Below are 56,687 nucleotides of genomic sequence, written 5' to 3' on the forward strand. Positions count from 1 at the left end.
GAGCGGCGCGAATTGGGTCATGGTGGCCAGGTACGGGGTCGGGTCGGTGGCCCGCCCCAGCTCCTCCAGCACGATCGCCAGTTCCACCGCGTCGGCCGGGTCGGTCAGCTCCATCCATCCCAGCTCCGCATAGGTACGCCACAGCCCCTCCGGATCGGCGCCCTTATCGGCGACCTCACGGATCAGGGTCGGTGGGCACTGCTTGGCGACCACCTCGCGGACGGTTTGCTGCCACAGCAGTTGATCGGAGTCGAACTCCAAAAGCATCCGGCCTGCCTCCTTGCCACTCCGACACACTCCAGAAACGAGAATATCATTCTCTAGTTCGGAAAGTAAGAGTCTCGCATTTGTTCGCTGACACAGCGTCCAGCCAACGCGGAGACACCACATTCTCCGGTACAGTGCATCCATGTTCTCTCCACATGACCGAGGACCGGAGCGCCGGTGACCAGCCCGAGCGAAGAGCCCGCCTGGAAGCAGCGCGCCGTCGAGCGCTCGTTACGGACCGCGAAATTGCGGGCCGAACAGCGCGTTCAGCGCTTCCTCGACGCAGCGCAGGCCATCATGACCGAGAAGGGCAGCACCGACTTCACCGTTCAGGAAGTCGTCGATCGTTCACGCCAGTCGCTGCGGAGTTTCTATCTGCAGTTCGACGGCAAGCACGAGCTGCTGCTCGCCCTCTTCGAAGACGCACTTGTGCGCACCGCCGACCAGCTGCATGCCGCCGCCGACGCCAAGGCCGATCCGCTCGAGCGGCTGCAGGTAACCGTCGAGCTGTTGTTCGAGTTGTCCCGGCCCGATCCGGCCGCACAGCGCCCGCTGTTCACCGACTTCGCGCCACAGCTGCTCGTCACGCATCCGGCGCAGGTCAAGGTCGCGCACGCACCGCTGCTCGCACTGTTCACCGAACTCATGGAGCAGGCCAAACAGGCCGATCAGCTGCGCTCGGACGCGAATCCGCGGCGGACCGCAGCGATGGTCATGCAGACGGTCATGTTCATCGCCCAGTCCACCGGCGGCACCGACGAGGAGACCGTACACCCGCTGACCGCGACCGAGGTCTGGAACTTCTGCGCACACGGCTTCACCAAGGATTGAGAATAATATTCTCATAATGAGAGAGTTTCACTTACACTCGGGGCATGCCCGACCTCTGGAATGATCTTCTCGGCTGTCTCGACCTGACCGCTCGGCCGTCCCTCGACGACGAATCCGTCTTCGAGGGACGCAACCAGCAGCTCGAGTACTACCGCGTCTTCGGCGGGCAATTGCTCGGCCAGTTCATCCGCGCGGCCGATCTGACCTGCCCGGAGAAATCGGTCAAGTCGCTGCACGCACTGTTCGCCCGCGAGGGCAGGACCGATGAGCCGATCCGCTATCGGGTGCGCCGACATCACGAAGGCCGCTCCTTCGCCACCGTGACCATCGTCGCCGAGCAGAGCTACGGGGTCGTCGCCACCGCATCGGTGTCGCTGCATGCGGAGGCGGAGGGACCGGAGCACCAGAGCACGCCCGCCACTCCCCCGCTGCTCAGCGCCGAGCACAAGGTGACGTGGGACTTGCTGCCCTGGGAAACCCGGTCCGCTGTCGATCTCGACGACACCGCTTCCGCCCCACCGGAATTCGAGTTCTGGATGCGCACACCGGATGTCGATGCACGACTGGCTCCGGCGATCATCGCCTACGCCACCGATCTCAACCTCATCGGCACCGCACTGCGGCCGATCGAGGGTGTGTGCCAGCGCGGTAACGGCACCGCATTCCATTCGGCGGTGACCTCGCACAGCATCTGGTTCCATCGACCGTTCCGCACCGACGAGTGGCTATTGCTGCGCCAGCACAGCCCGCTCATGGCGGGTAGCCGCTGTTTCGGCCGCGGCGATGTGCTCACCGAGAACGGCCGGTTGGTCGCCTCGTACGCGCAAGAAGCCATGGTGCGCTTCCCATCCGAGGTCGGGTGAACCCGTGGTCGTGAATCGAATGGTGATCAAGCGATCCTCCGACGCACCCGAGAACCGGCCGCACCGGGTGGTGCAGTGGGCCACCGGCACTATTGGCGCGCGGGCACTGCGCGGTGTCGTCGAGCATCCGAAGATGGAGTTGGTCGGCCTGTTCGTGCACAGCGCGGACAAGGTGGGGCGCGACGCGGGCGAGTTCTGCGATATCCCGGCCACCGGTGTGCTGGCCACCGATGACATCGAGCGGATCGTCGAACTCGACGCCGACTGCGTGCTCTATATGCCGCTCGTGTTCGACGCGGAGGCGGTGATCCGCCTGCTGGCATCGGGCACCAACGTGGTGACGACCTGCGGCCTGTTCCACCACCCACCGAGTATGGATCCCCTACTGCGCCAACGCATTCAGCAGGCCTGCACGCTCGGTGGCACATCGATCCACAGCACCGGCAGCAGTCCGGGTTTCATCACCGAGGCGGTGCCGCTGGTGCTGTCCTCGATCCAGCGCCGACTGGACCGGCTGATGATCGACGAATACGCGGATCTGTCGCAACGCGATTCGCCCGCCATGCTGTTCGACGTCATGGGTTTCGGGCGGCCACCGGGTGATTCCAACGCGGCCCGTGCGGAGCATCTGGCCGCGAGTTTCGGTCCGTCACTGCGGCTGGTCGGCGACGCGCTCGGTTGCTCGCTGGATTCGATCGAGGCACACGGTTCGGTGGCGACGGCGCGCGCGACCACCCGCATCGCGGCGAGCACGATCGAACAGGGAACCGTTGCGGCCCAACGCACTACGGTCTCCGGTCTGGTGGCAGGCGAACCGGTGCTGAGCTTTCGCGCCAATTGGTATTGCACCACCGATATCGAGGCCGATTGGGACCTGCGCGACACCGGATGGCACCTATCGGTGGTCGGCGACGCGCCACTGGAAGTGGATCTGCGCTTCCCGATTCCTCTGGAACAAATGGCCGCCGTATCCCCCGCCTATACCGCCAACCGCGCGGTCAACGCGATTCCGGCGGTGTGTGCCGCCGATCCCGGGATTCGGTCGACCCTCGACCTCCCGCATATCGCAACCACGCTCGGCTGAACGCACCACGACCCTGCTCGGCCGAACGCACCACGACCCTGCTCGGCCGAACGCACCACGACCCTGCTCGGCCGAACGCACCACGACCCTGCTCGGCCGAACGCACCACGACCTGCCCGGCTGAACCCCCACGACCTGCCCGGCTGAACGCACCGCGCCCTGCTCGGCTGGGCACATCATGGCCGTGCTCGGCCGAAAGGTGTCGATACCAAGCGATATCTGTTGCCGCAGCGACTGATTCGCGACCAGGCGCGGTGACGCCTGCACATCGCGGCCGTTTTCGACTGAGCGGTTGCCGTCCTCACACGATACCTGTCGCAGCAGTGGATAATTCGCGGCCAGACGACAGCGATACTTGCACATTGCGGCCGTGTGCGCGGCTGAGCGGTTGTCGGTCAGCGCGATATCTGTTTCCGCAGTGAGTAATTCGAGTTCAGACGACAGTGATATCGGCCAGCAGGGTGTCTACCCGTGCCCGCGCTCGCGTGGCTACGCCATCGCCGGGAGCCACATGGACACGGCCCGCTTCGATCGCGGCGAGTGCGGACTCGGCGACCTCGCGCGGGGACAGGATTCCGCCGCGGGCAGCGGCGAGGCTGCGCATCGAGGGGGTCGCGCCGGCACCTGCCGGTAGTTCGATCGCGCCCAGCGCGGCGGAGTTCTGCCCGAGCGGGGTGTCGACCAGCCCCGGGCAGAGCACGGTTGCGCCCAGCGCGGGCGCTACCTGCTTGAGCTCCAAGTCGAGCGTCTCGGTGAGACCGACCACCGCGTGCATGGTGCCGGTGTAGGGGGTGCGGCCGGGCAGCGGGGCGAGGCCGCCGGAGGAGGCGGTGTTCAGGAAATGGCCGACGCCCTGCTCGATGAGCAGCGGCGCAAATGCCTTGACGCCGTGGACGACACCGAGCATCTTGACCCCGATCATGCGCTGCCAGGTGCGCGCGTCCTGGTCCCACAGCGGCGCGGCCGGGCACACCACCCCGGCGTTGTTGCAGACCAGATCCACCCGGCCGTAGGCGGCCATGGTGCGCTCGGCGAGCGCGCGCACCGATGCCTCGTCGCTCACATCGGCCACCACGGCCGTGACCTCGGCGTCGCGCAATGCTGCCGCCGCCGCGATCAGGCCGTCCTCGCGAATATCGGAGATGACGAGCCGTACCCCGCGCGCGGCGAGCGCCTCGGCCAGGCCGTAGCCGATGCCGCTCGCACCGCCGGTGATCACGGCGACCTGTCCCTCGCGTATCAGCATCGGCTACTCCTCCTCGCCGGGTGGATGGTGGGTCGAAACGTCATCAGAGGCTCAGAACAGATGCCGCCGCAGTACCGGGCGCCCCATAGACCTGGGCGTAACCGACACGAGGATTACCCGGCACCTGACGTTCGCCCGCCTGGCCGCGCAATTGCAGCACCAGTTCGTACACCTGCCGAATGCCGGAGGCGCCGATGGGTTCGCCGTTCGCGATGAGCCCGCCATCGGTGTTCACCGGCAGGCGGCCGCCGATCTCCGTCGCACCCTCGGCGAGCAGCTTCTCCTGGTCACCGTCGGCGCAGAAGCCGTTCTCGGCCATATGGATAACTTCCGCGCCCGCGTCGGTGTCCTGGAGCTGGATCACGTCGACGTCCTCGGGTCCGATCCCGGCGGCCTCGTAGGCGGCCTGAGATGCGTACACCGTCGGCGAGACGTCCTCGTCGATGGCCGCCCAGGTGCTGTGCACCTCGTACGCGCCGTAACGACGCGTACGGATCGCGCTCGAGCGCAGGTAAACGGGACTGCTCGTGTAGCGGTGCGCGATATCTCCGCGGCACATGATCACGGCCGCGGCACCCTCGTCGGGCGAGCAGAACATGTACTGCGTCAACGGATAGTTCAGCATCGCCGAGTTCAGGATCTCGTCTTCCGGAATCGACTTGCGCCGCAGGGCATTCGGATTGAGTGCGCCATTGCGGAAGTTCTTGGCAGCGACCTTGGCCAGGGTGCTCTGGGAGATGCCGTGCTCGTGGATATAGCGGTTCGCCTTGATCCCGAAGAACTGGGTGGTGACGAACTGTCCGTTCTCCGCATACCACGCGGGCAGCCCGAGCTTGGCCGGATCGTCGGTGAACGCACCGCGGGGGTGTTTGTCCATGCCGACCGCGATGCCGATGTCGTATCGTCCGGACCGGATCGCCTCCGCGGTCTGTTCGATCGAACTGGCCGCGGTGGCACAGGCATTGAACACATTGGTGAACGGGATTCCGGTCAGCCCGACCAGCCGGGTCACGGCATCGGGATTGCTGACCTCATAACTGCCGCCGAACCCGAACTGGATGTCCTTCCACTCGACACCGGCATCAGTCAGCGCCAATTGGATTGCGTCGGCGCCCATTTCGATGGCCGACTTGGCGAAGCGGCCGAACGGGTGCAGGCCGACGCCGATGATGGCAACGTCGTTCATTCAAATCTCCTCGGTAGCCGTAGCCGCTGATCAGGCCGGTGCGAAAGCGACCGTGACGACTTCGTTCCCGTCGTCGTCGACATAAAGGGGGACGAAGGCCAGCTCGACATCCATCCCGAAGCGCAACTCGGCCGGTTCGGCCACGGTCAGCCGGGCCTCCACCCGCACGTCATCGCCCAGCTGGATCAGTCCGATCCCGAACGGCTCGAAGCTTTCGGCCGTCTCCTTGCCCGCGTACGGCAGTTTGGGGACGAAGCCCTGGGTGGTCCAGGCCACGAGCGTGCCGCGTCGGGGCAGCAGCCGTTCGGACATGTCCGGGCCGCTGCACCGCGGGCAGCGTGGTTGTTTGGGCCAGGTGACCGCGCTGCATGCGGCGCAGCGGCTACCGATCAACTGCGGATTCTCCGCCGGCCACGTCGAGACATCGGGCGCGAGGGCCTTTGCCATGCCGTCCTCCATCAGGTGGAAATGTCATTCTCATAAAATGTATACGCTATTTCCGGCGAAATGCGAACAGTGAGTAGTTGCTCCGCGGCGATGTACGCGTCCAGCTGTCCGGCCGCGACCGAATCCGCCAATGCCGCCAACGCCGGATCGGCCCGCAAACGGGTCTGTGCCAGGGACAGGATCTGCGCGCGCGCCCGCGCGGTGCGCCGGTCGAGGGTGTCGGTGCGATGGTGTGCGTCGATCGCGGCCACCAACTCGGCGATCCCGACGCCCTTGGCCGCGACCAGGGTGAGGATCGGGGCGGCGGACTCCTGACGCAAATCCCGCACGGTCTGATCGGCGCCTTCCCGGTCGGCCTTGTTGACGACGAGGATGTCGGCGACTTCGAGCAGACCCGCCTTCGCGGCCTGAATCGCGTCTCCCGCACCGGGATTCAGGATCACCAGGGTGGGATCGGCGATCGCGGCGATCTCGATTTCGGACTGTCCGACGCCGACGGTTTCGAGCAGGATCAGCTCGTGGCCGAGCGCGCCGAGCAATCGGATGGCGGCGGGCACCGCCGCGGCGAGACCACCCAGATGACCGCGGGTGGCCACCGACCGGATCAGCACATCGGGATCATTGATGTGCTGCGCCATCCGAATTCGATCACCCAGCAGCGCGCCGCCGCTGTACGGCGAGGACGGATCGACCGCCAGCACCGCCACCCGCAGGCCCTGCTCGCGGTAGGCGGCGACCAGTGCCGCGATCGTGGTCGATTTACCCGCACCCGGCGGGCCGGTGACCCCGATGACCCGAACCGGGACGGCATCGAGCAGCGCGAGTACCTCGTCGCGCTGTGGTCCCTCGACCGCGCTCAGCAACCGCCCCGCGGCCCGCACCGATCCGGCCCGCGCGGCGGCGATGAGCTCCGCAATGGTCCCCACGCGCTACGGAGCCGGAACCTCGATGACGGTGGCCGAACCCATCCCGCCACCCGCGCACAGTGCCGCGATTCCGAAACCGCCACCGCGGCGGCGCAATTCGTGCACCAGCGTGACGATCATCCTGGCTCCGGTGGCGGCGACCGGATGGCCGAGCGAGCATCCGCTGCCACTGAAGTTGACCCGATCGGGATCGATATCGAGCGCCTTGGTCGCCGCGATCGGCACCGACGCGAATGCCTCGTTGATCTCGAACAGACTCACCTGCGACAGCGAAATACCGGCCCTGGCAACGGCCTTGGTGATCGCCTCGATCGGAGCCAGCCCGGTGTCGTGCGGATCGACGCCGACCGAGGCCCATCCGCGGATGATGCCGAGGGCGGGCAATCCGAGCCGGTCGCTGGCGATGGCCAAGGCCGCGGCGCCGTCGTTGGAGCCCGACGCATTGCCCGCGGTGATGCTGAAGCCCTCGATCTCCGGGTGCAGCACCTTCAATCCGGCCAGCTTTTCCAGACTGGTGTCCCGGCGCGGGTGCTCATCGACCGCGAACAGTCCGTGCGGAGTGTCGATCGGCACGATCTCCTCCTTGAACCGGCCCTCGTCGATGGCGGCGATGGCATTGCGGTGCGAGCGCAACGCCCACGCATCCATCTCCGCACGCGAGATGCCGGACGCCACCGCGGTGTTCCAGCCGACCGTGATCGACATATCGAGGCAGGGCGCGTCCGGCCGGTCCGGATGGCTCGGGGCGACCCACGGGTCGATCCATTCGTCCTCGCCGACCCGGAAACGCACACGCGGCGCGGTGGATTCGGAGTTCACCCCACCGGCGATGACGAGTTCGTCCATTCCCGCCCGGATCCCGGCGGCCGCGGTCTGCACGGCAGCCATGCCCGCGGCGCAATGCCGGTTGTGCGCCAAACCGGCGACATTGGTCAGTCCGGCGGTGATCGCCGCGTGCCGGGCCAGCACGCCGCCGCCGTAGCGGCCCTCGCCGAGGACGACGTCGTCGATACGAGCCGGGTCGAGCCCCTCGGCTGCCGCGGCCACCACATGCTTGGCCAGGTCGAAGGCATTGGTATCGCGCAGCGTGCCCTTGCGGGCGGTTCCGATCGGAGCGCGCAGGGCGGACACGATGACAGCTTCAGGCATTGGTGTTCTCCATTTCGGTGACAAGGTTGCGGCGCAGCAGTTTTCCGGTTTCGGTCTTGGGCAGTTCGCGGCGGAACACGATGGTGTCGGGCGTCTTCGACGACCGCAGTCGCGTGCGGACCCACTGTTTGATCTCGTTCGGCTCGCCGGCACCGACGAGCACCGCGACCAGCCGCTGCCCCCACTCCGGATCCGGTACCCCGATCACCGCCGCCTCGGTGATGCCCGGATATTCCAGCAGCACGTCCTCGATCTCGGCGGGCGCGATGTTCTCGCCGCCGCGGATGATGGTGTCGTCGGCGCGGCCTTCGATGAACAGATAGCCGTCGGCGTCCAGCCGCCCCAGATCCCGGGTGGGGAACCAGCCTTCGGCGTCCAGGGCGCTGCGGCCGCCGTATTCACCGGAGATCTGTTCGCCGCGCACGAATACCAGCCCGACCTCCCCCACCCCGGTGGGCTCGCCGGACTCGGCGCGGATCTGGATCTCGATCCCGGGCAGCGGCTGTCCCACGGAGCCGAGCCGATCGCGGACGGCCGGATCACCCGAGGCGAAGGCCGCACGGTGATCGTCGGGTCCGAGTACCGCGATCGAGGACGCGGTCTCGGTGAGTCCGTACGCATTGACGAAGCCGGTGTCCGGGAACACCCGCAGCGCGTGCTCCAGCACCGGGCGCGGCGTACGGGAGCCGCCATAGGCGAGACTGGCCAGTGTCGGCACTCCCGCGTCGGCGCCGTCGACGGCCGCGACGATGCGAGCCAACATGGTCGGCACCAGCATGGCGTGGGTGATCCGTTCGCGCCGAACGGTTTCCAGCCAGCCGGACGCGTCGAACGCCGCCAGGTAGACCACCCGGCGGCCGGAGTAGAGATTCGACAGCAGATTCGTCAGACCCGCGATGTGATAGGGCGGCACCGACACCAGCGCCGCGTCCGTCTCCCGCGCACCGCCGAACTCCACGGTGTTCAGCAAGTAGGCCATCAGATGCCGATGCCGCAGCAACGCCGCCTTGGGTTCGGAGGTGGTGCCGCTGGTGTAGATGATCGCGGCGACCGCATTGCCATCCCACGGCACCTCGAGTTCGGGCGCGTCGGCGTCCTCCTCGACCAGGGCGTCGAGGTCGTCGGGCCGCAGCACCAGCGCCCCTGGATGACGATCCAGGAGCATGGCCAGCTGTTGTTCGCCGAGCCGATAGTTCAGCGGCACGAATGGCACGCCGGCCAGCGCCGCGCCGAAGAGCGCGACTGGATAGGCCAGGTGATTCGCGCCCAGATACAGCACGGCGGGGTGCCGCTGGAAGCGGACGGCCGCGCGACGCGCATTGCCGAGCAGGGCGGCGGCGGTCAGCGAGCGATCGCCGACCGTGATCACGGTCCGGTCGCCCGCCGATGCGGCCATGTCTAGGATCATGCTGATATTCATGAGAACATTATTCTCTCCATAGGAGAGTGCTAGTTGCAAGAGAGGATTGCGATATGCAGATCAGTGGGAGCGCTGCCATCGTCGTCGGCGGCACCGGCGGACTCGGCGAGGCCACCGTGCGTCGCCTGCACGCCGCCGGAGCAAAGGTGGTGGTCGCCGATGTCGCCGACGACAAGGGCAGGGAACTCGAGAAGGAACTCGGCATCCGCTACGTGCACACCGACGCGACCAGTGAGGAGTCGGTGCTCGCGGCCATTGCCGAGGCGGAATCCCTTGGACCGCTGCGCATTTCGGTCGACACCCATGGCGGCCCGGCCACCGGCGGCCGCCTCGTCGGCAAGGACGGATCGCCGCTGGCACTCGACGGGTTCCGCACCACCATCGAGTTCTATCTGACCGCCGTATTCAACGTGCTGCGACTGTCGGCCGCGGCCATCGCCAAGACGGAGGCACTGGATGAGGGCGCCCGCGGTGTGATCGTCAACACCGCCTCGATCGCGGGGTACGAAGGCCAAATCGGCCAACTCCCCTACTCGGCGGCCAAGGGCGGCGTCATCGGTATGACCCTGGTGGCGGCCCGCGACCTGTCCCCGCTCGGCATCCGGGTGGTCACCATCGCGCCCGGCACGGTCAACACGCCCGCCTACGGCAAGGCCGCCGACCAGTTGGAGGGCTACTGGGGCCCGCAGGTGCCCTTCCCCAAGCGGATGGGCCGCTCGGTGGAATACGCGCAGTTGGCCCAGTCGATCATCGAGAACAACTACCTCAACGGCGAGGTCATCCGTCTCGACGGCGCGCTGCGCTTCCCACCGAAATGAACGGGCAGCCGTACCCCGGCATGGGCGAAACACTCAGCGGCAAGGTCGCATTCGTCGCCGGCGCCAGTCGCGGCATCGGTGCGGCGATAGCCGCCGGGTTGGCCGGAGCGGGTGCGGCGGTGGCCGTCGCCGCGCGCTCGGAAACCGAGGGCAAGCTGCCGGGCACCATCGGTTCGGTCGCCGACCGGATCACCGCCGCGGGCGGAACGGCAATGCCGGTGGCATGCGATGTCACCAGTGAGGAGTCGGTCGAAAATGCCGTGGCCACAACGGTTTCGGAGTTCGGCGGTATCGATATCCTGGTCGCCAATGCGGGCGTGATGTGGTTGGGTCCGATCGAGACCACACCGCTCAAGCGCTGGCAGCTGTGCATGAACGTCAACCTGAACGGCGTCTTCCTCACCACCAAGGCCGTCATCCCGCATCTGAAAGCCCGCGGCGGCGGCTCGCTCATCGCGATCACCACCACCGGCGTGGATATGATCCGCGGCGCCAACGCGTACTGGGTATCCAAGGCCGCCGTCGAACGCCTCTACCTCGGTCTGGCCGCGGAACTGAAGGAAGACAACATCGCGGTCAACTGCCTGAGCCCGACTCGGGTCGTACTGACCGAAGGCTGGCAGGCCGGTGGCGGTGGCCAGGAAATTCCAGCGAACATGGTCGAGCCGCCGGAAACGATCGCCCGCGCCGCGGTGCTGCTGGCGGGCCAGGATGCCGCCGGTATCACCGGCACGGTGCAGCGTTCGGAAGTGCTGATTCCGAGGGGCTGATTGCTCGGAACGGATCAGCCTGAGCGCCCATTCCTCGATCGATTCCGCGGAATCCCGCGGAATCAGTGCAGGAATGGGCGCTCAGGCCAGTCCTTCAGCGCTCACAAACCCTCTGTCGCATACGCGCAACTACCTGTCCTGATACGTCATTTCCGTCGAATCGTCCGATCTCCAGCGTTGGAAGTGCCATCGCGCGACGGCTTTCGAATCACGAGAACCATTACAGCGCAGTGCATTTCCGCGTCGAGAGGAAGGACGCCATGTCTACGACCATCGAAGTTCCGCCAGAGGAACGTGTGCGCGGGCGGCCGCCCGCGCACACTCGCACTCGGGTCCAGGGCGATGACAATGCTGGGATGGTCGGCCGCATCGAGGCTTATGTGCTGATTGACTCCCACCACCGTGACCCTAACCGTGACCGGACAGAATGCACCGGCCAAGCCGCCGGGCTGCCCGCCTCGAATCCCATGACAGCTGACGCGACACAGAGGGAGATAATCATGCCTGGGACCAATGATCCGATGGCGGCGGTGACCCACTACATCGACGCCTTCAACAGCGGCGACGCCGAGGAGATGGCAGCAACGTGCGCTGACCCGATGCAGATTCTCGACGGTATGTCTCCGCATGTTTGGCAGGGGCCGACAGCCGCCGAAGACTGGTACAGAGACGCGCTTGCCGAGGGTGAGCACCTCGGAGTTTCGGATTACCACATCGGTCTCGGCGAACCACAGCACGTCGATGTCACCGGCGACTATGCGTATGTCGTGGCCCCAGCGAGCTTCACATACAACGTGCAGGGCAAGCATGTCCACCAAACTGACGCGGTTTTCACAGTGGCGCTACGCAAGGTCGATGCGGATTGGCGACTAACCGCTTGGGCCTGGACCAAAGGGACTCAGTAAAAACCGCGTGCGAAGCGCTTGAACCCACAAGATGTAGTCGGTCCGGATCGCAACGCCGTGCCGCCCTTCGGCGGGCGAATGTCGGCGGCACGGCGTGCTGTATCGCTCATTCGTAGTCGACAGTGATGGAGTCCGTGTCCGGTACGGCCTGGCAGGTGAGGACATAACCTTCGGCGAGTTCGTCGTCGGTCAGCGCGTCGTTGCGGCGCAGGGTGGCGTGCCCCTTCGTCACCTTGGCCATGCAGGTGGCGCAGTTACCGGCCTCGCAGGAGAACGGTGGTGTGAGACCGGCGCGGCGGGCGCTGTCGAGCAGTGTTTCGCCGTCCTTGCGCGGAACCGACTTCTTCTTGCCGTTCAGGATGATTGTGACGGTGTTGTCCGTGGTCGCGACCTGGGTTGTGGCCGTGGGGGTTTCGACGATCGCGACCGAAGTTGTGGCCGTGGGGGTTTCGACGGCCGCTGGGGTAGCGGGCAGCGCCGGGGCCGGCGCACCGAATCGTTCGCTGAACACCAGCCCCGGCCCGGGCAGGGCGTTCTCGATCATCTCCATGAAGGCCTCGGGTCCGCAGATATAACTGTCGCCGCCGCCGTCCGCGCCGACGAAATCGCGGATCGCGTCGGGTGTCAGGAAGCCGCCGTCGGCGTCGAGGTGGCGGATCACCTCGAGCCGCCCCGGGTAGCGGCCGACCAGTTCCGCGAGTACCGCCTCGAAGATCACCGACTCCCGATCGCGGTCCGCGCACAGCAGCCGCACTTTTCTGGCGGTGCTCGCCAACGCGCTCTTGGCCAGCGAGAGGATCGGCGTGATGCCGCTGCCGCCGCTGAAACCGAGCAGCGGCGCCTCGGTGGGGCGCAGACAGAATCGGCCTGCGGCCCTGGTCAGCTCCAGTTCGTCGCCCTCGACCACGTTGTCGTGCAGCCAGTTCGAGACCTGCCCGCCTGGCACCCGCTTGACCGTGGTCATCAGTTCGCGGTCGGTTTCCGGCGCACTCGACATCGAGTAGGAGCGGAACAAATCCTTGCCGTCCACGTGGACTCGGAACGTGCAGAACTGTCCGGATTGATAAGCGATCGGCCCGTCGTGCGGGTCGAGTACATAGGTGCGCGCGTCGGCGCTCTCTTTAACGATCCGCGTTACGGTCGCGCGCTGGAATAACGGGGGTCTCGCCATGAACTGCCTCCTCCTGGTATTAAGATTCTAGTACAAGGAGAATTGTATTCTCTCCGACGAGACAGGATCTTCTCATATGGGGTCGAACGACAGCCGCCGCGGTGCCGCCCCTGCCGCGACCGTGCGCGCCGAACCGGTCGCCCTCGCGTTCGAGGACCGCGGGTACACGTACCGGCAGCTGGATCGGCTGGCTGGAGGTCTGGCCGTGGAGTTGGTGGCGCGGGGTGTGCGCGCCGGGCATCGCGTCGCGCTGATGTCGACGAACCGGCCGGAATTCGTGGTCGCCGTGCTGGCGACATGGCTACTGGGCGCGACACCCGTGCTGATCAGTCCGGCATGGAAGCGTGCCGAGGTCGAACACGCCCTGGCGCTGACCGAACCGGCGTACGGACTCGGCGATGCGCCGATACTGGCCGAGCTGGTGCCGACCCGCCACCTCGACGATCCGATCACCCCGCTGACGCACACGTTCGGGCCGCCCGCTCCGGAATCCGACGCGGTGCTCGTATTCAGTTCGGGCACTACCGGATTGCCGAAGGCGGTGCGGCACACCCACGCCTCGCTCGCCGCCGCGGTGCGGCACTGGACCCGGGTGCTGGAGCTGAACTCCTACGACCGCTTGCAGATCGTCACGCCGCCCTCGCACATTTTGGGGCTGCTCAATATCGTCACCGTGCTGGAGGCGGGCGCCTGGATGCGGCTGCACCGGCGCTTCGACCTGGAACGGATGCTGCACTGCATCGCCGAGGACCGCATCACGATCGAGATGGCCGTCGCGCCCATCGCGCTGGCACTGGCCGCGCATCCCGAACTCGAGTCCTATGACCTGTCCTCGCTGCGCTACATCATGTGGGGCGCAACACCGGTCACCGCCGCTGTCGCCGAAACCGTCACCGCGCGAACCGGTGTCGGCTGGCTGCCCGCGTACGGAACCACCGAACTGCCGGTCATCGCGTGCAGTCCGATCGGGAACGTGCGGTACGACAGCGTCGGAAAAGCGGCGCCGGGGGTGCAACTGCGGGTGGTGTCGACGACCGGAGAAACGTTGGGCCCCGGCGAGATCGGTGAGATCCAGGCGCGGTCGCCGTCGCTCATGGCCGGATATCTACCGGCTGATGCCACGGCGGAGGCCTTCGACGACGGCTGGTACCGGACCGGTGATATCGGCCGCATCGATGCCGACGGCTGGGTCCAGCTGACCGACCGATCCAAGGAAATGATCAAGGTCCGCGGCTTCCAGGTGGCCCCCGCCGAAATCGAGGCCGTGCTGCACGGACATCCCGCGGTGGGCGATTGCGCGGTGTTCGGCATCGCCGACCCCGCCGATGGGGAAGCGATCGTCGCGGCCGTCGCCCGCACCGCGGCGGTCACCGCCGACGAACTCATCGCACTGGTCGGCGACCGGCTGGCCGGATACAAGCGGCCGCGCCACGTGGTGTTCGTCCCCGAAATCCCGCGCCTGCCCTCCGGCAAGGTGTTGCGCCGAATTCTCAAGGAGCAGTATGGACGTTCGTCTCACGAGTGAACAGCGACAATTGCGGGACGCCGCCGCGAAATTGGCCGATGACCTCGGCCCCGGCTCGGTACTCGACCTCGACGACGCGACGCGGTTGACCCGGCTGGAGAAGGCGGTCGACCAGACCGGCTGGCGGGCACTGCGTTCGGACGGTGCCTCCGGAGTCGAGGTGGCGATCGTGGCCGAGGAGTTCGGGCGCGGACTGGTCGATGTGCCGTTCCTGGGACCGGTGCTGGCCGATGATCTGCGTGGACCGGCCGATGACGATCAGCGCTGGACCGTCGCGGTGGCGGCCCGGGCGATCGACGCGCACGGCGCCGACCGTGCGCTGGTGATCGACGATGGCCAGCTGCTCGTCGGCGGGGTCGGTGCCGAACTCCCCGGTGCGGATCTCACCAGGGTCGACGCGGAGCTCACCGGTCGACCCGACTTCCTCGGCGAATTGTCCGCCGATCAGGTGGCCCAGTGGCAGGCATTGGCGCTGGTGGCCACCACCGCCGATCTGGTGGGTGTCGCCCGCGGCGCGCAGTCCCTCGCCGTCGAATACGCGAAAGTCCGTGCGCAGTACGGCAATACGATCGGCTCGTATCAAGCGGTCGCGCACCTGCTCGCCGAGAGCCAGGCATTGATCGAGGGCTCGATCAGCGTCGCGCGGCACGCGGCCTGGTCGGTCGACGAATTGCCGCATGCGGAGTCGATGCGGGCGGCGCGGATCGCGAAGCTGTACTGCGCGCGGGCCGCGCGGACGGTATGCGAGACCGCGATTCAAGTGCACGGCGGCATCGGCAATACCTGGGAGTGCCTCGCGCATGTGTACCTGCGCCGTGCCCTGACCTCGACCGAATTGTTCCCCGTCAGCCTGGAGGAGATCGACCTTGGACTTTCGTGATGCACCGCAGGAGGCCGAATTCCGAGACCGGTTGCGCGCCTGGCTGGCCGAGGTGGCCGGTACCTTTCCGACCTCGGGTGACGAATACTGGGCGCGGCAGGGCGAATGGCATCAGGCGCTCTACGCGGCCGGGTTCTTCGGACTGTCATGGCCGCGAGAATTCGGTGGCCACGACCTTTCACCGGTATACGACGTCATCCTGGACGAGGAGTTGGCGATCGCGGGTGCGCCGCCACGGCCCAGCCTCGGTTACCTGGTCGCCGGCCTCGGACGGCACGCGAGCAAAGAACTGCAGCAACGGTTCCTGCCCGGCATGATCAACGGCACCGAGCGCTGGTGTCAGGGTTTCAGCGAGCCGGGGGCCGGTTCGGATCTGGCCGCACTGACGACCACCGCGACGCGCGAGGGCGACCACTACGTCATCAATGGCCACAAGATCTGGACCAGCTATTCCGATGTCGCGGACTGGTGCCTGGTCTTGGCGCGTACCGATCCGGATGCGCCACGGCACAAAGGCATTTCGGCATTCATCATCTCGATGAAGCAGCCCGGTGTGCAACAGCGGCCACTGCAGATGATCAGCGGGGTGACCCGGGAATTCGGTCAGGTGGAATTCGACGGCGCGATCGTGCCCGCGGATCAGCTGGTCGGTGCACCCGGGGAAGGCTGGAAGCTGGCGATGACCGTCGTCGGACACGAGCGCGAGCCCTCCACCCTGGGCTTCGCGGCTCGATACGGAAAACTGGTGCGCCAGTTGGCCGCTCGCGTCGAGGGCAAAGCGCCCGAGGAACTCGCCTGGGCGGCGGTGCAGACCGAGATGCTGCGCCTGCACGTGCGGCGCCGACTCTCCGAACAGCTCGACGGCGTCACCCACGGGCCCGACGGATCGCTGGACAAACTGCTCATGACCTGGGTCGACCAGGCGGTCGGCCATGCGGCGCTTGCCGTCGGCGGCACCCGCGATCCGGAACTGCTCGGGTCCTACTTCTACAGCCGCGCACAGAGCGTCATGGGCGGTACCTCGCAGATACAGAAGAACATCATCGCCGCGCGCATCCTGGGATTGGGAGTTTGAAATGTACGACATGCCAGCCGAAATCGATGTCCGTGCCGAGGGACCGGTACGGATCGTCACACTGAACCGGCCCGATGCCCTCAATGCCGTCAACGATCCGCTGCATGCCGGGCTCGCCCGGCTGTGGCCGCGGCTCAGCGCGGACAGTGGGGCGCGGGTAGCAGTGCTGACCGGCGCGGGCCGGGCCTTCTCCGCGGGTGGCGATTTCACCTACCTCGAAGAACTCAGCCGCGATAGCGCTCTGCGCGCCAAGACAATTGCCGACGGCCGTGACATCGTGCTCGGCATGGCCCGCTGCCGGATCCCGGTGATCGCCGCGGTCAACGGTCCGGCAGTCGGTCTCGGCTGCAGCCTTGTCGCGTTGAGCGACATGGTCTACATCGCCGAAACCGCGTATCTGGCCGATCCGCACGTGCAGGTCGGTTTGGTCGCCGCCGACGGCGGCCCGCTCACCTGGCCCCTGCACACCAGCATGCTGCTGGCCAAGGAGTACGCGATCACCGGCGCCCGGATCCCCGCGGCCAGGGCACGCGAGATGGGTCTGGCCAACCACGTCGTCGAAGATCCGGTCGCCGAGGCGCTGGCCTGTGCCCAACGGATGCTCGAACTTCCACAGCAGGCGGTGGAGAGCACCAAGCGCGTACTCAACCTGCAACTGGAGCATGCCGTGCTGGCCACACTCGACTACGCCTTGGCAGCCGAGGATCTCACATTCCAGAGCGAGGACTTCCGGGCCAACATCGCCAGGCTCACCGCAAAGCGCTGAGGTTCGCGCAAGGCCGCCGGTTCAAGCGGTCATCTCCCGGGCGATGGCGTCCACATCGGCCTCGGTGGTGTCGAACGAGCACATCCAACGGACCTCGCCGGTGCGTTCGTCCCAGGTGTGGAAGCGGAACAGTTTCTGCAGCCGCTCGGTGACCTCCCGGGGCAGTACAGCGAAGACGGCGTTCGCGTGGACCGGCCGCACGATCTCGACGCCGGGCACCCGGGCGACCGCCGTGGCCAGCCGGACCGCCATCGCATTCGCGTGCCGGGCATTGCGCAGCCACAGGTCGCCCTCCAGCAGCGCGACGAACTGCGCCGACACATACCGCATCTTGGAGGCCAACTGCAGTCCGGCTTTACGCAGGTACGTCACGCCGCGCACCGCGTCCGGGTTCAGCACCACGATCGCCTCGCCGAGCATCAGGCCGTTCTTGGTGCCGCCGAACGACAGCACATCCACCCCGGCGTCAGTGGTGAACGCACGCAACGGCATATCGAGCGCGGCGGCCGCGTTGGCCAGCCGGGCGCCGTCCACATGCAGCAGCATATGGCGCTCGCGCGCCATCGCACCGATGGCCGCGATCTCGCCGGGTGTGTAAAGGGTGCCGAGCTCGGTGCTCTGGGTGATGGAGACAACCCTGGGCTGGGCGTGGTGCTCATCGCCGAAGCCCCACGCGTACCGGTCGAGCAGCTCCGCTGTCAGCTTGCCATCCGGAGTGGGCACCGGGATCAGCTTGAGCCCGGCCACCTTCTCCGGTGCGCCGCACTCGTCCAGGTTGATGTGCGCGGACTCCGGGCAGACCACCGCGCTCCATCGGTCGCACATCGCCTGCAGCCCAACCACGTTGGCGCCGCTGCCATTGAAGACCGGATAGACATCGGCGCGGTCGCCGAAATGGTCCTTGATCAGCTCGCGCAGCCGGGCGGTGTGGACGTCATCGCCATAGGCCGGCTGGTGGCCCTCGTTGGCGGCGGCCAGCGCCGCCACGATGTCCGGGTGCACGGAAGCGTTGTTGTCACTGGCGAAACCGCGTAGCGGCTCGCCCACGTGGGCAGCAGTATCGCTCACTGATCCTCTTCTGTCAGCAGTGGGAAGGCGCCGTTCTCGTCGTGGACCTCACGGCCGGTGAGGGGCGGGTTGAACACGCAGACCGCGCGGAACTCGGTGTGGGCACGCAGGGTGTGATGCTGGTGTGCGTCGACCAGATACATCATGCCGGGCTCGAGGCGGTGCTTTTCACCGGTGTCGTCGTCGACCAGTTCGCCCCGGCCCTCGATGACGTAGACGGCCTCGACGTGGTCGGCGTACCACATCTTGATCTCGGTGCCCGCGTCAACCACGGTGTCGTTCAAGGAGAAGCCGACCTTCTCCCTGGCGAGCACCAGCCGACGGCTGGTCCACATGGGGCCCTTCACTTCGCGCTCGGTGCCGATGATCTCTGTCAGTGAACGGACGATCATGGAGTGCGTTCCTTTTGTTTCGTGCGTTTCCTGCGAACACTAAGAGCATGGCTGCTGGCACAGCATCGCCAACAGTGGCAGGAATGCCCCCCTTCATTAAGATCGCGCCATGCGAGACGAATGAGTACGGCTCACGCCCGCACATTACCGACGACAGCGACACCGACAATTTCCCTCGACAGCCCTGAGCGGGAATCCCTTTGAGGGCGGCTCGACCTGCGTTCGAGCGCTGAGGCTTGGTGCCGGCGGCGATGCCGACAGCACCGAGCTCGTCTATCGCACTACCGCCGCCGGGTTCACCCGCTCACCTGACCGCCGAACGACGTTGCGTTACTGGGCCGGACAGTTGTGGTAGGCGGTGAGCAGCCAGCGGTTGTCTCGGCGGATCAGGGTCCAGGTCGCCAGGACCCAGCGGTCGGCGGGAGCTTCGGATTCGCCTGCCATGAGGACGGCGCTGCGGCTGACCACGATGGCGGTGTCGGGGGTGGGAAAACGGACGAGTTGGGGCTCGTCCAGGGTTTTCGAGCCGCGCAGCGGGCCCTCGAAGCCGGCGGCCATGCGGTCTCGGACGGCGTCGCGGCCGGAGTTGAAGACGCCGCGCAGGATGGAGGTGGCGTCGGGATCGTAGTCGGCGACGAAAGCGTCGGCGTCATTGTCGGCCCAGGCACGGTAGAGGTTGTTCAGGACGTCGAGGACGGCCTCGCGGTCGGTGTGCAATCCGGTGTCGGTCATGGTTTCTCCTCGGTTCGTGGCCGCGGTCAGCGGCTCACGAGTACCTACCGGCGAGCCGGGCCCGATTCATCGCTCGCGGTGTAGAAAAGTTCGGCAGGGCTGTTTCGAGGAGGTACCGGATTGCCACCAATGCCTGCCTGACCGCGCTGGAGCAGCGCGGGCGCAGGCCGATGCCCTCCGGGCTGGCCCGGGTCTTCGACACCCCCAGAACCGATTGGCAATTGGTGTCGATCGGCGCCAACGGTGGCCCCGCATCGGCGGCCGACGTCCGCAACGCCCACGGCGGCTAGATGCCGCACACCTTGCAGGTCTTCACCATTGGCGGCGGCCGCATCGCACACTTGGTTGCCTACCAGTTCGAGGAGGTGTTCCGCCTCCTCGACCTGCCACCGCAATTCCCCTGAGCCGCAGTCATTTTCACCGCCATGCCGCACAAGCTGCACGTGGGCGGCCGTCGAGAATGTATTGGTGGCAGTAGACGTCGAGAGCGCCACTCTCACAATGCATTCTCGGTCTTCAGGCGATCGGTTGTCTGCGGACGCTGCGCCGCGCACGCCCAGGGTCGGGCGGATCTTCTGGGGCGGTGGCTGCTACCAGTACTGATGCCGTTTTCCATCGGTGTCGGCGATGAAGATGACCGCGTCGGCGCCGTCCAATTCTGCTGGGGTGAGCGGGATGTGGCCGGGCAGGATCGGTTCGCCGGGGCCGATCGACGGGGGAAGCGCGGCACGCAGGGCCTGTGTCGGAAACAGGGCGCGGCGGTTGGTCGCTTCGGCCAACATGCCCTGGAGGGTGTAGGGATCGCTATCGGGGTTGGCGTCGGTTGCCAGGAACGCGTAGCGCTCGCCGAGGGTGAGCGCGACGAGCGCTCCAGCGCTTCCCCAACGCGCCTCGTCCTTGCCGACCGACTGCGCGCGTCGCAGGTGGGCGTTGTGCGCGAACACCAGGCTCGGTCCGCGTCGCTGCTCCTGCGCGACGATCGCGAGCAGGTTCTCGGCCATCATCTCGGTGCGCAGGCTGACCAGCGTCGCGATGCGATCAGGGGCTGGACTCGCCATCGCCGCGTGATAGCGCAGCAGGCCCTGGGCGGTGCGCGCGTACGCGACGGCGTGGGCGTAGCCGGTCGGGTCGGCGCGGTGCAGGTCGGGTGCCGCGCGGCGCAGCGTGCTGGCGAGGTCGTCGGCGACGATGCGCAGGGCGCGGGCGCGGGCGGAGTCGCCGATAGAGGCTGCCGGATCGAACATGGCCGCCGGGTTCGTCCAGTCCGTGTCCGCGCCGAGCAGCGTGTCGAGGTCGTGGACTGATTCGGGCCGCAGGGCCGCGGGCAGGTACTCGATGACCGAGGACAGTGCGCGTCGCGGGCTCGGCGCACCCGAGTACTCCGTCGGCGCGTCGAAGCCGTAGAAGCGAACCCGATCCTGCGGCGCGCGGCCTGCATTGTGCGCGCGGAGCCATTCGACGAGTTCGCGGTTGCCCGGCACGGCGCCGAACCCGTGGCTGAACCCGGTCGCGAGCACCGTGTCGATCTCCGCCGTTGTCCCGGCCACGTAGTCATCGACCACGGACGCGGCGAAGACATCGGTCTCCAGCACGATCGACCGGTACCCCCGTTCGACGAGGTGGCCGAGGATTTCGTTGCGCAGCAACGGGAACGCCTCGATCCCGTGGGTCGGCTCGCCGAGTGCGAGCAGGACCGGCGGCTCGGGCCGCGCGGCGAGCAGCTCGTCGAGGGCACGGCCGAGGCCGGCCGCGTCGTCGAGTTGGCGGCCGATCCCACGCAGTGATGCGGCAGTAGACATGAACACCCCTTCCAGAAGGACCTACCCTTGACGGTATCGTTGAAGATTCTGGTGAAACTTCTGAGACTTCTACCTGCAATCTGTAGATGAAAGCCTCAATCGGAGGTAAAGCTGCGTCCCATCGACCTCGCGCGAGAACACGGGCTGTCCGCGCAAGCGATCCGCAACTACGACGACGCAGGCATCCTCCCGCCGACCGAGCGCAGCGAGACCGGCTACCGGCGCTATACACCCCTGCACGCGCAAGCCCTGCGCGCCTTCCTCGCGCTACGCGGCGGCCACGGGCACCAACAGGCAATGGAGATCATGCGCGCGACCAACCGGGGCGACACCGAGTCCGCCTACCGGCTCATCGACGCCACCCACGTCGCGCTACTCGCCGAACGCAATACCCGCACCGAGGTCGCGACCGCACTCGACAGCCTGTCCACCACGACACCGCCCCCTGTCAACGGCCGACCGCTGACCGTTGGCGAACTCGCGCGCCGGCTCGGCGTACACCCGGCGACGCTGCGCACCTGGGAAACCGAAGGCATCCTGCGTCCCGAACGCGACCGGGCAACGGGCTACCGCGAATACGGACCGGACTGCGTGCGCGACGCCGAGATCGCACGACAATTACGCCGAGGCGGGTATCTGCTGCACCAGGTCGCGCAGTTCATCGAGTCGCTGCGCGAGGCTGGCGGGGCGGACGCGCTGAGCGCCTTTCTCGACTCCTGGCAGGACCGGCTCACCACGCGCAGCCGCAGCCTTCTCGTCGGCGCGGCCCAGCTCGACGCCTATCTCGCCCTGCTCGATCAGACGTAGCGAGGGACGAGTCAGCATCGGCTCTTCTCGCTCGAACGACCGGATCCGCAGTCCCGCTTCAAAGACCTGCTCCACCGCCTCGATATCTATTGCGACGCAGCACAAATCGACACCGATCGGGTACGTCGCTGGACCCAGGTCGGAGCAGTCCGGGAAGCGACGTGGGGGCGGCGACATGGCGACCCGCATGGCTCGTCAACGCCACCGACCAACTCGCCCAAGCGATCACGTGCATGCTCGACCTCCGCCGATGCATGGTGTGTCGACTCGGCTTCGGCCGCCCCGTCTTACGCCGAGCGATGCTCCTCGACGCGGCGAAGCCATTCGGTGATGAGTGCCTTGACGAGGTCGCCCTGCTCGTGCGGCAGCGCGTGCCCGGCGCGGTCCAGCACCGCGAACGTGCCGCGGGGATAGTGCTCGATCAGATCCCAATGGCCTGCGAATCCCATTGAGGAGTCCTGGCGCCCGGCGATGATGAGGGCCGGGTTTTGGTATGGCGGTCCGTCCTCGGGGCCGGGGCTCAGCTGCCAGCGTTCGCCGATCCGCGCCATCGCGCCCTGGTCGGCCAGGGGGATGGCGGGAGCCACATAGTGCTGGTACCGCTCTTGCATGGCGGGTGTGTGCACCACGAAGTAGGACTCGAATTCGGTGCGGTCGTCCGGGCCCAGAACGTCGCCGAGGTCGCCTGCGGCGTGCACCACCTGGTGTGCGGGTATGTCGCGCGGGTCCTCGATGAGGGGGCAGATGACGGTCAGCCCGCTCACCTGATCGCGGCGCCTGTTCGCGACCGCTCGGGCAAAATAGCCGCCGGCGGAATGACCGATAGCCAACAGATTTCGATCACCGATCACAACATCGATCAACCCGAGGACGAGCTCGACCACATCGTCGGCGCTATTGATCGTTTCGGGCGCCGGAGTGCGCCCCATCCCCGGGAGATCCAGGTAAATCCGCCGATAATCAGGCATGTCACCGAAGATCGGCTCCATCGTGCCGACCATCTCGCGATGATCCACCCCCGAACCGTGCATCATCAATATCGGAGTCCCGTTGCCGTATTCGATGTAATGCACGGAAACGCCGTTGACGTCGCACTCCATATCGACACCCTAATCAGCTGGGGTGCGCGGTCGCGCATGGCGGTGTGCGGGGCTCGACCGGCTGGCCGCGGCTCTCTAGTTCGGCGACGGAGTCGAAGTGGGCGTGTGCGGGCATTGCGATCCCCCGAGCGCCTACACCTTGCGCTCATGAACCTGGGGGCCGGTCAACGGCGAAAAGGTCAGCGCTATGACTCTGCAGCGGAGCCGGACGCGATGTCGTCGGCCAGCGGCGCAATAGCCCCGATGATCTGTTCCACCAATGCCGTCGGCACCTCGGCGGTGGTCAGCGCATCGGTCAGATGCCCAGCCACGAGGTTGAAATGGTGCATCGTGATGCCACGGCCTTGATGGACCTGCTTCATCGGGGCACCAGCGTAGGGGCCGGGGCCGCCGAGCGCGGCGGAGAAGAACTCGACCTGACGCCCCTGCAACCGAGACATGTTCGTACCGGTGAAGAACGGCGCCAGCTGGTCGTCGGCGAGCACGCGGACGTAAAAGTCCTCGACTACCGCCTCGAGCGCCTCCTGCCCTCCGATCTGCTCGTAGATTGTGCCGGGCTCGACTACCGCGGCCGCCCCGGACTTGGACCTGAACCATGACGTGATATCCATGCATTCAGGACAGCACCGGTCGGTTTCCGTCCCGTTAGTCGGCTGTCGCAGCCTGTTTTCCATTCATGGCCTGTGCATTTCACGGAACTCACAGCGGGCAGCCGCACCTGTGAGCAATGTTTCGAACGTGACTGATCCTGGGCAACGTACGGACTCTCGGTGCCACTCGGACACCGCAGGCCCGACTACTCCTCGTGCTCGCCGAGCACCGGCGGCGGACCGTACTGCGGCTGGTATCCGGCTATCCGGATCGGACTGCCGATCAGCCGGTAATCGCCTACGGTGACGATGGTTTCGGGGGTGGCGGCCAGGGCCTCGGGCAGGGTGCGCACCGCGGCGGCCGGGATGCCGAGTGGGCGCAGGCGAGATTCCCAGCCGGTGGCGGTATCGGTGGCCAGGGCCGCGGTTACCGCGGCGAGCACCTCGTCGCGATGGGCCGCCCGCTCGGCCATCGTCTCGAATCCGTCGACGCCGGCCTCCGCGGCGAAGACCTTCCAGAAGCCGTCGTGGGTGATGAACAGCGCGAGATGGCCGTCGGCCGTCGGAAAGAGCTGCGCTGGAACGTAATACGAATGTGCGCCGAACTTTCGGCGTTGTGGCTGTTTGCCGTCGTTGAGATAGGCCGACGCATGGTAGTTCAGCTGCGAGAGCATCACCTCGTAGAGCGAGACGTCCACCTGCCCACCCCGGCCGGAGACGATCTGGGCGAGCAGGCCGAGCGCGGCGGTGAGGCCGGTCGAGTTGTCCGCCGACGAATACCCGGGCAACGTGGGCGGCCCTTGCGGATCGCCCGTCATCGCGGCGATGCCCGTCGCCGCCTGGATCACATAGTCGAAGGCGGGGTCGTCACCGCCGTCCAAGCCGAAGCCCGTGATCGCCACACACACGATCCGCTCGTTGAATTGCCGCAGCGACTCATAGGTCAGGCCGAGCCGCCGGATCGCCGACGGCTTCAAATTCACCAGCAGCGCATGCGATTCCGCGACGAGTTCGGCCAGCCGACGCTGTCCGGCGGGGCTGGTCAATTCGAGTCGGATACTGCGCTTGCCGCGATTGAGGCTGGCGAAATAGGAGTCGCCGACCTGCCGCGAGATCTCCCCGTTCAGCGGTTCGATCTTGGTCACCTCGGCGCCGAGATCGGCGAGCATCATCGTGGCGTAGGGACCGGCGAGCATCGTGCCGACCTCGAGTATCCGGATACCCGCCAGCGGCCCCGCAGCCTCGCCGGAAACCGGTCGACTCACGACTGCGCCTCGCTGGCGCTCGCTCACTGCAATTCCTTCGCCAGTTCGGCGATCATCTCCCGGGTCCGGCGCTTGGAGGCGATGAGTTCGTCGCGGTTGTCGCCGATGGGCAGCAGCCGCACCGACAGATCCGTGGCGCCGGCATCGGCGAAGCGCCGCAGTCCCGCCGCGATCGCCCGCTCGTCACCCGCGACGCAGATATCACCGATATCGCGGGCCGAACCCTGTTCCAGCAGCCGCTGATAGTTGGGCGAGACCTCGGCCTCGCCGAGAATCCGGTTGGCTCGCGCCTTGGCCTCGTCGACCTCCGACGGCGAGCACAGGCACACCGGTAGCCCGGCGATGATGCGTGGTGCGGGGCGCCCGGCGTCGGCGGCGGCCTTGTTGATTTTCGGGACGACATGGTCGGCCACCGCACGCTCGTCGGCCATCCACAGGATGGTGCCGTCGGCGTGTTCGCCGGCGATGCGCAACATGACCGGTCCGAGGGCGGCGATCAGCACCGGCACCGGCGCTACCGGGCCGAGGTCGAGCGGATTGTGCACGGTGAAGGTGTCGTTTTCGATATCGACCTGGCCGGGTCCGCGCAGACCGGCATTCAATACGTCCAGGTAGTCGCGGGTGTAGGCCGCCGGTTTCGAATAGGGCAGCCCGAGCATGTCCTGCACGATCCAGTGATGCGAGGGGCCGACACCGAGCGCGAGCCGACCACCGGCCGCCGCCTGCGCCGAAAGCGCTTGGCGAGCAAGGGCGATCGGATGCTGCGCCTGCAATGGCACCACCGCGGTGCCCAATTCGATGCGGGTGGTCTTCATACCCATCAGCGCGATGGTGATCAGCGCGTCGAAATCGGTGGGTATCTGCGGAATCCACGCGGTAGCCAGTCCCGCGGTCTCGGCCCATTCGATATCGTCGAGCATCCTGCTGAGCTTGCGCGCGGAGTCCCCCTTCTCCGGCCCGATCATCACTCCGATTCGCACGAATTCCTCCAGTTTCCAAGCTTTTTCAGACGACGGCTGCCGCCCAGGATCACGACGGTGTCACTGTTTCGGTCTCGGGGACGGCAGTCGGCGCAGCCGACGGGGTGGGTAAGCACAGTGCGCGGATCTCGGTGACCAGCGTCTCCAGCGCGGTGCCGGTCGGAAACACCGCCGCCGCACCGGCTTCCAGCAGTCGCGGCACGTCCGCCTGCGGGATGGTGCCGCCGACCACCACCGCGATATCCCCGGCGCCGGCGTCCCGCAGCGCGTCCACGACGCGCGTCGTCATCGACACATGCGCGCCGGACAGGATGCTCAAACCGACCACGGCGACGTCTTCCTGCAACGCGATCGACACGATGTCCTCCACGCGCTGCCGGATGCCGGTGTAGATGACCTCGAACCCGGCATCGCGCAGGGTGCGGGCGACGATCTTGGCGCCGCGGTCGTGACCGTCCAAACCCGGCTTGGCGACGAGTACGCGTGCGGGCATCAGAACACCACCGGCTGCTGGAATTCGCCCCATACCGACTTCAGTGCGGCGGTCATCTCGCCGACCGTGCAGTACGCGTTGGCGCAGTCGATCAGATTGTGCATCAGGTTTCCGTCTCCTTCGGCGGCATGCGACAAAGCGGTGAGACAGGCACGCACCGCAGCGGGATCTCGTTCGGCCTTCACCCGAGCCAGGCGCTCGAGCTGCAATTCCCGCCCCTTGGCATCGAGTTCGTAGGTGCCGATATCGGGTGCGGGCTCGTCGGAGACGAATCGATTCACCCCGACCACCGGACGCGAACCCGACTCCACCTCCTGATGCAGCCGGTAGGCCTCATCGGCGATCAGACCCTGCAGATATCCGTCTTCGATACAGCGCACCATGCCGCCGTGCTGCTCCAGATCGGTCATGATCTCGACGATGCGGGCCTCGGTCGCGTCGGTGAGCGCCTCGACGAAGTAGGAGCCGCCGAGCGGATCGGCCACCCGCGTCACACCGGTCTCATAGGCGAGGATCTGCTGGGTGCGCAGCGCCAGCGTCGCCGACTCCTCGCTCGGTAGCGCGAACGGTTCGTCCCACGCCGCAGTGAACATCGACTGCACCCCGCCGAGCACCGAAGCCATCGATTCGTAGGCGACCCGCACCAGATTGTTCTGGGCCTGCGGCGCGTACAGCGACGCGCCGCCAGCGACACAGCCGAACCGGAACATCGACGCCTTATCCGTGCTCGCGCCGTAGCGCTCGCGCACCAGGGTGGCCCAACGACGTCGGCCCGCACGGTATTTCGCGATCTCCTCGAAGAAGTCGCCGTGGGTGTAGAAGAAGAACGAGATCTGCGGCGCGAATTGATCGATCGTCATCCGGCCGCGTTCCACCACGGTGTCGCAGTAGGTCACGCCGTCGGCGAGGGTGAAGGCCATCTCCTGCACCGCGGTCGCCCCGGCGTCGCGGAAGTGCGCGCCCGCCACCGAGATCGCGTTGAATCGCGGCACTTCGGCGGCACAGAACTCGATGGTGTCGGCGATCAATCGCAGCGACGGTTCCGGCGGCCAGATCCAGGTGCCACGCGAGGCGTATTCCTTGAGGATGTCGTTCTGGATGGTGCCCGTGAGCTTTTCCCGTGGCACGCCCTTTTTCTCCGCGGCCGCCACATAGAACGCCAACAGGATCGCCGCGGTGCCGTTGATGGTGAAGCTGGTGCTGATCTTGTCCAGCGGGATGTCGTCGAAGAGCACCTCGGCGTCGGCGAGCGTGTCGACGGCGACGCCGACCCGGCCGACTTCCTCGCTCACCTCGGGATCATCGGAATCGTAGCCGCACTGCGTCGGCAGATCCAATGCCACCGACAATCCGGTACCGCCCTGGCCGAGCAGATACCGGTAGCGCTGATTGGATTCCTCCGCGGTGCCGAAGCCCGAGTACTGCCGGAACGTCCACAACCGACCCCGGTAGCCGGAGGCGAAGTTGCCACGCGTGAAGGGATATGCGCCCGGCTGGGGCGGGTCGGCACGCCGGTCTTCCGGTCCGTAGACCGGCTCGAGCGGGATACCGGACGAGGTCTGCACTTGGTCGTTCATCAGTGAATACGCTACTTGCCAAAAAAGAGAATGCCAATACCATCTGAAGCGAGTGAGTTCTCACAATCCGTTTCCCCGAGGAGCACGATGCCCGAGCAGCACCGACCGTTGACCGACCGCACCATGGTGATTTCCGGCGCCAGTCGCGGTATCGGACTGGCCATCGCGGTCGCCGCCGCGCGCCGGGGCGCCAACGTGGTGCTGCTGGCCAAGACGGCCGAACCGCATCCACGGCTGCCCGGCACCGTCTACACCGCGGCCGCCGAAATCGAGGCCGCGGGCGGCAAGGCGGCCGCCGTGGTGGGTGATGTGCGCCGTGAGGAGGATGTGCAGCGGGTCGTGGGCACCGCGCTGGAACGCTTCGGCGGCGTCGATATCTGTGTCAACAATGCCAGCGCCATCGCGACCGATCCGACCGAGCGGTTGTCGCCCAAGAAGTTCGATCTGATGATGGACATCAATATCCGCGGCGCCTTTCTGCTGACCCAGTCCTGCGTGCCGCACCTACGCAATTCGGCCAACCCGCATGTGCTGACCATCGCGCCGCCGGTGAATATGAACCCGCGCTGGCTCGGCGCGCACCCGGTCTACACGCTGTCGAAATACGGAATGACGCTGCTGTCGCAGGGCTGGGCCGTCGAATACGCCAACGCCGCAATAGCATTCAACTGCCTGTGGCCCGAGACCTTCATCGCCACCTCCGCGGTGGCCAACCTCGACGACGGCACGAATCAGCTCGCGGCCGCGCGCAGTCCGGAGATCATGGCCGATGCCGCGATCGAGGTCGTGTCCCAGCCCGCGCGGGAGATCACCGGAAACTGCTTCATCGACGCCGAGGCGTTGACGCGATTCGGCGGCGTCGAGGACCTGTCCCGCTACGGCGGCGGCGCGCACCCGACACCGGACCTGTTCCTCGACTGATCGCCGAAAGGATTGCCGGATATGACAATCGATCCCGACCAACGGGCGCGCTACGAGGCCGGATTACAGGTCCGCCGCGAGGTAGTCGGCGCCGACTACGTCGACCGGGCGCTGGCCGCCGCCACCGACTTCTCCGAGCCGCTGCAGGATCTGGTCACCGAATACTGCTGGGGCGCGGTGTGGGCCCGCCCCGGCCTGGACCGCCGGGCCCGGTCGATGATCACCCTGGCAATGCTGACTTCGCTCAACCGTGCCACGGAATTCGCCACGCACGTGCGCGCCGCATTGACCAACGGCGTCACCCCGGACGAGATCCGAGAGGTGCTGCTGCACGCGACGGTCTACGCCGGTGTCCCGGCCGGAGTCGAAGCCTTCCGAATCGCCGGACCGATCCTGCAGGAGCACACTGATGTCTGAACGCGCTACCGGGCACATCGCCTTTCTCGGCCTCGGCACCATGGGCGCGCACATGTCGCGGCGGTTGGTGGCGGCGGGTTTCGACGTCGTCGGATTCGACCCGTCCGAGCACGCCCGTGACGGCTTGGCCGCGGTCGGCGGACGGGTCGCGACCAGCGCCGCAGCAGCCGCCGCTGGGGCCAACCACCTGATTCTCATGCTGCCCAGCTCTGCCGTCGTCGAATCCGTACTCGGTGACGAGCAGCTGCTGGCCGCATTGGGGCCGGACGCGATCGTGATCGATATGAGCTCATCCGAACCGGAGTCGACGCGGCGGCTGGCCACCGCACTGGCCGCGCGTCGGATCACGCTGGTCGACGCACCGGTGTCCGGCGGCGTGCGCGGGGCGGCGGACGGTACCCTGACGATCATGGTCGGGGGCCCGGAAGACACTGTCGCCCAAATTGATTCGATGCTGGCGCCGCTGGGCAAGGTACGGCGCATAGGTGCATCGGGGGCCGGTCATGCCGTCAAGGCGATCAATAATCTGCTCGCCGCGGTCAACCTGCTCGCCGCCGCCGAGGGGGTCGCGGCCGGACGCCGTTTCGGCCTGGACCCCGCCGTGATCATCGAGACCATCAATGCCGCCAGCGGGCGCAGTGCCGCAACCGAACTCAAGTTCCCGCAGGCGATTCTGCCGGAAACCTTCGACTCCGGATTCGCGCTCGCACTCATGCTCAAGGACATGCGCATCGCCACCGACCTGGCGGCCTCGCTCGGCATACCGGCCGCACTCGGCGAACGCGCCGTCGAGCTGTGGACGCGCGCCGCGGCCGACCTCGGTCCGAGCGCCGACCAAACCGATATCGCGCGCTGGGCGGACGCGCAGTCCGCGGAACATTGAGGCCAACACCATGAATACGCCCATCCGATTCTCGGTCGTCGACGTGCTCCATTACTTCGGCAAGTGCCCGCGCTGCGGTTATTCCGCCACGGCGTCGGCGATGATCCAGACCTTCGCCGACGGCGCCACCGAATCGCAACTCGTCGCCACCTGCGGGCAGCCGTGCGGGTGGAGCGGCCCGGTGGCGCTGACCACGATGACCGACGCCCGGTCCGATTGACTCGGATTCACCACCGTTGCACGGCGCTCGGCGCCGCAAGGCCCGCGTTCTCCGCGGCCAGCACCGCTGTCGGGATCACGACGATGGCGCGAACTCCGCCGTAGTCGGATTCGGTCAGGCGCACCGAGATGCCGTGCCGAATCCCCAACCGGGCCACCACGAACAGCCCGAGCCGCGAATCCGACGATAGTGTCGCGACGCTGAAATCCGGTGGGTCGGCGAGCACTTCGTTGGCCCGCTGCAGTTCCGAATCCGACATGCCCATGCCCTGATCGCTGATCACCACGACGACTCCCGTGCCGATCAGATTGCCGGTGACGTCCACGCGCGACTGTGGTGGCGAGAACGCGGTCGCATTGTCGACCAGTTCGGCAAGTAGATGGATGAGATCGGCCACCACGGCACCGTTGACGAATACCGACGGCAGTCCGGCGCCGGTGAAAACCCGCGCGTATTGAACGGTTTCCGCGATCGCACCCCGGACGAGCTCCCCGAGCGGAACCGGACGTCGCCACTGTCGCCCTGGGCGGCCGCCGCCGAGGATGATCAGATTCTCGGCATTGCGGCGCCCGCGGGTGGCGAGATGGTCGAGCTGGAACAGCGTTTCCAGCAGCGCCGGATCCTCCTGTCGCCGTTCGGCAGCATCGAGAATCTCCAACTGCCGGTGCACCACGATCTGGCTGCGGTGGGCGATATTGCTGAATACCGCGCGCACGCCCTCGCGGGTGTTCGCCTCGGTGACCGCGGCCGCGACCGCCGCGCCGTGCGCCCGATTGAAAGCCTGGGCGACCTGACCTATCTCGTCGGTGCCGAAATCCAGCTGTGCGGCTTCGGTTTCCGGGTCGATCCGCACCCCTTCGTTCAGGCGCCGCAACGTCTGCGGCAACCGAACCTCGGCCACCGCAAGCGTTTCCGAGCGCAACCGTTTCAGCCGTCCGATCAATTGGTTGGCCAGCCACAGCGACAACAAGAACGCCAACACGGCGACCGCACTCAAAACACCCGCGGCCAGCAACGAGTTGCGCGCGTGCCGGGCACCCGCATCGGCGGCGTGCCATTGGGCCTGCTTGGCGTGCCCCACCCACATTGCCACCAACTGCTGACTCACCTCGTCCGCAGCGGTGCGCCACTCCGGGACACTCAACGGCAACTGCGGCGCACTCGCGGGCCGCACCTCGATGATTGCGCTCTCCATGGCGCTCACCTGCTGCCAGGCGTGGGACGCGGTGAGATCCTTAATGCGCTGCGCGCTGGCGGCGTCGAGTTCGGTTGCCAATCGCGCGATCTCGACGTGGTAGTAGCTGACCAGGTTGCGGTATTCGGCGAAAAGGGTCGGCGCCACACTCTGCGGGCGCACGACCGCCGTGGTCAGTGCACTGGCGCGCGACATGGATTCGACCACGTGCAACAGACCCATATTGCGGGTGAGTTCGGCGCCGGAGGCCGCATCCGGAGCAAACTGTCCGATCGTTGCCGAACCCTGATCCATGCCGTCCAATAGTCGGCTGTAGAAGCCGTAGGCGTCTGCGATCGGTAGCCGACCGGCATCGATGGCACTGCGCAACTCCGGTAACCGAGCCTTCAACTCGTCGAAGGCCGCCACCGTGTTTCCCATCGCGCTGCCGCCCACGCGCTGCAACGCGGCTTCGGTGACTGCCAGCGACTTCAGCGCGGAGTCGAACCGCATACGGGCGGCGACCAGCGCACCGGGATCGATGACCTCGCCTGCCAGCTGGGACACCGACAGCAGTCGCTCCTGTTCCACGGCCAGGACCAATTCGCGTGTGGGGGTGAGGTGGCTGTCCAGCGTGCGCGCGAAGTCCTCAGCGTGTCGCCCGTCGTTGAACAGGTAGATCGACGTACCCACCCCGACGCAGATCAGCAGCAGGCTGGGTACCAGCGCAATGACAAGAATCCGTGTCCGGATCCCACGGAACCGAGCCTTCAACACCGCGATAATATAACTTACATATTCGAGAATGGCATTCTTGAAAATGCATGCCGACCCGAGGCACACGGAGGACCCCGATGCGATTTATCCTGCATTACCCCGAGACCACCGGCTACGACGGTGACATGCTCGATGTCGGCGCACTGCATGACGTGGCGATCGCGGCCGAACGATCCGGATTCGACGGACTGTCACTGAGCGAGCACCCCGTTCCGGGCGCCCGATGGCTGGCTTCCGGCGGACATCAGACGCTCGATCCGTTCGTCGCACTCGGCTATGTCGCCGGTGTGACCGAACGTCTGCGGCTGATCACCTATCTCGCGGTGCTGCCCTACCGCAATCCGTTCCTGCTGGCGAAGGCGGCGGCAACGCTGGACAAACTGTCGGGCGGGCGCGCGATCATCGGTCTGGGCACCGGTTATCAGAAGAGCGAATTCCATGCTCTCGGAGTCGATTTCGATGAGCGCAACGCGCTGTTCGATGAGGCGCTGGACGTGCTGCCGCTGCATTGGAGCGGCGAGCCGTTCAGCTATCAGGGCCGCCATTTCAGCGCCCGCGATGTGATCGCCCGGCCGCGGCCGGTGCAGAATCCGATCCCGATCTGGATCGGCGGCAATTCGAAGCTGAGCCGCCGCCGGGTCGCCGCGCGCGCACAGGGCTGGATCCCGATGACCGGCGGCGCCGAGCTGAGCACCTCGGCCCGCACACCGGAACTCGGCACGCTCGACCAGCTCGCCGCGAAGATGACAGAGGTGCGATCGGCGGCCCAGGACGCGGACCGGTCCGAGCATATCGATCTGGTGTACTCCTACCCGGACGCAAGCATCGCCGCCCCGGCGGTGGATGCCGATCGGCACCGCGAAGCCTTCGCGGCGTTGGACAAGGCCGGCGTCGACTGGATCGTCGTCTCCTGTCGTACACGCGAGCCCGGCGCGTTATTCGACTTCATCTCGGAATTCGGCGCGACCTACCTGACCGCGCCCGAATCCTAGGCTTCGCCGTCGATCATCGCGGCCGGCTCAGCACCTTGTCCGCCGCCGCCCAGTGCTCATCCGAAACCCAAAGCTGCGCAAAGGCATTCACCGCTTCCGCCGGGGCAACCCCGGACAGCACCCGCTTGACCTCACCCGCGGGCGCGTTGGCCAGCGAGCGAGCCAGTGCCAGCCAACCTTCCTCGAACGACGCACGGGGCAGCACCCGGTCCACCAGGCCGACACGTTCGGCCTCGGCGGCGTCGAGCACGGTTCCCGAACCCGCGAGCAGCAGTGCTCGGCTCCGCCCGACCAGCGCGCCGAGCCGTTCGGCGCCACCCCAGGCCGGCATGATCGCCAGCGCGACCTGATTGAACGCGATCTTGATGTCGTCGGCGGCGACCCGAATGTCCGCGGCAACCGCGACTTCGGCGCCACCACCGAAGGCGTGGCCGTTCATTGCGGCGATCACCGGTGCGGGAAAGTCCGCGAGGCGATCACAGATGCCCCGCATCCGCCAGGCCATCTCCTCGGCGGCCTCGAGGGTACGAATCGTGCTGAGCTGCTTGAGATCTCCCCCCGAAACGAATGCCTTGTCGCCCGCGCCCCGAATAACCAGCGCCCGAGCCCCCTCGGCCGCATCGAGCGCCTTCTCGAGCTGGTCCATCGTCTCGGGCGCGATGGCATTGCGCGCCTGCGGGCGATCGATGGTGACGACCGCAAGCCCGTCGCTAAGCTCGAGTTCCACCATTGTCAGTTCTCCGATCAAGATATTGGCATTCTACTTTTCGGAGAATAGTATATTCGGAGCGGCAGCCCCCGACACTCATCCCGTAACCACCCGACCGCGCCGCGGGTGTGGCCGACTCGTGCCCGCGCGCCGGGTACTTGGAGTCCATATGCGCACAATCCCCGCCGACCTGGTCAAACGGTACGAAGACAAAGGATGGTGGACCCGCGATTCGCTCGGCGATCTGCTGGCCCGCGGTCTGGCCGCCGCACCCGATGCCCGGTTCCGCGTGCACTCGGCGGTCCGGCCCTATACCGGAACCTTCCGTGACGTCGAACTTGTCGCCCGCCGACTGGCCAAGGGCTTGCACAAGCGGGGTGTCGGTCCCGGTGATGTGGTGGCCTTCCAACTGCCCAACTGGATGGAGGCCGCCGCGACCTTCTGGGCCGCAACCTTTCTCGGTGCGACCGTGGTTCCGATCGTGCACATCTACGGACCACGGGAGGTCGGCTACATCCTGGGCGCGGTGCGTCCACGCGTCTTCGTCACCACCGACCGATTCGGTTCGATCGACTACGACCCGGCCGTCTACGCGGATGTGCCGATCGTCGGCGTCGTCGGACGCACCTTCGACGATCTGCTCGATGACGAGCCGTTCACCGGGGTCGTCGAGGTCGACCCGGCCGGTCCGGCGCTGATCGCCTTCACCTCGGGCACCACCCGCGCGCCCAAGGGTGTGATCCACAGTCATCAAACCCTCGGTTGCGAGACCCGCCAGCTGGCCGAGCACTACCCGGCCGACCTCGGCCCGCAGATCACCGCCGCGCCGGTCGGCCATTTCATCGGCATGCTCAACGCCTTCCTCATCCCGATCCGCGACGGCATCGCGGTCAACCTCGTCGACACCTGGAATCCGGCCCAGATCCTGACCCTGATGACCAACTACGGCATCACGGTCGCGGGCGGCGTGCCCTACTACCTGACCAGCCTGGTCGACCACCCCGACTTCACCGCCGAGCATCTGCTGCACATGAAGTACGCAGGGATGGGCGGCGCCTCGGTGCCGAGTTCGGTCAGCGAGCGGCTGAACGAACTCGGCCTCATCGTCTACCGCTCCTACGGCAGCACCGAACACCCCTCGATCACCGCCTCCGACTGCACCGCCCCGGAGGGCAAACGGCTCTATACCGACGGTGATCCGCAGCCCGGCATCGAAATCCGGCTCACCGAGGACGGCGAAATCCTCAGCCGCGGACCGGATCTGTGTCTCGGCTACACCGACGAGGCGCTCACCGCGAAGGTTTTCGACGACGAAGGCTGGTATCACACCGGCGATATCGGCGTACTCGACGAGGACGGATTCCTCACCATTACCGACCGCACCTCCGACCTGATCATCCGCGGCGGCGAGAACATCAGCGCACTCGAGGTCGAGGAGGTCCTGCTGACTATGTCGGCGGTCGCCGAGGCCGTTGCGGTCGCCGCGCCCGATGCCCGACTCGGCGAACATGTGGCCGCGGTGGTGCGACTGCACCCGGGTTCGGACGCCCCGACGCTCGCAGATCTGCAAGCGCATTTCGCGCAGGCGGGCCTGACCAAACAGAAATGGCCGGAACAGCTCGTGGTGGTCGAGGACTTTCCGCGCACCCCGAGCGGCAAGGTGCAGAAGTACCGGATCCGGCAGAGCCTGCGCGAGGCGTGATCAGTGGCTGATGGTGGAATGCCGCGGCCACGGACGGCCGTGGTAGCGCTCGATATCGGTGTTGAAGCGTTCGAGATAGGCGGCGAAGGCCGAGACGTCGTCGGGCGTCCAGTCGACCATGATGTCGTCCAACACGCGGAGGCTCTCCGTGCGGTCGGAGTCGAGTTGGCGATTTCCTTCGGGAGTAATACGGAACAGTCGGGCCATGCCGCCCTCGGGGTCCGGAATCCGCTCGATCAGCCCCGCGCGCATCATCGCGGCGGTTTGCCGACGCAGCGTGGATGCCTCCAATCCCAGTGCGTCGCTGAGCTGACCGATGGACATCGGCCCTTCCCCGTGCAGTCGGTTGAGCAGGGTGTACGCGCTGCGGTCCATGCGACTGGCACCACGCCGAGACGCGAGGCTGTACCGCCCGAGCAGCATGGTCTCGAATTCGATCAAATGCGTGGGCTTGTCCATCCCGACCCTTCTGCCGATGCGCGCGTCGCCGATGACGCATGTGTATCACACAGGATGTGCGCTACACGCCACGTCATGCATATTACACATAGCGTGTATGATACACGTGGCATGGAGTTCGATCGAACGTAGTCGAATAGTGGTCGTCCACGCTGCATTCCACCGCCACATCACTACGCTCGGCGAGCAGCCGGAGCGTGGATACCGAAAGGGGCGCGCCTGCTGGCAGGCGCGCCCCGGTTGGGGTAGTCAGGAGGTGGGCTGGGTCAGGTCGTAGACCGTGGCGCCGCCGACCGTGATGGCGGTGTAGTGCGCCTTGACCCATGCGGTGATTTCGCTTGCGCTGCTGTTGGATCCGCCGCCGGGGCCACCGCCCATACCGCCGCCCGCGATGAAGTAGGCGATATCGCCGTTGGCGACGTACTGCTGGAATTGCGCCAGCGTCGGCGAATTGTCGCTGCCGGTGAAGCCGCCGATCGCCATGATCGAAGCGCCGGTGGACAATTCGAGGCCGCTCGCCGACTGCGAGCCCACCGCCGCTGCGGCCCAACGGGTGTCGGTATTGCGCACCAACTCCTGCAGTTCGGTGTTGGACGAATTCGAGCCGCCCGGTCCGCCACCGCTACGGTTGGCGGTCGCCTCGGTTCCGGTCTGTTCGGTCCCTGCCTGTTCGGTACCCGCTTGTCCCGGTGCCGCGCCGTCGAATGACGGTGCGCCGGTGTCTGATTCGCCGAAACCGTCGGGGGCCGCTCCGCCGCCACCCGGTCCGCCCATACCCATCCCCTTACCCGCGACAGCCGGGCCGGAGGTCGGAATGGAACCGGAATGCGCGGTCGCCGCGGTTTCGATCGCGTACGCCGTGGTCCCCGCGAGGCCGAACAGCAGTCCGGCAATGGCGACGACGGCGGTGAATCTACCGAGCTGGTGTGCGCCGACCGCGACGATGGCCGCGACCACGATCGAACCGATCAGCACGATCCAGCGCAGTGCCGGGTACCAGTCGGGTGTGCGATCGAGCAGGATGAAGTTCCAGATACCGGTCGAGGCGGACATGGCCGCGAGTGCGATACGCGCCGTGACGAATTGGCGGCCGCGCCACAATTCGACCACCGCGATACCGATCAGCGCCGCGATCGCCGGGGCGAGAGCGACGGTGTAGTACGGGTGCATGGTGCCCTGCATGTAGCTGAATACGACGCCGGTGACGAGCAGCCAACCGCCCCACAGCATCAGGCCCGCGCGAGTGCGTCCGGTCCGCGGCGTGCGCCGGGTGAACCACAGACCGGCGACCAGACCGATCAAGGCCGCGGGCAGCAGCCAGGAGATTTCGGTGCCCATCGAATCGCCGAACAATCGGGTGATACCGGTGCTGCCGCCGAAGCCGGTGTTGCCACCGCCACCGCCACCACCACCGCCGTTGCCTTCGCCGCCGAGGACACGGCCGAGACCGTTGTAGCCGAGCGCGAGGTCGAGCAGGCTGTTGTCGGTCGAGCCGCCGATGTACGGGCGCGAATCAGCGGGCCACAAGCTGACCAGTGCGACGAACCAGCCGCCCGAGATCACCATCGCGACAAAAGCGCCGAGCAGCTTGGCCATACGACGCCAGAAACCGATCGGTGCGGCGACCAGGAACACCAGTCCGAGCGCGGGCAGTACCAGGAAGGCCTGCATCATCTTGGTGAGGAAGCCGAATCCCACTGCCACACCGGCCAATACGAGCCAGCGGCCGCTGCCGCGCTCGGTGGCGCGGACGGTGCCGTAGGCCGCGACGACGAGCAGCAGCACCAGCAGGGCGTCCGGGTTGTTGAACCGGAACATCAGTGCCGCAGCGGGAGTCACGGCCAGCGCCACACCCGCAAGCAATCCGGCCGCCGGGCCGCTCCACCGGCGCACCGCGGCGTACACCAGACCGACCGACGCCACCCCCATCAGTGCCTGCGGCAGCAGCATGGAGAACGAACTGAAACCGAGCAGCCTGCCGGACAAGCCCATCACCCACAGCGATGCGGGCGGCTTGTCCACGGTGATGGCGTTACCCGAATCCAGCGAACCGAACAGCAGCGCCTTCCAACTCTGTGTGCCCGCCTGGACCGCGGCCGCGTAGAAGTCGTTGGCCCAACCGGATTTACTGAGACCCCACAGGTAGAGGACGGCGCTGGCCGCCAGCAGAGTCCACAATCCGGGGCGGGCCCAGCGTGGCTGATCGGGTGGGCCGAACAGCCAGCGGGTCGATCGTTTCGGGTGCGCGTGCGCGTGCCGCGGACCCGCTGGTTCGGCGTGCCGCACGGGCGCCGCTTCGGTCATGGTCATCTCGAGTCCCTCTCGTTTACTCAAAGTGGTCAGTGGGTGACGGTGAGGTCGTAGACCGTGACGCCGTCGATCGTCTGGGCGGTGAATTTGGCCTGCACCCAGGCCGCGATTTCGCTGGCGGCCTGGCTGCCGCCGCTCCCGGATCCACGCATCCCGCCCATGATCTGGGCGCTGATGAAGTAGTGGATCTTGTGTTGGGCCACATAGTCTTCGAACTGCGACAGCGTGGGTGCCGGGTCGGTGCCGTTGAAGCCGCCGAGGGCCATGACCGGATCACCGGTGGCCAGTTGGTATCCGGCGGCATTGCTGGAGCCGACGACGGCGGCGACCCAGGTGTAGTTGTCGGCGTCGGTGCTCAGCGCCGCGGTCAGGTTCGCTCCCGGTGTGATGCCGCCGAACATTCGGCCCATCGGTGCGCCGCCACCAACTCCACCGCCGATGCCGCCCGGCGCACCCGCGCCACCGCCACCGCCAGTGCCAGTCGACGCACCCATCCCACCGCTGATGCCACCCTGGGCACCCGCAGTGCCACCCGACGCACCCCCGCTGCCACCCGACGCACCCCCGCTGCCGCCAGACACACCCCCGCTGCCACCAGACACACCCCCGCTGCCACCAGACACACCCCCGCTGCCACCCGACGCACCCCCGCTGCCGCCGGACGCACCTGCGCCGCCGCCGGAAGCACCCGCCGCACCGCCGGTGCCGCCCTGCGCAGCCACGCCGCTGTCGGTGTGGCCAGACGCGCCCGCGCCGCCATCGGTGCCGCTCGGCCGCCCGCCGCCTGGGAAGGACCGACCCGCACCGGCCGGTCCCGCGGACGGAATCGCACCGCTGTGTGTTGTCGCCGCGGTGGCCAATGCATAAGCACCGGGTGCGGCCAGGCCGACTGCCACGGCGACCGCGAGGACACCAGTCGCAACGGCCTTCGGCAACCGACCGACTACCAGCAGCAATGCCGCCGCTCCGACACCGGCGATCGCGACCAGCGGTCCCAGCCACGGCAGCCAATCGCGGGTCCGTGCGAGCAGGACGCAGGCCAGCACGACGGTCACCACCAGCGCACCGGACAGTACTGCCGTCGCCCGAATATCGTTGCGGCGCTGCGACAATAGGCCCGCGCCGACCCCGATTGCGCCCGCGATCGCCGGTGCCAGCGCCACCGTGTAGTACGGGTGCAGGATGCCGTTGGCGTAGCTGAACACCACGCCGGTGACGATCAGCCAGCCCAGCCACAGCAATAGGACCGCCCTGGTCGGATCGGTGCGCGGGGCCCGACGGGTGAGCCACAGTCCGGCTGCGCCGAGGATCAACGCGGCGGGCAGCAGCCAGGCGATCTGGCCGCCCATTTCCGAGCCGATCAAGCGGGCCCAGCCGACATCGAAATTCAGGTTCCCGAGGCCGCCGGTCTCGTTACCGGTCAACCGGCCGAAACCGTTGTAGCCCAATGCGAGTTCGAGCACGCTGTTGTGCTGGGAGCCACCGATATAGGGTCGCGACGACGCGGGCCACAGCGTGACAAGCGCCAGATACCAGCCCGCGGACGCCACCATCGCGAATACCGCGGCGACCGATCGAACGATCCGGGTGCGCAGCGGCGCATGCGCGGCGAGCAGGTACACCAGCGCGAAGGCGGGCAGCACCAGGAATGCCTGCATCATCTTCGCCAGGAAGCCGAAGCCGACCGCGACACCGGCCAGCGGCAACCACCAAGCGCCGCTGTCTTTTTCGATGGCCCGCAGCACGCAGTAGGCCGCGACGGTCAGCAGCAGCACCAGCAGTGCGTCCGGATTGTCGAACCGGAACATCAGCGTCGCCGCCGGGGTCAGCGCCAGCACCGCACCGGCCAGCATCCCGGCCCAGTGACCGCTGACGCGGCGCACCGCCGCGTACAGCACCGCGACCGCCGCAACGCCCTCGAGCGCCTGCGGCACCAGCAGACTCCAAGAGTTGAAGCCGAACAACCGCGCCGAAATATCCATCACCCAAAGCGCCGCGGGGGTCTTGTCGACGGTGATCGCATTGGCCGCATCGCTGGAACCGAACAGCATCGCCTTCCAGCTCTGCGATCCGGCCTGCACCGCGGCGGCGTAGAAGTCGTTGGCCCAGCCGCTGGCACCGAGATTCCACAGATACAGCAGTGCTGTCGCGCTGAGCAGCACCGCGAGCGATACCCGCCGCCACATCGGGCCGCGCCCGGATGGCCGCGCATCCGATGGCTCGACCGCCGCGGCGGCAGGAGCTCCCAGCAATGTTGTCGTCATACTTCGATCGTCGCGGCCCGACGTAGTTGCCAGCTCTGCCGTAACTGTGAGTTCGCCGTGTGGCGCAGCGCTCAGTTCGTGGCGGTGGCACCGGGCAGACGCACGGTGAATTCGGTTCGGCCGGGCGCACTGTCCACGGAGATATCGCCGCCGTGCGCCTTGACCACGGCCGCGACGATCGCCAGCCCGAGACCGGTACTGCCCGCCCGCCGCGAGCGCGACGAGTCACCGCGCGCAAAACGCTGAAAAACCAACGGCTGCAAGCCTTCCGGGATGCCCGGACCGTCATCGGTCACCCGCCATACCGCTCCCCCGTCGCCGTTGAATTCCAGCGATGTGAGCACCGTGGTGCCGGGCCTGGTGTGGACACGCGCGTTGGTGAGCAGATTGGCGAGCACCTGATGCAACCTGGCCGCGTCACCGGCGGTCACCACCGGCTCGTCGGGCAGCTCGAGATCCCAGCGGTGTTCCGGACCGGCGATATGCGCGTCGCTCACCGCGTCCACCGTCAGCTGGGTCAGGTCCACCGGCTCATGCTCCAGCCCCCGTCCGGAGTCCAACCGCGCGAGCAACAGCATGTCCTCGACCAGACCCGTCATACGCCGGGATTCGGAGTCCACCCGGCCCATCGCATAGGCGACCTCACCGGGCACCTCGGCCCGTTTGCGTTGCGCCAGTTCGGCATAGCCGCGAATGGCGGCCAGCGGGGTGCGCAGTTCGTGACTGGCATCGGCGAGGAATTGCCGGACCCGGGTCTCGCTGTCGTGGCGCGCCGACAACGCGCTGGTGATGTGATCGAGCATCCGGTTCACCGCCGAACCGAGCTGCCCGACCTCGGTGCGCGGATCGGCGTCCGCGGCCGGAACCCGCACAGGCAGTATGACTTCGCCGCGATCCAGTTCCAGATCGGCCACCCGCGCGGCCGTCGCCGCGACTCGATCCAGTGGTGCGAGCGCGTGCCGGATCAGCCAGATACCGACCGTGATCGCGATGATCGACACGATCGCCGTCACGATCCCGAGGATCAGCAGAACGCGCAGCAGGGTGGCGTCGACGGCGGTCAACGGCATACCGGTGACAACGATCTCGCCCGACCACGCCGTATCCGCCACCACTCGGTAGCGGCCCTGCCCGTCGAGCGCGACGTCGACCGGCTTCCCGTTGGCCGGCACCGCGGCAAGCTGCTGTTGTGCGGTATGCGAGAGGGCACGCTGCGCCCCGTCGGCACCGATCCGGCCCGCCTTCGTGACGCTCCCCTCACCGACGATGGCGCCGATCGTGTCGGGCTGGATGCCGCGCCGGTCCAGGAAGTCCGGTCCCGGACCGGAACCCGATGGCGGCGGAGGTGGCGGTGGCGGCATCGACGGCTGGCCGCTGGGTCGTGGCCCGAGACTCGGACCGCCGCCGACATCACCGAGTGAACGCTTCTGCACATCGACCAGTTCGGTGTCCAGCTGATGCACCAGAAACTGCTGCAATGCGAATTCGGTCGCGGCGCCGATACCAAAGACCACGATCACCAGCAACAGCACCTGTCCGACCAACAGGCGGGCCCGCAGCGACCAGCGCCGCGGCTTCAGCACCCGGCGCGCCACCTCAGTTCGCGGGCTTGAGGACATATCCGGCGCCGCGCAGGGTGTGGATCATCGGTGCCCGTCCACTGTCGATCTTCTTGCGCAGATACGAGACATAAAGCTCGACGATGTTGGACCGGCCGCCGAAGTCGTAACTCCACACCCGGTCCAGGATCTGAGCCTTGCTCAGCACCCGCTTGGGATTGCGCATGAAGAAACGCAGCAATTCGAATTCGGTGGAGGTCAGCACGATCAGCTCACCGGCCCGGGTGACCTCGTGACTGTCCTCGTCGAGTACCAGATCGCCGACCACCAGCTGTGCGCCGCTGTCCTCGGTGGCAACGCCGGTGCGGCGCAGCAGCGAACGCAGCCGCAGCACCACCTCTTCGATGCTGAAGGGTTTGGTGACGTAGTCGTCGCCGCCCGCGGTCAGCCCGGCGATGCGGTCCTCGACCGAATCCTTGGCGGTCAGCAAGAGCACCGGCAGGTACGGCAACTGTGCGCGCAGCTTGCCCAGCACCTCGAGCCCAGTCATATCCGGCAGCATCACATCGAGCACCACCACATCCGGGCGGACCTCGCGTGCCTTCGCGACGGCCGTTCGACCATCGCCCGCGGTGCTGACCTCCCACCCCTCATACCGCAGGGCCATCGACATCATGTCGGCCAGCACGGGCTCGTCGTCGACGACCAGCACGGTGATGGCGCTGCCGTCGGCGCGGCGCATGACAACTCGTTCGGCCGGCCCGTTCCCGGCGCTCATCGCGGACATCGTCCGACCATGACCGCGAACGCTGGGGGGTAGCTGTGCCGAAACTATGTGTCAGCTGTGAGCGTGCACCCAGCGGATCCAGAACCAACGCACAGCCGACGCCAAGGTAGGCGGACCAAGGTCGGATCCGAGCATTTCATACGGCCCGCACCCGCAAGGAGCACCATGAGCCAACCCACTCAACAGCCGCCATCGGAACCCGACACGGTCTGGGGCGCACCACAGCCCGCGCAGGCGGGCACCTGGTCCACCAAGAAGACCCTGGCCGCGGTCGGGATCGCTGGAGCGATCGCCGCAGCGGGCGGCGGTGTCATCTATGCGGCATCGTCGTCCGATTCGAATAACAGCCAAGGTCCGGGCGGTCCCGGTGGCATCGGAATGTCGATGAACGGCGCGTCGGGCCGGTCCGGTCAAGCGGGCGGCCCCGGTTCCGGCACCATGATTCCCGCTGCGCTACACGGGGAGTTCGTCGTCGCCGACGGCAATGGCGGTTACACCACCGAGCTCACCCAGACCGGCACCGTCACCGCCGTGGGCGCGACCTCCATCACCGCCACCAGCAGCGACAACTACACCCAGACCTACACCATCTCCGGCACGACGAGCGCGTCGACGGTGAAAGCCGGGGATACGGTCAGCATTCGCGCCACCAAGACCGATGGCGCCGCCACCGTGACCTCGATCACCGCAGGCAATGCGACCGCACCGGGCGGTATGAGTGGCGGTCCGGGTGCAATGAATGGCGGACCGGGGCAGATGAGCGGCGGACCCGGCCAGGCGGGCGGTGGGCCCGGCCGGCTGGGCGACGGCACGTCCGGGACCGGCCGGGGCGATGGGCAGAGCCGAACCGGCAACTGATCGGTTCACAGCTGGCACTTAACTTCCGCCAACGATGGACAAATGTTGGGGCTCAACGATTCTCGGGGTCGGCCCGGAGAAGCGGGCCGACGGTTTCGGATCTGATCCGACAACAGGAGGAACGCAGATGAGTTTCACATCGAAGCTGGCAGTGACCGCGGCGGCCGGTGCCGTCGCGCTCGGCATGCTCGGCATCGGAGCCGGTGCGGCGAGCGCCGACGGACCCCAGGGACCGGTGCCCGGACAGCAATGCCAGCCTCCTGGCGATCACCCGCAGGGCCCGCCGCCCGGTGACCATCCGGATGGCCCGCCGCCCGGCGACCACCAAGGCCCGCCCCCCGGCGATCACCCGGATGGCCCGCCGCCCGGCGATCACCCGCAGGGCCCGCCGCCGCAGTGCCAGCCCGGTCAGTAATCCGCTGCGGCCCGACACATCCCGATAACATCAGCGCGGCGGTGGACTCGATAGTCCGCCGTCGCGCTTTGTCGCGGCGCGCTGCGATGCGTCTGCCGCATCAGCGCGGGCAGTCGACGATGTGGCGAACCCCCTTGCGAAGCAAAGCATTTCGAATCACGCATATTGAAGTATGATGGCCCGGGCTGTCGGTTCGACGCAGCATGCGGCAGTCTCGAATCTTGTGCCAGATCAACCGAGGTGGCGGATATGGGTCTGAGTGGTAAGCGGTTCCTGGATGTGGCCGGGAGCCGGGATACGGCCGTGACGGTGCTGGCATCGATCACCGCGTTGTACTACCTGATCGTCGCGGTCACCAACTGCATCGACACCGATACCAACCGGCGCGGTGTGCAGGCGGTGCTGTCGATGCAAGCCACGATCCACCACTCCGGTGTCGACTGGCATGCCATCACCAACAGCACGGTCGTCCTTATCGCCTACATCCTTATCGTGACCTGGGAGTATCTGACCGGCTTCGTGCTGCTCGCGGGGGCGGCGACCGGCTGGTGGGCACTGTTCGGCCGGAACTCCGCCAGGACCGTGCTGGCCGCGAAGTTGTCGAGTCTCGGCTGGACCATGGCTGTGCTGCTTTTCGCGGGCGGCTTCCTCACCATCGGCGGCGAGTGGTTCCGGATGTGGGCGAACAAACAAGTGAACGCCACGTCGGCGGCGCTGCAGAACTTCCTCCTCGCCGCCGTCGGACTCATCCTCGTGCACATGGCGAGCCGCTCCGAAACCCGAGAGCAGCCGTAACAGAAGACGTTTCATCCAGGTGCAGAAGTGCACGTGCCGCTCGGTGAGTCGTGCGGAACGCGGTCAGCGTTTCGCACCTCAGCCAGAGTAAGGGTAGCGGCGCATCCACTTGGTCATGATCCATTTTTCGCCGGCGAGGACCGGCGCTCCGGCGTGCCTTGTCTTCGGGTCGACTTGTCCGAGGTTATTGAAGTATCGGAAATAGACTGCTTGGCCTTTGCGCGGGAAAATCGAAATACCTGCCTCCGGAAAGACGGTGTCACCGCCGCCTTCGACGTCATTGAGATAGACCACGAGAGTCGCCGTCCGCTGACCACCGCGAGCGATATGAGCGGCGTGGCCGGGTTGGTCCGGCGGAAAGTAATCGAAGTGGGGACGGTACTCGCCGCCGACCCGGTACCGCAGAATTTGCAGCCCCTCACCGTTTTCCATCGGCCAGTTCATCAGGGCGGAGATCCGCCGATCGAGCCGGTCGATCAAAGGGTTCTCGGACAACTGAAAATACGTGCCTTCGCTGGAGCGATTCCTAATTGTCTCCAAACGCCCGGTGTCGGGATCGACGATCGTGGACCGCTGCAATTTACCTTCGGACAACTCGATCACCTGATCACATTCCTCGGCGGAGAGCACATTGCCGAACAGAATCAGCTGCGGCCGTTCCAGCCGCAACATCGAGTAGATCGAGCGGTCGTGAGCATGAATAATTCGATCGGGCGAAACGGGACAGGTGTCGTATTCGTAGCCCGAGGAGCCTGAAATCTCTCCCGCCAGCAAAGTGTGCACCGCCGCGGAGGCCACATCCTTGTCGAAACCACCCCTGATCATCGATTCGACTATCGATTCGACTGAACAACCCCGTGCGAGGTTTTCGGCTAGCCAGTTCCGCCACGAAGCATCCATCGCCATCGTCATATGGTCAGAGTTTATGCTCCGGTAACAGCAGGTCGACTTTCCAGTGCTGGGAATTAGGTTACCGAAGTTGCCTGCTCAGCAGGTCAGCGACTCAGCACCGTGGTATCGAAGAAATGCCGCGACGCCCGGTAGACATGCCTGCCCATTTCGATCGGACGCCCGGAATCATCGAAGGCGACCCGCTGCATGGTCAGCAGCGGCGCGTTCGTGCGCTCGTCCAGCAGCCGCGCCTCGGCCCTGGTCGCACCGCGCGCACCGATCCGCTGGCGCGCGAGCGCGATGTGAATTCCCTTGGCCCGCAGGCATTCATAGAATCCGTGCAGTTCGAGCTGGTCGGGCGCGGGTGCGAATTCGGCAGGCACGTAATTGGTCATGACGGCCAGCGGCTCACTCCCGGCACGGCGCAGCCTGCGGAAGGTCACGAAGCGGGCGTCCTCGGGCACGCCGAGTTCCTTGGCGATATCGGGATCCGGAGCGCCGAGCTGATAGTCGAGCAATTCGGTGGTCGGTTCCTGACCCGCAGTGACCAGATCGTCGTACAGACTGGTCAATTCGACCGGCCGACGCACCTGGTTCTGCACCACCTGAGTGCCCACCCCGCGCCTGCGCAGCAAAAGTCCCTTGTCGACCAGCGCCTGGATTGCCTGCCGTGTGGTCGGCCGCGACAGATTGAGCCGTTTCGCCAGGTCGAGCTCGTTCTCGAGGCGATCCCCCGGGGCGAGCCGACCTTCCAGGATCGCGTTCTGGATGCCCTGTGCCAGTTGGAAATACAGCGGGACCGGGCTCGAGCGGTCGATCGCGACATCCAGTGGCGCGGGCATCGTCGGCTCCTCGGGGCGAGCGGGCGCAGGTGAGCGCCATTTCTTCCACTGTAAATCACACCGAGCAGTTCTTGTTGCTATGTCCGTAAGTAAGTATGTCCTGACAAAGTCTTGACAACCCGGTATGACGGGCGCACAGTCTGGATACGCGGCTACGCCCGTCCCCCCGAGGACCGAACCCTGGAGTCAGCCTGTGAACGCTCAATTCGAGGTCGTGTCGACCGGTCGGGTCGGCGTCGACATCTATCCGCTTCAATCCGGAGTGGGGCTGGAAGATGTCGACACCTTCGGCAAGTTCCTCGGTGGCAGTGCCGCCAATGTCGCGGTCGCGGCGGCGCGGCTCGGTCGGCGCACCGCGCTGTGGTCCGGCGTCGGCGCCGATCCCTTCGGCCGATATGTGCGGCGCGAACTGGTCCGGCTCGGCGTATCCGATGCCCTCGTGCAGACCACCGATCGCCTGCCGACCCCGGTGACCTTCTGCGAGATCTTCCCGCCGGACGATTTCCCGCTGTACTTCTACCGCGAACCCAGCGCGCCCGACCTGCAGATCACCGGTGGCCAAGTGGATCCCGACATCATCCGCGGTGCAGGCGTGTACTGGTCGACTGTCACCGGCCTGTCCCAAGAGCCTTCTCGTGCAGCGCATTTCGATGCGTGGTCGATCCGGGAACGGCGGCCGCTCACCGTACTCGATCTGGACTACCGGCCGATGTTCTGGGCCGACGAGGAACAGGCCCGCGCACAGGTACGCGACGCGCTGCCCCAGGTCACGGTGGCGGTCGGTAACCGTGAGGAGTGCCGCATCGCCGTCGACGAGACCGATCCGTATCGGGCCGCCGATGCACTGTTGGATCTGGGTGTCGAACTGGCCGTCGTCAAACAGGGGCCGGATGGGGTGCTCGGCAAGACCCGCCACGAATCCGTCGTGGTGCCCCCGGCCACCGTCGAGGTGCGCAACGGCCTCGGCGCGGGCGATGCCTTCGGCGGCAGCCTGTGTCACGGCCTGCTGGCCGGATGGGAGCTGGAGACCGTCCTGCGCCGCGCCAATGCCGCCGGGGCCATTGTGGCCGCCCGGCTCGAATGCTCCACCGCCATGCCGACCAGCGCCGAAATCGACGATCTCGTCGCGCTGTCATTGATTGGAAAGGCCCGGAAATGAAGGTGGCGTCGCGCAGCGATTCGACGAGGGGTGGTGACAGGGAGACGAGCAGGCCCGAATCGACCTCGGCACCCGTGCAACTGCGGTCCTATGCCGAGCTGACCGAGTTGCGTGCGGCCGATCCCGGCGCCATCGCCAGAGCCTTCGCCACGCGGACCCGTCGCGGTCTGGTGCGCGGCGACGGCCGGTTGATGATCATCGCCGCCGACCACCCGGCCCGCGGCGCACTGGCGGCGTCCGGCAACCCCTACGCGATGAACAGCCGCAGGGAACTGCTGGACCGGCTGGTCACGGCATTGGCCCGGCCGGGCGTGGACGGTGTGCTCGGCACCGCGGACATCATCGAGGATCTGCTGCTGCTCGGCGCGCTCGAGGACAAGGTCGTCTTCAGCTCCATGAACCGCGGTGGCATCGCGGGCGCGGATTTCGAACTCGACGACCGGATGACCGGATATACCGCGCGGGCGACCGCCGCGGCCGGACTCAACGGCGCGAAGATGCTCAACCGGTTCGATCTCACCGATCCGGGCACGCTGTCGATGATGACCGCGAGCGCCGTCGCCATCGATGAGCTCGCCGCGCTCGGTTTGGCCGCGATGCTCGAGCCGTTCATATCGCATCGGCCCGATGGGCCGGGGACCAAGGTGGTCAACGATCTGTCACCGGATGCGGTCATCAAGAGTGTGCATCTGGCGCAGGGATTGGGCTCCACTTCGGCCTATACCTGGTTGAAGCTGCCCGTCGTCGCGGAGATGGAGCGAGTCATGGATGCCACCACCCTGCCCACCCTGCTGCTCGGCGGCGATCCGCAGACCGGCCCGGACGAAACCTACGCGCGCTGGGCGAAAGCCCTTGCACTGCCGGGTGTTCGGGGCCTCATTGTCGGCCGTGCGCTGCTCTATCCGCCGGATGACGATGTCGCGGGCGCGGTCGATACGGCCGTATCGCTGGTGCGGTGATCGCGGTGCACAGCAAGCATTACGTGCCCGCCGCCCGCACCTACCGCGCGCCGTACACGGTGGCGCTCACCCAGGAGGCGGCCGAGTGGGATCACGCGAGCCTGCACGTCATCGAGCTCGCGCCGGGGCAATCGCATCGCACGCACAGCCATGCCGATGAGATCGTGGTGGTTCCGCTGTCCGGTTCGTGCACCGTGGCCAGTGCCGGCGAGTCCTTCGAATTAGCTGGACGCGATGACGTTTTCGACGGCCCGACCGATTTCGCCTACATCGGACGCGATAGCGCCTACACCGTAACCAGTACCGACGGTGGGCGATTCGCGCTCGGTGGCGCCCGTGCCCAGCAGCAGCTGCCGTTCCGCTATGTGCCCGCCGCCGAGGTGGTCGTGGAGTTGCGCGGTGCGGGCAATTGCAGTCGCCAGGTGCACAATTTCGCGACCGCGGACACCTTCGAGGCCGATTCGATCATCGCCTGCGAGGTGATCACCCCGGGCGGGAACTGGTCGTCGTATCCGGCGCACAAACACGATGAGCTCTCCGCTACCGAGACGCCGCTCGAGGAGATCTACTACTTCGAATTCGCCCGTGGCGCAGACGATTCGCCGGGCTTCGGGTTCCACCGTGTGTACGGGACCGTCGAGCGGCCGATCGATGTGCTCGAGGAGGTCCGCGACGGCGATGTGGTGCTGGTGCCGCACGGCTACCACGGCCCGTCCATCGCCGCACCCGGCTATCACATGTACTACCTGAACATTATGGCCGGTCCCGGACCGGAGCGGGCCTGGCGGATCAGCGACGACCCGGCGCACACGTGGCTGCGCGGCACCTGGACCGATATGGCGATCGATCCGCGACTTCCCCTGAACGCCGAGCAGACTCCGCAGTAGGTCGATCGACCACACCGAATCGCGACACCCTCTGTACCCGATTTCTCAGTGCGGGGAAGCTCCGTCATCGGGCCGATGACGGACAATCTCTCCTGGCTCGAAGTGGGCCTGCTTTCCTTGCACCCCAATGCTTTTGCGAGTCACTGCAACAATGAGCGGCCCGTCTGTGGGGCGCAGCGACTGCGAAATCGACTCCAGCAGAGGAGATATCGTGATGGCCAGCGAGCGGGACCCGCTTCCGGATAGATACCGCAAGTTCCGGGTCGAGAACTTCCCGCAGACCGACTTGGCCGGTTACCTTCCCGTCGACGGCGTAGAAGTCAAATTTCTCGACGGCTGTAATCGGTCGTGCATCTTCTGTGTGAACGAGGATTACATCGGGAAACGCTTGAATCCGTTGGACGCTGGGCGCTTCGCGCGGTCGCTGTTCGACTGGATCGATTCGCCCACCGAGCCGGAACGGCCCGAGGCGGTCTACGGCACCGGCGGTGAGCCCTTGATGGCACTGGATCTGGTCGAGGAGGTCTTTCGCCCGCTGGGCGAACGCGGCATCACCACGCGCCTGGTGACCAACGGCACGTTGCTGAACGAGAAGCGGATCGCCCGACTGGTCGATATGAAGTTGTCCGGGGTGAAGGTCACCTACAACACGGCCGATGCCGCGCGGCTCGCGACCCTGATGAAGGGTTCGAAATCCGATGACGCCGAACTGATCCTGCGTAATATCCGGCTGGCCAAGGCGGCCGGCCTGTGGGTGTTCATCCGAATCGGGCTCGGCAAGCACAACTTCGACGAGGCACCGAAGATCTATCGCATCATGCGCGATATCGGCGTCGATGTCGTGCAGATCAAGCCCTGGATTCCGTCCGGACTCGCGGCGACCAATCAGACCGAGCTGAGCCTGAGCCCCTCGGTACTGTTCGATCGGTTCACCGGCATCATGGAAGAGCTCTACGACGAAATCCAGCAGCCCGGCGGTCCGGAGGTGACCGTCTCCTGCTATCCGCCCGCACGGAACCTCGGATTCACGGTCAAGGATTGCGCCAATGTGGCCAAGATCTACTGTGAGCCCTGCGGCCATGCGCTCGTATGCAATTTCTCCGACGAATACCTGGGCAGCTGGTTTCCCGAGGACGGTGGCCTGCTCGCGTGCGTGCAGCGTCGCCGCGAGTTGTATCCGCGGATTATGGACACCCACGGTGTCGCGTCGTGCCCGGCCCGGCTGAACTGGTCGTCCCCGACCGGGGTGGTGAACCCCGCGCCCGAGTGGAAACCGGCAACACTGTTGCCACTGGCTGTCGTCAATGCCGAATGAGTCTGCGCCGCAGCGGATCTTGCTGCTCTCGCGCAAACCGCTCATCGAGCGCCCGCTGCACGAGTGGCTCGCGGAGGTCGTGACCGACACCGTTCTCCTCACCGTGCCCGGGGCGTTGGCGGATATCGGCGCGGACGTGCGCGACCGGTTTCGCGAATGCCGGACCGTACCGGATTACCAATCGTGGTTTACGGAGTGGACGGCCGAATGTGCAGCGCGCGAACACCGAATCAATCTCGTCGCCAGTTCGAGTGAGGACGATGTGCTGCGCAGTGCACGGCTGCGTGGTCGGCTCGGATTGCCAGGGCAGACACTGGAATCCGCACACGCCTACCGCGACAAGCTGATCATGAAGGATACGGCGGCGGGGGCCGGAGTGGCTGTCCCCCGGCGGCAGGCCATCGATCGGCCTACCGACCTGATCGAGTTCGTCGAGGAAGCCGGATTGCCGGTCGTGGTGAAGCCGCGTCGCGGCTCCGCGTCCATCGGGGTGCGCATCCTGCGCAACGGCGGCGATGTCACCGCATTCCTGGCATCGGGCGAATTGCCCGCGGCACCACAGCGTTGCGGGCGGTGGATTGCCGAGGAATACGTCGACGGCGACTTTTTCCATGTGGACGGCATTATCGCGGGCGGGGCGGTGGTGCACTGCTGGCCGAGCCAGTACAGCAGCGGCAATGCCGAAGCGGCGCAAAGGGAGTCCGAGCTGTCGAGTGTTCTGCTCGCACCCGACGACCCGAGAACGGAGCTGCTGCAGAGCTTTGCCACCGATGTCCATCGCGCACTGCCGAGTCCCGCATTTCCGACGAGTTTCCATCTGGAGGCGTGGATACCGGCGCACGGCAAGCCCGTGCTCTGTGAGGTCGCCTCGCGAACCGGCGGTGCACTTATCGCCCGCATCTATCGGGAAGCGTTCGGGGTGCATCTGTCCCGGGAGAATCTGCGCGGGCAGTGCGGACTCGGCCTCGAACTGACGCAGCAACCCGCAGCGCCGCAATGCGCCGGTGGCTGGGTGCTCTTCCCACCCGGACACGGCCGATTCCAGCCGGCCCCTGGTGCCTGCCCGGTTGCCGGGACGGAGGTCGAGTTGCATATGCCCGCGGGCACACTCGCACACGGACCCGAGTACGCCGCACATTCGGCGGCGGCGGTCGCGGTGCGTGCCGACACCGCCGAACAAGTGCGCGAGCGGATCCGGGAGACGACGCGCTGGTGGGCCGAGGAGGTTCGGTGGCTGAATTGATCCGCGAGCGTCCGCGCCGGGTGGCGGTGCTGTCGAAGAAAGCGCTGACAACGCATCGCTATGATCGCTGGCTTTCGAAATTCGGTATCCGGACAAGCCTTTTCGCAGAGGACACGCCCGCAAGTCGCACCTTTCTCGCTGGAACACACCAATACTCGACCTCGAGCCTCTTTCCGGATTGGAAGCGCAACCGGGCTGTCGACCAAGCGGTGGCCGCCGCGCATGGCGAACAGCCCTTCGACCGGATCGTCGCGCTGAGCGAATGTGATCTCGTCCGTGCTGCCGAACTGCGCGCCCACCTCGATATTCCGGGTCAGAGCCTGGCATCTGCCACCGCGTTCCGGAACAAGTTCGTCATGAAATCGCTGGCGGGCCGCACCGGGCTGCGTGTTCCGGAGCACCGGCTCGTCGACTCGGTTTCCACTCTGATGGACTTCGCGGACAACCACCCCAACGGTGTAGTGGTCAAACCGGTCGACGGGTCGGGCTCGGTCGGCGTGATCGAGCTGTACAACCGAACCGAGATCGAGTCCTGGGCGCATGCCCGCGCCTTGTCGTGTGACGACCCCACCGACTACCTCGTCGAGGAACGAGTTGCGGCGCCGATGCTTTCGGTGGACGGATTGATGCGAGCCGGACAGGTCGAGGCCGTTATGGTCGGGACCTACACACGGACTTGCCTGCACTCGCTGGTCGAGCTGGCGCCGCATGGCATTCTGCTGCTCGACGCCGACGATCCGCGCGTCGCGGCGGCCCGTGATTACCTCACCCGGCTGCTGCGCGCACTGCCCGCCCCGGAGGAGACCATGAGTTTTCATTGCGAGCTCTTCGATCACCCTCAACGGGGCCCGATGCTCTGTGAGATCGCTTGCCGCACCGGTGGCGGCAATCTGAACCTGATCGCCGGCGATGCGCTCGGTATCGATCTGGAACAGGCTTCCTGTCTCGGACAGGCCGGCCTCGACGTGCCGGTCGAGCGCACGATGCCCGAATCCGGCCGTTGCTATGGAGATCTCGTGGTGCCGCGGTCGCCGCGATCGCTCCCCCATGGCCTGCACTGCGATCTGCCCGGGGTCCTGCGCTTCCACCGGGATGATCGACCCGGGCGGGCCGCGAAGGTGTCGGACTATGCGGTCGATGCGCTGCTGGCGGGCGACGACCATATCGGTGTGCGACGGGTGTACGACTCTGTCGTCGCGTGGCTGGACGAGCACCTGTCAGCCGAGTCCGCGACGGGACGGTGCTGACCCCGCGATGGATCTCGGACTGGCCGGACGCGCCTATTACGTCACGGGCGGCAGCCGCGGCATCGGACGGGCGGTGGTGTCGCTGCTGCTCGCCGAGGGCGCGGCGGTCGCGACCTGTGCCAGAGACACCGCGGCGCTGGAGCAGATGCGGGCCGCCCTACCACCTGAGCACGCCGACCGGTTGCAGACGCACACCGCCGACGTACGGGATGCGGCGGCGCTCGAACAGGCCGTCGGACAGGCGCTCGAACGATTCGGACGGCTCGACGGAGTGCTGGCCAATGCGGGAGCCGGGGTCTCCGGCGGTGTGCTGAGGACACCGGAACCGGAGTGGCACAACCAATTCCAGGTGAAGGTGGGATCGGTGCTGAACCTGGTCACTGCGGCGCTGCCCGCGCTGTGCGATTCGGATGCCGGACGGGTGGTGGTCGTCAACGGTGTCACCGCGCACGCGCCCGATCCGGGCATGGCCGCCGTCAGCGCGACGCGCGCCGCCGTGGCCAATCTGACCCGCTCACTCGCTGTCGAACTGGCACCGTCCGGGGTCCTCGTCAATGCGATCAGCCTCGGTGCGATAGCGACCGACCGTCAGCACACCCGATACCTGGCGGCCGGGACAGCCGAGCCATTCGAGCAGTGGTGCGCGGACGAGGCGAGCCGCCGGGGCATCCTGCTGGGGCGCTTCGGAACACCGCAGGAGGTGGCTCCTGTTGCGGCACTGCTACTTTCGCCGATCTGCTCCTATGTGACCGGCAGTTCCATCGATGTCTCGGGCGGCTCCGGTGGCCGCACCTGACTGGGAGATCGTCATAGCCAGGCACGGCCCGACCGAGTGGTCACGGGCGGGGCGATTCAGCGGTCATACCGACATCCCCCTGTCAGCGGAGGGGCGGACCCGCGCGGCCGAACTCGGCCGGGCACTGCGTCGACCGCTCCCGGAACGCATCCTCAGCAGCGACCTGGCTCGGGCACGACAAACCGCTACATCGATCGCCCTGGCTGCCGGGCTCGACCCGGACGAGATCACGATCAGCAGCGGGCTGCGCGAAGAATCGCTCGGTTCATGGGAAGGTCGCACCCGGGCGCAAATCGCGAGCACCAACCGGGATGGGTTCGCCCGCTGGCTGTCCGGCGATATCGGCGTATTCGACGGCCGGGAAGGGCTGGCGGCAGTGGCGCGGCGGGCCGTCCCCGTGCTGCTCGACCAATGCGCCGGGCGGCCCCGGAGCACAGGTCGGCTGGTCGTGGTCACCCACGCGAATACGGCAGTGGCGCTCATCGGCGCACTCGCCGATATTCCGCTTGGTCAATGGGCCGATTTGCCGTGTCCCGGACCCGCGCAAGCCATGGTCCTGTGGTGAGCGGGTCCGCCCGGGCACTGGCCTGCGCGGTGCTGATCACCGCCATCGGCAACGGCCTGTACCTCGCCGGTGCTGTGCTCTTTCTGACCCGCTCGGTCGGGCTGAGCGGAACCGACGTGGGATTCGGACTGACCATCGCGGGTGTGACCGGACTAGGTGCGGGACCGGTGGTCGGCCACCTCGCCGATCGCTTCGGTGTGCGCGAGATCTACCTGCTCACGCTGACCGCCGAGGCACTGGCCACCGGCAGCCTCGTCCTGGTCCACAGCTTTGCGATGTTCGTAGTCGTCGCGGCCACGGTCGGCATTGCCGAGCAGAGCAGTAGAGCGGTGCGTGGCGCGCTGATCGCACGGATAGGCGGGGATGGGCGAGCGCGTCTGCGCGGCTATCTGCGATCCGTCACCAATATCGGCGTGGCTTTGGGTGCCGCCGGTGCGGGTTTGGCCATCCGATTCGATACGCGCACCGCGTATTCGGTGCTGATTCTCGTCGATGCCGCCAGTTTCCTGCTCACCGCGCTGGTCATCGCTCGTATGCCACGACAGCCCCCGCTGCCTCGGCCCGACCACGACCATACTGTGCGCCCCGGCAGGTTGGACCTGCCGTTCCTGGCCGTCACCGGGTTATACGGCGTGCTGTCGCTGCAGTATGCGGTGCTCACCGTCGCGCTGCCGCTGTGGATCCTCACCCACACCACCGCTTCGGCCTGGCTGGTCTCGCCGCTGCTGCTGACGAACACACTGCTCGTCGTCGGCCTCCAGGTCCGAGCGGGCCGTCGCGTCGATTCCATCGCCGACGCAATCACGATCACCCGCCAGGCTGCCGTCCTGCTGACGCTGGGCTGCCTGCTGTTCTGCGTCAGCGCCACAGGCTCGCCGGTATTCGCCATGCTGGTGTTGACGCTCGCGGCAATAGTGCACACATTGGGCGAGATCGCCCACGCCGCAGGCGAATTCGAACTCGGTTTCGCGCTGGCACCGGATCATGCACAAGGCCGCTATCAGGGGATCTTCGGCATGGGAACCGGCGTCTTCATCGCCGCTGCCCCAGCTCTGCTCAGTGTGCTCTGCATCGACCGTGGCCAGGCCGGATGGGTTCTGCTCGGCGGCATATTCCTGACCGCTGGACTCTGCATTGGACCGATCGCGCGCTGGGCGCAGCGCAGCGCCGCACATCTTGTCGATGCATGAAACGAGCAGTGCGACCTGTACCGCCCAGCACGGCGAATGGCTGCCGTGGCGCGATCGGTGGCTTCAGGTGCCGCCGCAGCCGATGATGTGCGGACGCAGCGGCATCCATCGAACTGAATACGGCTCCGGGACAAACTCCTCACCTGGCCGAGGTGAGAGCGGTGGTATACCTCGGCTGGTGAGCGATGAGTTGGTGACCGGTGAGTTGGCCGTTGACGG

The 56,687-nt window shown here is 66.7% G+C and carries 57 protein-coding genes (2 of these 57 only partly in view); 30 read left to right on the forward strand and 27 right to left on the reverse strand.

The window, feature by feature from the left end:
- Positions 1-267 carry the start of an acyl-CoA dehydrogenase family protein gene (locus ACZ60G_RS31450; protein ID WP_465814687.1) on the reverse strand. It extends 732 nt beyond the left edge of the window, so only the first 267 of its 999 coding nucleotides appear in the window; it begins with the start codon at positions 265-267; its stop codon lies beyond the left edge, outside the window.
- 177 nt (positions 268-444) lie between these two features.
- Between ACZ60G_RS31450 and ACZ60G_RS31455 the strand changes: the two genes are divergently transcribed.
- Genes ACZ60G_RS31455 through ACZ60G_RS31465 form a run of 3 tightly spaced genes read left to right on the forward strand, consistent with a single transcriptional unit; the run spans position 445 to position 3,045 of the window.
- Complete coding sequence (locus tag ACZ60G_RS31455; RefSeq protein ID WP_465814689.1) at positions 445-1,098, forward strand: TetR/AcrR family transcriptional regulator; 654 nt, start codon at positions 445-447, stop codon at positions 1,096-1,098.
- A 44-nt stretch (positions 1,099-1,142) separates the two neighbouring features.
- Positions 1,143-1,961 carry an acyl-CoA thioesterase gene (locus tag ACZ60G_RS31460; protein WP_465814691.1) on the forward strand — a complete coding sequence of 273 codons (819 nt, stop codon included), beginning with the start codon at positions 1,143-1,145 and terminating at the stop codon, positions 1,959-1,961.
- A 4-nt stretch (positions 1,962-1,965) separates the two neighbouring features.
- A complete protein-coding gene (locus tag ACZ60G_RS31465; RefSeq protein ID WP_465814693.1) occupies positions 1,966-3,045 on the forward strand; it encodes an NAD(P)H-dependent amine dehydrogenase family protein in 1,080 nt (359 codons plus the stop codon).
- Positions 3,046-3,478: 433 nt separating this feature from the next.
- Here the strand turns inward: ACZ60G_RS31465 and ACZ60G_RS31470 are convergent, their stop codons facing one another.
- From ACZ60G_RS31470 to ACZ60G_RS31495, 6 genes are read right to left on the reverse strand one after another with little or no spacing between them, the layout of a single operon-like run.
- Positions 3,479-4,291: an SDR family NAD(P)-dependent oxidoreductase gene (locus tag ACZ60G_RS31470; RefSeq protein ID WP_465814695.1), complete on the reverse strand. Its 813-nt coding sequence runs from the start codon at positions 4,289-4,291 to the stop codon at positions 3,479-3,481.
- Between the two features lie 43 nt (positions 4,292-4,334).
- Positions 4,335-5,477, reverse strand: a complete 1,143-nt coding sequence (locus ACZ60G_RS31475) for a thiolase family protein (RefSeq protein WP_465814697.1) — start codon at positions 5,475-5,477, stop codon at positions 4,335-4,337.
- 30 nt (positions 5,478-5,507) lie between these two features.
- Positions 5,508-5,924 carry a Zn-ribbon domain-containing OB-fold protein gene (locus tag ACZ60G_RS31480; RefSeq protein WP_063039589.1) on the reverse strand — a complete coding sequence of 139 codons (417 nt, stop codon included), beginning with the start codon at positions 5,922-5,924 and terminating at the stop codon, positions 5,508-5,510.
- 11 nt (positions 5,925-5,935) lie between these two features.
- Positions 5,936-6,850, reverse strand: coding sequence for an ArgK/MeaB family GTPase (locus tag ACZ60G_RS31485; protein WP_465814699.1), 915 nt, complete (start codon positions 6,848-6,850; stop codon positions 5,936-5,938).
- 3 nt (positions 6,851-6,853) lie between these two features.
- Positions 6,854-7,999, reverse strand: coding sequence for a thiolase family protein (locus ACZ60G_RS31490; RefSeq protein WP_465814701.1), 1,146 nt, complete (start codon positions 7,997-7,999; stop codon positions 6,854-6,856).
- Complete coding sequence (locus ACZ60G_RS31495; RefSeq protein WP_465814703.1) at positions 7,992-9,419, reverse strand: class I adenylate-forming enzyme family protein; 1,428 nt, start codon at positions 9,417-9,419, stop codon at positions 7,992-7,994. Before ACZ60G_RS31495 ends, ACZ60G_RS31490 begins: the two co-directional genes overlap by 8 nt.
- Before the next feature lie 53 nt (positions 9,420-9,472).
- Between ACZ60G_RS31495 and ACZ60G_RS31500 the strand changes: the two genes are divergently transcribed.
- From ACZ60G_RS31500 to ACZ60G_RS31510, 3 genes are all read left to right on the forward strand, one after another.
- Positions 9,473-10,237 (forward strand): SDR family NAD(P)-dependent oxidoreductase, encoded by a 765-nt coding sequence (locus ACZ60G_RS31500; protein WP_465814705.1) that lies wholly within the window; start codon positions 9,473-9,475, stop codon positions 10,235-10,237.
- Positions 10,234-11,007, forward strand: coding sequence for an SDR family NAD(P)-dependent oxidoreductase (locus ACZ60G_RS31505; RefSeq protein ID WP_465814707.1), 774 nt, complete (start codon positions 10,234-10,236; stop codon positions 11,005-11,007). Before ACZ60G_RS31500 ends, ACZ60G_RS31505 begins: the two co-directional genes overlap by 4 nt.
- A 356-nt stretch (positions 11,008-11,363) precedes the next feature.
- Positions 11,364-11,912 carry a YybH family protein gene (locus tag ACZ60G_RS31510; RefSeq protein WP_465814708.1) on the forward strand — a complete coding sequence of 183 codons (549 nt, stop codon included), beginning with the start codon at positions 11,364-11,366 and terminating at the stop codon, positions 11,910-11,912.
- A 106-nt stretch (positions 11,913-12,018) separates the two neighbouring features.
- Here ACZ60G_RS31510 and ACZ60G_RS31515 read toward each other — a convergent pair whose 3' ends face one another.
- Positions 12,019-13,083, reverse strand: coding sequence for a 2Fe-2S iron-sulfur cluster-binding protein (locus tag ACZ60G_RS31515; RefSeq protein ID WP_465814710.1), 1,065 nt, complete (start codon positions 13,081-13,083; stop codon positions 12,019-12,021).
- Between the two features lie 76 nt (positions 13,084-13,159).
- Between ACZ60G_RS31515 and ACZ60G_RS31520 the strand changes: the two genes are divergently transcribed.
- From ACZ60G_RS31520 to ACZ60G_RS31535, 4 genes are read left to right on the forward strand one after another with little or no spacing between them, the layout of a single operon-like run.
- Positions 13,160-14,608: a class I adenylate-forming enzyme family protein gene (locus ACZ60G_RS31520; RefSeq protein ID WP_465814711.1), complete on the forward strand. Its 1,449-nt coding sequence runs from the start codon at positions 13,160-13,162 to the stop codon at positions 14,606-14,608.
- Positions 14,586-15,488, forward strand: a complete 903-nt coding sequence (locus tag ACZ60G_RS31525; RefSeq protein WP_465814713.1) for an acyl-CoA dehydrogenase family protein — start codon at positions 14,586-14,588, stop codon at positions 15,486-15,488. Before ACZ60G_RS31520 ends, ACZ60G_RS31525 begins: the two co-directional genes overlap by 23 nt.
- Positions 15,475-16,563 carry an acyl-CoA dehydrogenase family protein gene (locus ACZ60G_RS31530; protein WP_465814715.1) on the forward strand — a complete coding sequence of 363 codons (1,089 nt, stop codon included), beginning with the start codon at positions 15,475-15,477 and terminating at the stop codon, positions 16,561-16,563. The genes ACZ60G_RS31525 and ACZ60G_RS31530 overlap by 14 nt, the downstream gene beginning before the upstream one ends.
- A gap of 1 nt (position 16,564) precedes the next feature.
- Positions 16,565-17,329: an enoyl-CoA hydratase/isomerase family protein gene (locus ACZ60G_RS31535; protein ID WP_465814716.1), complete on the forward strand. Its 765-nt coding sequence runs from the start codon at positions 16,565-16,567 to the stop codon at positions 17,327-17,329.
- A 21-nt stretch (positions 17,330-17,350) separates the two neighbouring features.
- Here ACZ60G_RS31535 and ACZ60G_RS31540 read toward each other — a convergent pair whose 3' ends face one another.
- The 4 genes from ACZ60G_RS31540 to ACZ60G_RS31555 form a co-directional block, all read right to left on the reverse strand.
- Positions 17,351-18,397 carry a threonine aldolase family protein gene (locus tag ACZ60G_RS31540; RefSeq protein ID WP_465814718.1) on the reverse strand — a complete coding sequence of 349 codons (1,047 nt, stop codon included), beginning with the start codon at positions 18,395-18,397 and terminating at the stop codon, positions 17,351-17,353.
- Positions 18,394-18,789, reverse strand: a complete 396-nt coding sequence (locus ACZ60G_RS31545; protein ID WP_465814720.1) for an ectoine synthase — start codon at positions 18,787-18,789, stop codon at positions 18,394-18,396. The genes ACZ60G_RS31540 and ACZ60G_RS31545 overlap by 4 nt, the downstream gene beginning before the upstream one ends.
- Before the next feature lie 330 nt (positions 18,790-19,119).
- Entirely contained in the window at positions 19,120-19,521 is a 402-nt protein-coding gene (locus ACZ60G_RS31550) for an SgcJ/EcaC family oxidoreductase (RefSeq protein WP_465814722.1), read from the reverse strand.
- Positions 19,522-20,111: 590 nt separating this feature from the next.
- Positions 20,112-21,320, reverse strand: a complete 1,209-nt coding sequence (locus tag ACZ60G_RS31555) for an erythromycin esterase family protein (RefSeq protein WP_465814724.1) — start codon at positions 21,318-21,320, stop codon at positions 20,112-20,114.
- Between the two features lie 111 nt (positions 21,321-21,431).
- Between ACZ60G_RS31555 and ACZ60G_RS31560 the strand changes: the two genes are divergently transcribed.
- Entirely contained in the window at positions 21,432-22,127 is a 696-nt protein-coding gene (locus ACZ60G_RS31560) for a TioE family transcriptional regulator (protein WP_465814820.1), read from the forward strand.
- A gap of 287 nt (positions 22,128-22,414) precedes the next feature.
- Here ACZ60G_RS31560 and ACZ60G_RS31565 read toward each other — a convergent pair whose 3' ends face one another.
- From ACZ60G_RS31565 to ACZ60G_RS31590, 6 genes are all read right to left on the reverse strand, one after another.
- Positions 22,415-23,227 (reverse strand): alpha/beta fold hydrolase, encoded by an 813-nt coding sequence (locus ACZ60G_RS31565; RefSeq protein ID WP_465814726.1) that lies wholly within the window; start codon positions 23,225-23,227, stop codon positions 22,415-22,417.
- 185 nt (positions 23,228-23,412) lie between these two features.
- Positions 23,413-23,838, reverse strand: coding sequence for a group I truncated hemoglobin (locus tag ACZ60G_RS31570; protein WP_465814728.1), 426 nt, complete (start codon positions 23,836-23,838; stop codon positions 23,413-23,415).
- Between the two features lie 185 nt (positions 23,839-24,023).
- On the reverse strand, positions 24,024-25,082 hold the full coding sequence (locus tag ACZ60G_RS31575) for a CaiB/BaiF CoA transferase family protein (RefSeq protein WP_465814730.1): 1,059 nt from the start codon (positions 25,080-25,082) through the stop codon (positions 24,024-24,026).
- A 23-nt stretch (positions 25,083-25,105) separates the two neighbouring features.
- Positions 25,106-26,062, reverse strand: coding sequence for an LLM class F420-dependent oxidoreductase (locus ACZ60G_RS31580; RefSeq protein WP_465814732.1), 957 nt, complete (start codon positions 26,060-26,062; stop codon positions 25,106-25,108).
- Between the two features lie 49 nt (positions 26,063-26,111).
- Positions 26,112-26,555, reverse strand: coding sequence for a cobalamin B12-binding domain-containing protein (locus ACZ60G_RS31585; RefSeq protein ID WP_465814733.1), 444 nt, complete (start codon positions 26,553-26,555; stop codon positions 26,112-26,114).
- Positions 26,555-28,132, reverse strand: coding sequence for a methylmalonyl-CoA mutase family protein (locus ACZ60G_RS31590; protein ID WP_465814735.1), 1,578 nt, complete (start codon positions 28,130-28,132; stop codon positions 26,555-26,557). The genes ACZ60G_RS31585 and ACZ60G_RS31590 overlap by 1 nt, the downstream gene beginning before the upstream one ends.
- An 87-nt stretch (positions 28,133-28,219) precedes the next feature.
- On the opposite strand from ACZ60G_RS31590, the gene ACZ60G_RS31595 reads away from it, so the two are divergent.
- From ACZ60G_RS31595 to ACZ60G_RS31610, 4 genes are read left to right on the forward strand one after another with little or no spacing between them, the layout of a single operon-like run.
- Positions 28,220-29,053, forward strand: coding sequence for an SDR family oxidoreductase (locus ACZ60G_RS31595; RefSeq protein WP_465814736.1), 834 nt, complete (start codon positions 28,220-28,222; stop codon positions 29,051-29,053).
- Between the two features lie 21 nt (positions 29,054-29,074).
- Positions 29,075-29,470, forward strand: a complete 396-nt coding sequence (pcaC, locus tag ACZ60G_RS31600; protein ID WP_465814738.1) for a 4-carboxymuconolactone decarboxylase — start codon at positions 29,075-29,077, stop codon at positions 29,468-29,470.
- On the forward strand, positions 29,463-30,353 hold the full coding sequence (locus ACZ60G_RS31605; protein WP_465814740.1) for an NAD(P)-dependent oxidoreductase: 891 nt from the start codon (positions 29,463-29,465) through the stop codon (positions 30,351-30,353). The genes pcaC and ACZ60G_RS31605 overlap by 8 nt, the downstream gene beginning before the upstream one ends.
- A gap of 10 nt (positions 30,354-30,363) precedes the next feature.
- Entirely contained in the window at positions 30,364-30,573 is a 210-nt protein-coding gene (locus tag ACZ60G_RS31610; protein WP_465814742.1) for a hypothetical protein, read from the forward strand.
- 7 nt (positions 30,574-30,580) lie between these two features.
- Here ACZ60G_RS31610 and ACZ60G_RS31615 read toward each other — a convergent pair whose 3' ends face one another.
- The gene (locus tag ACZ60G_RS31615) at positions 30,581-32,524 is read right to left on the reverse strand and encodes a sensor histidine kinase (protein WP_465814744.1); all 1,944 of its coding nucleotides are present in this window, start codon (positions 32,522-32,524) and stop codon (positions 30,581-30,583) included.
- A 77-nt stretch (positions 32,525-32,601) separates the two neighbouring features.
- On the opposite strand from ACZ60G_RS31615, the gene ACZ60G_RS31620 reads away from it, so the two are divergent.
- Positions 32,602-33,516 carry an LLM class F420-dependent oxidoreductase gene (locus ACZ60G_RS31620; protein ID WP_465814746.1) on the forward strand — a complete coding sequence of 305 codons (915 nt, stop codon included), beginning with the start codon at positions 32,602-32,604 and terminating at the stop codon, positions 33,514-33,516.
- Between the two features lie 13 nt (positions 33,517-33,529).
- On the opposite strand, the gene ACZ60G_RS31625 is transcribed toward ACZ60G_RS31620, so the two are convergent.
- Positions 33,530-34,246 carry an enoyl-CoA hydratase/isomerase family protein gene (locus ACZ60G_RS31625; RefSeq protein ID WP_465814748.1) on the reverse strand — a complete coding sequence of 239 codons (717 nt, stop codon included), beginning with the start codon at positions 34,244-34,246 and terminating at the stop codon, positions 33,530-33,532.
- A gap of 148 nt (positions 34,247-34,394) precedes the next feature.
- Between ACZ60G_RS31625 and ACZ60G_RS31630 the strand changes: the two genes are divergently transcribed.
- A complete protein-coding gene (locus tag ACZ60G_RS31630) occupies positions 34,395-35,927 on the forward strand; it encodes an AMP-binding protein (protein WP_465814750.1) in 1,533 nt (510 codons plus the stop codon).
- On the opposite strand, the gene ACZ60G_RS31635 is transcribed toward ACZ60G_RS31630, so the two are convergent.
- The 5 genes from ACZ60G_RS31635 to ACZ60G_RS31655 all read right to left on the reverse strand — a co-directional run bounded on the left by ACZ60G_RS31635 (position 35,928) and on the right by ACZ60G_RS31655 (position 43,297).
- A complete protein-coding gene (locus ACZ60G_RS31635; protein ID WP_465814751.1) occupies positions 35,928-36,386 on the reverse strand; it encodes a MarR family winged helix-turn-helix transcriptional regulator in 459 nt (152 codons plus the stop codon).
- A 249-nt stretch (positions 36,387-36,635) separates the two neighbouring features.
- Positions 36,636-38,696 (reverse strand): ArnT family glycosyltransferase, encoded by a 2,061-nt coding sequence (locus tag ACZ60G_RS31640; protein ID WP_465814753.1) that lies wholly within the window; start codon positions 38,694-38,696, stop codon positions 36,636-36,638.
- 29 nt (positions 38,697-38,725) lie between these two features.
- Positions 38,726-40,960, reverse strand: a complete 2,235-nt coding sequence (locus ACZ60G_RS31645) for a glycosyltransferase family 39 protein (protein WP_465814755.1) — start codon at positions 40,958-40,960, stop codon at positions 38,726-38,728.
- Between the two features lie 71 nt (positions 40,961-41,031).
- The gene (locus tag ACZ60G_RS31650; protein WP_465814757.1) at positions 41,032-42,579 is read right to left on the reverse strand and encodes a sensor histidine kinase; all 1,548 of its coding nucleotides are present in this window, start codon (positions 42,577-42,579) and stop codon (positions 41,032-41,034) included.
- Positions 42,557-43,297, reverse strand: a complete 741-nt coding sequence (locus ACZ60G_RS31655) for a response regulator transcription factor (RefSeq protein ID WP_465814759.1) — start codon at positions 43,295-43,297, stop codon at positions 42,557-42,559. Before ACZ60G_RS31655 ends, ACZ60G_RS31650 begins: the two co-directional genes overlap by 23 nt.
- A gap of 174 nt (positions 43,298-43,471) precedes the next feature.
- Here ACZ60G_RS31655 and ACZ60G_RS31660 point away from each other — a divergent pair, with 174 nt between their 5' ends.
- The 3 genes from ACZ60G_RS31660 to ACZ60G_RS31670 all read left to right on the forward strand — a co-directional run bounded on the left by ACZ60G_RS31660 (position 43,472) and on the right by ACZ60G_RS31670 (position 45,374).
- On the forward strand, positions 43,472-44,164 hold the full coding sequence (locus ACZ60G_RS31660; RefSeq protein WP_465814761.1) for a hypothetical protein: 693 nt from the start codon (positions 43,472-43,474) through the stop codon (positions 44,162-44,164).
- A gap of 127 nt (positions 44,165-44,291) precedes the next feature.
- Entirely contained in the window at positions 44,292-44,579 is a 288-nt protein-coding gene (locus tag ACZ60G_RS31665; RefSeq protein ID WP_327100760.1) for a hypothetical protein, read from the forward strand.
- A 249-nt stretch (positions 44,580-44,828) separates the two neighbouring features.
- Positions 44,829-45,374 carry a DUF2165 domain-containing protein gene (locus tag ACZ60G_RS31670; protein WP_465814764.1) on the forward strand — a complete coding sequence of 182 codons (546 nt, stop codon included), beginning with the start codon at positions 44,829-44,831 and terminating at the stop codon, positions 45,372-45,374.
- A gap of 78 nt (positions 45,375-45,452) precedes the next feature.
- Here ACZ60G_RS31670 and ACZ60G_RS31675 read toward each other — a convergent pair whose 3' ends face one another.
- Entirely contained in the window at positions 45,453-46,286 is an 834-nt protein-coding gene (locus ACZ60G_RS31675; RefSeq protein ID WP_465814766.1) for a 2OG-Fe(II) oxygenase, read from the reverse strand.
- A gap of 83 nt (positions 46,287-46,369) precedes the next feature.
- The gene (locus tag ACZ60G_RS31680) at positions 46,370-47,107 is read right to left on the reverse strand and encodes a GntR family transcriptional regulator (RefSeq protein ID WP_465814768.1); all 738 of its coding nucleotides are present in this window, start codon (positions 47,105-47,107) and stop codon (positions 46,370-46,372) included.
- Positions 47,108-47,300: 193 nt separating this feature from the next.
- On the opposite strand from ACZ60G_RS31680, the gene iolC reads away from it, so the two are divergent.
- The 10 genes from iolC to ACZ60G_RS31730 form a co-directional block, all read left to right on the forward strand.
- On the forward strand, positions 47,301-48,266 hold the full coding sequence (gene iolC / locus ACZ60G_RS31685; RefSeq protein WP_465814770.1) for a 5-dehydro-2-deoxygluconokinase: 966 nt from the start codon (positions 47,301-47,303) through the stop codon (positions 48,264-48,266).
- Positions 48,263-49,225, forward strand: a complete 963-nt coding sequence (locus ACZ60G_RS31690; RefSeq protein WP_465814771.1) for a Cgl0159 family (beta/alpha)8-fold protein — start codon at positions 48,263-48,265, stop codon at positions 49,223-49,225. Before iolC ends, ACZ60G_RS31690 begins: the two co-directional genes overlap by 4 nt.
- A 5-nt stretch (positions 49,226-49,230) precedes the next feature.
- Complete coding sequence (gene iolB, locus ACZ60G_RS31695; RefSeq protein WP_465814773.1) at positions 49,231-50,112, forward strand: 5-deoxy-glucuronate isomerase; 882 nt, start codon at positions 49,231-49,233, stop codon at positions 50,110-50,112.
- Positions 50,113-50,326: 214 nt separating this feature from the next.
- The gene (locus ACZ60G_RS31700) at positions 50,327-51,427 is read left to right on the forward strand and encodes a radical SAM protein (protein WP_465814775.1); all 1,101 of its coding nucleotides are present in this window, start codon (positions 50,327-50,329) and stop codon (positions 51,425-51,427) included.
- A complete protein-coding gene (locus tag ACZ60G_RS31705) occupies positions 51,417-52,670 on the forward strand; it encodes an ATP-grasp domain-containing protein (protein WP_465814777.1) in 1,254 nt (417 codons plus the stop codon). Before ACZ60G_RS31700 ends, ACZ60G_RS31705 begins: the two co-directional genes overlap by 11 nt.
- A complete protein-coding gene (locus ACZ60G_RS31710; RefSeq protein ID WP_465814779.1) occupies positions 52,658-53,917 on the forward strand; it encodes an ATP-grasp domain-containing protein in 1,260 nt (419 codons plus the stop codon). The genes ACZ60G_RS31705 and ACZ60G_RS31710 overlap by 13 nt, the downstream gene beginning before the upstream one ends.
- 7 nt (positions 53,918-53,924) lie before the next feature.
- Complete coding sequence (locus ACZ60G_RS31715) at positions 53,925-54,713, forward strand: SDR family oxidoreductase (protein ID WP_465814781.1); 789 nt, start codon at positions 53,925-53,927, stop codon at positions 54,711-54,713.
- Entirely contained in the window at positions 54,700-55,278 is a 579-nt protein-coding gene (locus ACZ60G_RS31720; RefSeq protein WP_465814783.1) for a histidine phosphatase family protein, read from the forward strand. Before ACZ60G_RS31715 ends, ACZ60G_RS31720 begins: the two co-directional genes overlap by 14 nt.
- Positions 55,275-56,468, forward strand: coding sequence for an MFS transporter (locus ACZ60G_RS31725; protein ID WP_465814785.1), 1,194 nt, complete (start codon positions 55,275-55,277; stop codon positions 56,466-56,468). The genes ACZ60G_RS31720 and ACZ60G_RS31725 overlap by 4 nt, the downstream gene beginning before the upstream one ends.
- Positions 56,469-56,646: 178 nt before the next feature.
- Positions 56,647-56,687, forward strand: partial view of a CE1 family esterase gene (locus ACZ60G_RS31730; protein WP_465814787.1) — the beginning only. The gene runs 757 nt beyond the window's last position; 41 of the gene's 798 nt are visible here — the first part of the coding sequence; it begins with the start codon at positions 56,647-56,649; the stop codon falls past the right edge of the window.

This window comes from Nocardia sp. NPDC102475, from assembly GCF_055584605.1.

Bases quoted from the DNA above. Each gene is read 5' to 3' on its own strand.
- ACZ60G_RS31460 (WP_465814691.1), top strand. From the start codon at position 1,143: ATGCCCGACCTCTGGAATGATCTTCTCGGCTGTCTCGACCTGACCGCT.
- ACZ60G_RS31470 (WP_465814695.1), bottom strand. From the start codon at position 4,291: ATGCTGATACGCGAGGGACAGGTCGCCGTGATCACCGGCGGTGCGAGC.
- ACZ60G_RS31475 (WP_465814697.1), bottom strand. From the start codon at position 5,477: ATGAACGACGTTGCCATCATCGGCGTCGGCCTGCACCCGTTCGGCCGC.
- ACZ60G_RS31480 (WP_063039589.1), bottom strand. From the start codon at position 5,924: ATGGCAAAGGCCCTCGCGCCCGATGTCTCGACGTGGCCGGCGGAGAAT.
- ACZ60G_RS31490 (WP_465814701.1), bottom strand. From the start codon at position 7,999: ATGCCTGAAGCTGTCATCGTGTCCGCCCTGCGCGCTCCGATCGGAACC.
- ACZ60G_RS31495 (WP_465814703.1), bottom strand. From the start codon at position 9,419: ATGAATATCAGCATGATCCTAGACATGGCCGCATCGGCGGGCGACCGG.
- ACZ60G_RS31500 (WP_465814705.1), top strand. From the start codon at position 9,473: ATGCAGATCAGTGGGAGCGCTGCCATCGTCGTCGGCGGCACCGGCGGA.
- ACZ60G_RS31505 (WP_465814707.1), top strand. From the start codon at position 10,234: ATGAACGGGCAGCCGTACCCCGGCATGGGCGAAACACTCAGCGGCAAG.
- ACZ60G_RS31510 (WP_465814708.1), top strand. From the start codon at position 11,364: ATGGTCGGCCGCATCGAGGCTTATGTGCTGATTGACTCCCACCACCGT.
- ACZ60G_RS31515 (WP_465814710.1), bottom strand. From the start codon at position 13,083: ATGGCGAGACCCCCGTTATTCCAGCGCGCGACCGTAACGCGGATCGTT.
- ACZ60G_RS31520 (WP_465814711.1), top strand. From the start codon at position 13,160: ATGGGGTCGAACGACAGCCGCCGCGGTGCCGCCCCTGCCGCGACCGTG.
- ACZ60G_RS31525 (WP_465814713.1), top strand. From the start codon at position 14,586: ATGGACGTTCGTCTCACGAGTGAACAGCGACAATTGCGGGACGCCGCC.
- ACZ60G_RS31535 (WP_465814716.1), top strand. From the start codon at position 16,565: ATGTACGACATGCCAGCCGAAATCGATGTCCGTGCCGAGGGACCGGTA.
- ACZ60G_RS31545 (WP_465814720.1), bottom strand. From the start codon at position 18,789: ATGATCGTCCGTTCACTGACAGAGATCATCGGCACCGAGCGCGAAGTG.
- ACZ60G_RS31550 (WP_465814722.1), bottom strand. From the start codon at position 19,521: ATGACCGACACCGGATTGCACACCGACCGCGAGGCCGTCCTCGACGTC.
- ACZ60G_RS31555 (WP_465814724.1), bottom strand. From the start codon at position 21,320: ATGTCTACTGCCGCATCACTGCGTGGGATCGGCCGCCAACTCGACGAC.
- ACZ60G_RS31565 (WP_465814726.1), bottom strand. From the start codon at position 23,227: ATGGAGTGCGACGTCAACGGCGTTTCCGTGCATTACATCGAATACGGC.
- ACZ60G_RS31570 (WP_465814728.1), bottom strand. From the start codon at position 23,838: ATGGATATCACGTCATGGTTCAGGTCCAAGTCCGGGGCGGCCGCGGTA.
- ACZ60G_RS31585 (WP_465814733.1), bottom strand. From the start codon at position 26,555: ATGCCCGCACGCGTACTCGTCGCCAAGCCGGGTTTGGACGGTCACGAC.
- ACZ60G_RS31590 (WP_465814735.1), bottom strand. From the start codon at position 28,132: ATGAACGACCAAGTGCAGACCTCGTCCGGTATCCCGCTCGAGCCGGTC.
- ACZ60G_RS31595 (WP_465814736.1), top strand. From the start codon at position 28,220: ATGCCCGAGCAGCACCGACCGTTGACCGACCGCACCATGGTGATTTCC.
- pcaC (WP_465814738.1), top strand. From the start codon at position 29,075: ATGACAATCGATCCCGACCAACGGGCGCGCTACGAGGCCGGATTACAG.
- ACZ60G_RS31605 (WP_465814740.1), top strand. From the start codon at position 29,463: ATGTCTGAACGCGCTACCGGGCACATCGCCTTTCTCGGCCTCGGCACC.
- ACZ60G_RS31610 (WP_465814742.1), top strand. From the start codon at position 30,364: ATGAATACGCCCATCCGATTCTCGGTCGTCGACGTGCTCCATTACTTC.
- ACZ60G_RS31620 (WP_465814746.1), top strand. From the start codon at position 32,602: ATGCGATTTATCCTGCATTACCCCGAGACCACCGGCTACGACGGTGAC.
- ACZ60G_RS31625 (WP_465814748.1), bottom strand. From the start codon at position 34,246: ATGGTGGAACTCGAGCTTAGCGACGGGCTTGCGGTCGTCACCATCGAT.
- ACZ60G_RS31630 (WP_465814750.1), top strand. From the start codon at position 34,395: ATGCGCACAATCCCCGCCGACCTGGTCAAACGGTACGAAGACAAAGGA.
- ACZ60G_RS31635 (WP_465814751.1), bottom strand. From the start codon at position 36,386: ATGGACAAGCCCACGCATTTGATCGAATTCGAGACCATGCTGCTCGGG.
- ACZ60G_RS31640 (WP_465814753.1), bottom strand. From the start codon at position 38,696: ATGACCATGACCGAAGCGGCGCCCGTGCGGCACGCCGAACCAGCGGGT.
- ACZ60G_RS31645 (WP_465814755.1), bottom strand. From the start codon at position 40,960: ATGACGACAACATTGCTGGGAGCTCCTGCCGCCGCGGCGGTCGAGCCA.
- ACZ60G_RS31650 (WP_465814757.1), bottom strand. From the start codon at position 42,579: ATGTCCTCAAGCCCGCGAACTGAGGTGGCGCGCCGGGTGCTGAAGCCG.
- ACZ60G_RS31655 (WP_465814759.1), bottom strand. From the start codon at position 43,297: ATGAGCGCCGGGAACGGGCCGGCCGAACGAGTTGTCATGCGCCGCGCC.
- ACZ60G_RS31660 (WP_465814761.1), top strand. From the start codon at position 43,472: ATGAGCCAACCCACTCAACAGCCGCCATCGGAACCCGACACGGTCTGG.
- ACZ60G_RS31665 (WP_327100760.1), top strand. From the start codon at position 44,292: ATGAGTTTCACATCGAAGCTGGCAGTGACCGCGGCGGCCGGTGCCGTC.
- ACZ60G_RS31670 (WP_465814764.1), top strand. From the start codon at position 44,829: ATGGGTCTGAGTGGTAAGCGGTTCCTGGATGTGGCCGGGAGCCGGGAT.
- ACZ60G_RS31675 (WP_465814766.1), bottom strand. From the start codon at position 46,286: ATGACGATGGCGATGGATGCTTCGTGGCGGAACTGGCTAGCCGAAAAC.
- ACZ60G_RS31680 (WP_465814768.1), bottom strand. From the start codon at position 47,107: ATGCCCGCGCCACTGGATGTCGCGATCGACCGCTCGAGCCCGGTCCCG.
- ACZ60G_RS31690 (WP_465814771.1), top strand. From the start codon at position 48,263: ATGAAGGTGGCGTCGCGCAGCGATTCGACGAGGGGTGGTGACAGGGAG.
- ACZ60G_RS31700 (WP_465814775.1), top strand. From the start codon at position 50,327: ATGGCCAGCGAGCGGGACCCGCTTCCGGATAGATACCGCAAGTTCCGG.
- ACZ60G_RS31705 (WP_465814777.1), top strand. From the start codon at position 51,417: ATGCCGAATGAGTCTGCGCCGCAGCGGATCTTGCTGCTCTCGCGCAAA.
- ACZ60G_RS31715 (WP_465814781.1), top strand. From the start codon at position 53,925: ATGGATCTCGGACTGGCCGGACGCGCCTATTACGTCACGGGCGGCAGC.